Origin of the sequence: Paraburkholderia ferrariae NBRC 106233 (genome assembly GCF_000685035.1) — a bacterium.
Lineage (GTDB): Bacteria > Pseudomonadota > Gammaproteobacteria > Burkholderiales > Burkholderiaceae > Paraburkholderia > Paraburkholderia ferrariae.
In genome coordinates, this window is record NZ_BAYB01000018.1 from 1 (window position 1) to 57,671 (window position 57,671).

45 protein-coding genes and 4 pseudogenes (1 of these 49 running past the window's edge) are annotated in these 57,671 nt (G+C 66.0%); 21 read left to right on the top strand and 28 right to left on the bottom strand.

The genetic code is table 11. The annotated features are described in order from the left end of the window. Nucleotides 1–4,080, bottom strand: a pseudogene (locus tag BFE01S_RS39325) (two-partner secretion domain-containing protein); the annotation flags it as partial. A 154-nt stretch (nt 4,081–4,234) separates the two neighbouring features. Here BFE01S_RS39325 and BFE01S_RS46580 point away from each other — a divergent pair. Further along, a pseudogene (locus tag BFE01S_RS46580) lies at nt 4,235–4,359 on the top strand (LysR family transcriptional regulator); the annotation flags it as partial. Nucleotides 4,360–4,435: 76 nt separating this feature from the next. Beyond that, on the top strand, nt 4,436–5,251 hold the full coding sequence (locus BFE01S_RS19340) for a GNAT family N-acetyltransferase (RefSeq protein WP_028226913.1): 816 nt from the start codon (nt 4,436–4,438) through the stop codon (nt 5,249–5,251). 206 nt (nt 5,252–5,457) lie between these two features. Here BFE01S_RS19340 and BFE01S_RS45085 read toward each other — a convergent pair whose 3' ends face one another. Next, entirely contained in the window at nt 5,458–5,679 is a 222-nt protein-coding gene (locus BFE01S_RS45085) for a hypothetical protein (RefSeq protein ID WP_169742649.1), read from the bottom strand. A gap of 37 nt (nt 5,680–5,716) precedes the next feature. Between BFE01S_RS45085 and BFE01S_RS39330 the strand changes: the two genes are divergently transcribed. Further along, nucleotides 5,717–7,495 carry a DUF3857 domain-containing transglutaminase family protein gene (locus tag BFE01S_RS39330; RefSeq protein WP_245621144.1) on the top strand — a complete coding sequence of 593 codons (1,779 nt, stop codon included), beginning with the start codon at nt 5,717–5,719 and terminating at the stop codon, nt 7,493–7,495. Between the two features lie 140 nt (nt 7,496–7,635). Then, a complete protein-coding gene (locus tag BFE01S_RS19350; protein WP_028226914.1) occupies nt 7,636–8,655 on the top strand; it encodes an SGNH/GDSL hydrolase family protein in 1,020 nt (339 codons plus the stop codon). Between the two features lie 63 nt (nt 8,656–8,718). Here BFE01S_RS19350 and BFE01S_RS19355 read toward each other — a convergent pair whose 3' ends face one another. From BFE01S_RS19355 to BFE01S_RS19390, 8 genes are all read right to left on the bottom strand, one after another. Then, the gene (locus tag BFE01S_RS19355) at nt 8,719–10,353 is read right to left on the bottom strand and encodes an FGGY-family carbohydrate kinase (protein WP_028226915.1); all 1,635 of its coding nucleotides are present in this window, start codon (nt 10,351–10,353) and stop codon (nt 8,719–8,721) included. Between the two features lie 57 nt (nt 10,354–10,410). After that, nucleotides 10,411–11,139, bottom strand: a complete 729-nt coding sequence (locus BFE01S_RS19360; RefSeq protein WP_028226916.1) for an SDR family oxidoreductase — start codon at nt 11,137–11,139, stop codon at nt 10,411–10,413. A 37-nt stretch (nt 11,140–11,176) separates the two neighbouring features. Continuing rightward, nucleotides 11,177–12,436, bottom strand: a complete 1,260-nt coding sequence (locus BFE01S_RS19365) for a sugar ABC transporter permease (protein ID WP_028226917.1) — start codon at nt 12,434–12,436, stop codon at nt 11,177–11,179. Nucleotides 12,437–12,447: 11 nt separating this feature from the next. Then, nucleotides 12,448–13,254, bottom strand: coding sequence for an ATP-binding cassette domain-containing protein (locus BFE01S_RS19370; RefSeq protein WP_028226918.1), 807 nt, complete (start codon nt 13,252–13,254; stop codon nt 12,448–12,450). A gap of 73 nt (nt 13,255–13,327) precedes the next feature. Continuing rightward, the gene (locus tag BFE01S_RS19375) at nt 13,328–14,386 is read right to left on the bottom strand and encodes an ABC transporter substrate-binding protein (protein ID WP_028226919.1); all 1,059 of its coding nucleotides are present in this window, start codon (nt 14,384–14,386) and stop codon (nt 13,328–13,330) included. Nucleotides 14,387–14,557: 171 nt separating this feature from the next. Then, a complete protein-coding gene (locus BFE01S_RS39335; protein WP_042337986.1) occupies nt 14,558–15,589 on the bottom strand; it encodes an AraC family transcriptional regulator in 1,032 nt (343 codons plus the stop codon). Nucleotides 15,590–15,912: 323 nt separating this feature from the next. Next, a complete protein-coding gene (locus tag BFE01S_RS19385; RefSeq protein ID WP_028226920.1) occupies nt 15,913–16,119 on the bottom strand; it encodes a YbdD/YjiX family protein in 207 nt (68 codons plus the stop codon). A gap of 20 nt (nt 16,120–16,139) precedes the next feature. Continuing rightward, nucleotides 16,140–18,227 (bottom strand): carbon starvation CstA family protein, encoded by a 2,088-nt coding sequence (locus tag BFE01S_RS19390; protein WP_028226921.1) that lies wholly within the window; start codon nt 18,225–18,227, stop codon nt 16,140–16,142. Between the two features lie 282 nt (nt 18,228–18,509). Between BFE01S_RS19390 and BFE01S_RS19395 the strand changes: the two genes are divergently transcribed. Both BFE01S_RS19395 and BFE01S_RS19400 read left to right on the top strand, forming a co-directional pair. Further along, nucleotides 18,510–20,000, top strand: coding sequence for a cache domain-containing protein (locus tag BFE01S_RS19395; protein WP_028226922.1), 1,491 nt, complete (start codon nt 18,510–18,512; stop codon nt 19,998–20,000). Continuing rightward, nucleotides 19,997–20,638 (top strand): response regulator, encoded by a 642-nt coding sequence (locus BFE01S_RS19400; RefSeq protein WP_028226923.1) that lies wholly within the window; start codon nt 19,997–19,999, stop codon nt 20,636–20,638. Before BFE01S_RS19395 ends, BFE01S_RS19400 begins: the two co-directional genes overlap by 4 nt. Nucleotides 20,639–20,705: 67 nt before the next feature. On the opposite strand, the gene BFE01S_RS19405 is transcribed toward BFE01S_RS19400, so the two are convergent. Then, entirely contained in the window at nt 20,706–21,305 is a 600-nt protein-coding gene (locus tag BFE01S_RS19405) for an MlaC/ttg2D family ABC transporter substrate-binding protein (RefSeq protein WP_028226924.1), read from the bottom strand. 178 nt (nt 21,306–21,483) lie between these two features. Here BFE01S_RS19405 and hpnN point away from each other — a divergent pair, with 178 nt between their 5' ends. Next, nucleotides 21,484–24,114, top strand: a complete 2,631-nt coding sequence (gene hpnN / locus BFE01S_RS19410; RefSeq protein ID WP_028226925.1) for a hopanoid transporter HpnN — start codon at nt 21,484–21,486, stop codon at nt 24,112–24,114. Then, on the top strand, nt 24,111–25,112 hold the full coding sequence (locus tag BFE01S_RS19415) for an MlaA family lipoprotein (protein WP_028226926.1): 1,002 nt from the start codon (nt 24,111–24,113) through the stop codon (nt 25,110–25,112). The genes hpnN and BFE01S_RS19415 overlap by 4 nt, the downstream gene beginning before the upstream one ends. A gap of 208 nt (nt 25,113–25,320) precedes the next feature. Here BFE01S_RS19415 and BFE01S_RS19420 read toward each other — a convergent pair whose 3' ends face one another. From BFE01S_RS19420 to BFE01S_RS19455, 8 genes are all read right to left on the bottom strand, one after another. Next, nucleotides 25,321–25,791, bottom strand: coding sequence for an acyl-CoA thioesterase (locus BFE01S_RS19420; RefSeq protein ID WP_028226927.1), 471 nt, complete (start codon nt 25,789–25,791; stop codon nt 25,321–25,323). Nucleotides 25,792–25,907: 116 nt separating this feature from the next. After that, nucleotides 25,908–26,621 (bottom strand): phosphorylase, encoded by a 714-nt coding sequence (locus BFE01S_RS19425; protein WP_042337988.1) that lies wholly within the window; start codon nt 26,619–26,621, stop codon nt 25,908–25,910. A 2-nt stretch (nt 26,622–26,623) separates the two neighbouring features. Next, complete coding sequence (gene shc, locus BFE01S_RS19430; protein WP_028226929.1) at nt 26,624–28,645, bottom strand: squalene--hopene cyclase; 2,022 nt, start codon at nt 28,643–28,645, stop codon at nt 26,624–26,626. After that, a complete protein-coding gene (gene hpnE / locus BFE01S_RS19435) occupies nt 28,642–29,913 on the bottom strand; it encodes a hydroxysqualene dehydroxylase HpnE (protein WP_042337989.1) in 1,272 nt (423 codons plus the stop codon). Before hpnE ends, shc begins: the two co-directional genes overlap by 4 nt. Next, on the bottom strand, nt 29,913–30,764 hold the full coding sequence (gene hpnD / locus BFE01S_RS19440) for a presqualene diphosphate synthase HpnD (RefSeq protein WP_028226931.1): 852 nt from the start codon (nt 30,762–30,764) through the stop codon (nt 29,913–29,915). Before hpnD ends, hpnE begins: the two co-directional genes overlap by 1 nt. A gap of 341 nt (nt 30,765–31,105) precedes the next feature. After that, nucleotides 31,106–32,050: a sensor domain-containing diguanylate cyclase gene (locus BFE01S_RS19445; RefSeq protein WP_028226932.1), complete on the bottom strand. Its 945-nt coding sequence runs from the start codon at nt 32,048–32,050 to the stop codon at nt 31,106–31,108. Then, nucleotides 32,047–32,670, bottom strand: coding sequence for a chemotaxis protein CheC (locus tag BFE01S_RS19450; protein ID WP_028226933.1), 624 nt, complete (start codon nt 32,668–32,670; stop codon nt 32,047–32,049). Before BFE01S_RS19450 ends, BFE01S_RS19445 begins: the two co-directional genes overlap by 4 nt. Further along, on the bottom strand, nt 32,663–33,031 hold the full coding sequence (locus BFE01S_RS19455; RefSeq protein WP_028226934.1) for a response regulator: 369 nt from the start codon (nt 33,029–33,031) through the stop codon (nt 32,663–32,665). Before BFE01S_RS19455 ends, BFE01S_RS19450 begins: the two co-directional genes overlap by 8 nt. A 587-nt stretch (nt 33,032–33,618) precedes the next feature. On the opposite strand from BFE01S_RS19455, the gene BFE01S_RS19460 reads away from it, so the two are divergent. Both BFE01S_RS19460 and BFE01S_RS19465 read left to right on the top strand, forming a co-directional pair. Continuing rightward, nucleotides 33,619–35,919 (top strand): hybrid sensor histidine kinase/response regulator, encoded by a 2,301-nt coding sequence (locus BFE01S_RS19460; protein ID WP_028226935.1) that lies wholly within the window; start codon nt 33,619–33,621, stop codon nt 35,917–35,919. Nucleotides 35,920–36,061: 142 nt separating this feature from the next. Next, on the top strand, nt 36,062–36,796 hold the full coding sequence (locus BFE01S_RS19465) for a hypothetical protein (protein ID WP_156967079.1): 735 nt from the start codon (nt 36,062–36,064) through the stop codon (nt 36,794–36,796). Between the two features lie 8 nt (nt 36,797–36,804). Here the strand turns inward: BFE01S_RS19465 and BFE01S_RS19470 are convergent, their stop codons facing one another. From BFE01S_RS19470 to arsC, 3 genes are all read right to left on the bottom strand, one after another. After that, a complete protein-coding gene (locus tag BFE01S_RS19470) occupies nt 36,805–37,359 on the bottom strand; it encodes an NADPH-dependent FMN reductase (protein ID WP_028226937.1) in 555 nt (184 codons plus the stop codon). Nucleotides 37,360–37,634: 275 nt separating this feature from the next. Then, nucleotides 37,635–39,011, bottom strand: coding sequence for a GntT/GntP/DsdX family permease (locus BFE01S_RS19475; protein WP_028226938.1), 1,377 nt, complete (start codon nt 39,009–39,011; stop codon nt 37,635–37,637). A 50-nt stretch (nt 39,012–39,061) separates the two neighbouring features. Beyond that, on the bottom strand, nt 39,062–39,445 hold the full coding sequence (arsC, locus tag BFE01S_RS19480) for an arsenate reductase (glutaredoxin) (protein WP_028226939.1): 384 nt from the start codon (nt 39,443–39,445) through the stop codon (nt 39,062–39,064). 490 nt (nt 39,446–39,935) lie between these two features. Between arsC and parA the strand changes: the two genes are divergently transcribed. The 3 genes and pseudogenes from parA to BFE01S_RS19490 all read left to right on the top strand — a co-directional run. Beyond that, nucleotides 39,936–40,598, top strand: a complete 663-nt coding sequence (gene parA / locus BFE01S_RS19485; RefSeq protein ID WP_028226940.1) for a ParA family partition ATPase — start codon at nt 39,936–39,938, stop codon at nt 40,596–40,598. A 24-nt stretch (nt 40,599–40,622) separates the two neighbouring features. Continuing rightward, nucleotides 40,623–40,737, top strand: a pseudogene (locus BFE01S_RS46585) (ParB/RepB/Spo0J family partition protein); the annotation flags it as partial. Between the two features lie 92 nt (nt 40,738–40,829). Beyond that, nucleotides 40,830–41,690 (top strand): annotated as a pseudogene (locus BFE01S_RS19490) (ParB/RepB/Spo0J family partition protein); the annotation flags it as partial. 154 nt (nt 41,691–41,844) lie between these two features. Here the strand turns inward: BFE01S_RS19490 and BFE01S_RS19495 are convergent. After that, complete coding sequence (locus tag BFE01S_RS19495; protein ID WP_028226942.1) at nt 41,845–43,200, bottom strand: replication initiation protein; 1,356 nt, start codon at nt 43,198–43,200, stop codon at nt 41,845–41,847. Between the two features lie 1,932 nt (nt 43,201–45,132). Here BFE01S_RS19495 and BFE01S_RS19500 point away from each other — a divergent pair. Further along, a complete protein-coding gene (locus tag BFE01S_RS19500; RefSeq protein WP_042337992.1) occupies nt 45,133–46,335 on the top strand; it encodes a DNA-binding protein in 1,203 nt (400 codons plus the stop codon). A gap of 85 nt (nt 46,336–46,420) precedes the next feature. On the opposite strand, the gene BFE01S_RS39340 is transcribed toward BFE01S_RS19500, so the two are convergent. The 3 genes from BFE01S_RS39340 to BFE01S_RS19515 form a co-directional block, all read right to left on the bottom strand. Then, nucleotides 46,421–47,416, bottom strand: a complete 996-nt coding sequence (locus tag BFE01S_RS39340; protein WP_042337993.1) for a tyrosine-type recombinase/integrase — start codon at nt 47,414–47,416, stop codon at nt 46,421–46,423. Nucleotides 47,417–47,526: 110 nt separating this feature from the next. Then, nucleotides 47,527–47,922 (bottom strand): DUF2471 family protein, encoded by a 396-nt coding sequence (locus BFE01S_RS19510; protein WP_028226944.1) that lies wholly within the window; start codon nt 47,920–47,922, stop codon nt 47,527–47,529. Between the two features lie 93 nt (nt 47,923–48,015). Further along, nucleotides 48,016–48,669, bottom strand: coding sequence for a helix-turn-helix domain-containing protein (locus tag BFE01S_RS19515; RefSeq protein WP_042337994.1), 654 nt, complete (start codon nt 48,667–48,669; stop codon nt 48,016–48,018). 144 nt (nt 48,670–48,813) lie between these two features. Here BFE01S_RS19515 and BFE01S_RS19520 point away from each other — a divergent pair, with 144 nt between their 5' ends. Both BFE01S_RS19520 and tdh read left to right on the top strand, forming a co-directional pair. Then, the gene (locus tag BFE01S_RS19520; protein ID WP_028226946.1) at nt 48,814–50,013 is read left to right on the top strand and encodes a glycine C-acetyltransferase; all 1,200 of its coding nucleotides are present in this window, start codon (nt 48,814–48,816) and stop codon (nt 50,011–50,013) included. 18 nt (nt 50,014–50,031) lie between these two features. Further along, the gene (gene tdh, locus BFE01S_RS19525; protein ID WP_028226947.1) at nt 50,032–51,060 is read left to right on the top strand and encodes an L-threonine 3-dehydrogenase; all 1,029 of its coding nucleotides are present in this window, start codon (nt 50,032–50,034) and stop codon (nt 51,058–51,060) included. Between the two features lie 10 nt (nt 51,061–51,070). On the opposite strand, the gene BFE01S_RS19530 is transcribed toward tdh, so the two are convergent. After that, entirely contained in the window at nt 51,071–51,730 is a 660-nt protein-coding gene (locus BFE01S_RS19530) for a YceI family protein (RefSeq protein ID WP_028226948.1), read from the bottom strand. Between the two features lie 206 nt (nt 51,731–51,936). On the opposite strand from BFE01S_RS19530, the gene BFE01S_RS19535 reads away from it, so the two are divergent. From BFE01S_RS19535 to BFE01S_RS19545, 3 genes are all read left to right on the top strand, one after another. Then, complete coding sequence (locus BFE01S_RS19535; protein WP_028226949.1) at nt 51,937–52,629, top strand: TetR/AcrR family transcriptional regulator; 693 nt, start codon at nt 51,937–51,939, stop codon at nt 52,627–52,629. After that, on the top strand, nt 52,622–53,101 hold the full coding sequence (locus BFE01S_RS19540; protein ID WP_028226950.1) for a nuclear transport factor 2 family protein: 480 nt from the start codon (nt 52,622–52,624) through the stop codon (nt 53,099–53,101). Before BFE01S_RS19535 ends, BFE01S_RS19540 begins: the two co-directional genes overlap by 8 nt. A gap of 197 nt (nt 53,102–53,298) precedes the next feature. After that, the gene (locus BFE01S_RS19545) at nt 53,299–53,826 is read left to right on the top strand and encodes a hypothetical protein (protein WP_028226951.1); all 528 of its coding nucleotides are present in this window, start codon (nt 53,299–53,301) and stop codon (nt 53,824–53,826) included. Nucleotides 53,827–53,911: 85 nt separating this feature from the next. On the opposite strand, the gene BFE01S_RS19550 is transcribed toward BFE01S_RS19545, so the two are convergent. Beyond that, nucleotides 53,912–55,336 (bottom strand): aminotransferase-like domain-containing protein, encoded by a 1,425-nt coding sequence (locus tag BFE01S_RS19550; protein WP_028226952.1) that lies wholly within the window; start codon nt 55,334–55,336, stop codon nt 53,912–53,914. A gap of 194 nt (nt 55,337–55,530) precedes the next feature. Between BFE01S_RS19550 and cyoA the strand changes: the two genes are divergently transcribed. After that, entirely contained in the window at nt 55,531–56,523 is a 993-nt protein-coding gene (gene cyoA, locus BFE01S_RS39345; RefSeq protein ID WP_084170053.1) for a ubiquinol oxidase subunit II, read from the top strand. A 6-nt stretch (nt 56,524–56,529) separates the two neighbouring features. Beyond that, nucleotides 56,530–57,671, top strand: partial view of a cytochrome o ubiquinol oxidase subunit I gene (gene cyoB, locus BFE01S_RS19560; RefSeq protein WP_028226953.1) — the 5' portion only. Its footprint extends 850 nt past the window's final position; the window shows 1,142 of its 1,992 coding nt (coding positions 1–1,142); its start codon is at nt 56,530–56,532; its stop codon lies beyond the right edge, outside the window.

Sequence of the window (57,671 nt, forward strand, 5' to 3'; positions counted from 1 at the left end):
GCCGTTCACCTTTCCGATGCCGACGTCGGCCATCGACTGGCCTGGCGCCAGGTTCATCGACGGAAGCCCGGCATTGCCCGCCGTGTTGTCGATGCTGATGCCGGTGCCCGAAATCGTCCCACCCGCGCTGAAGCTCGATTCATAGTCGGGCAGCCCGTATTTGACGACATCGGCAGGCGCGGCCTGCGTGTAGCCGCCCGGATTCGGGCCACTGAACGGCGCATCGCCGAACGGTAATGTCCAGTCGCCAATGCTGTGGTCGTAGTTCGTGTAGTGGTAGTAGCCCGAGTACGTGACCTGCACGCCGGGGGCCACCTGTCCCTGCCAGGAGTCCTGGTCGAGCGAAACCGGCGCGGCGATATTGCCAACCGCGGCCACCTGGCTCCAGTCGTTCTGGAACAAACCGACCTTCGACGCATCCAGGTTGCCACCCGAAATGATCTGTGCAGCAGGGCTGATAGCGGTGATGATGCTTTCGAGCGCCACGCCCGTATAGGTCGTGTACTGATAGCCGCTGTTCCACTGGCCGCCGCCGGGCGGCAGCGTATAGACCCCGCCGATCATCGTCAGGAAAGCGGGGTTATCCGGCGTGGCCCAGGCGACATAGGGGTGATCTGCGGAGCAGGCCGTCATGTCGATGGCCGTGCAACCGGACAGGCTGATACCGAGCTGCGCGACCACCGAAGGATCGGCCGGCTACGTATAGCCCGAGGTCGTCATCACGCGCCGCGTGTTCGTCACCTGGTTCGCGTAGAGCGCCATGTCGGCCGAGGACTGGATCAACGCCGATACGTTGTTGATGACGTTCGCGTTGCTGTAGCTGCCGTCCGGATTCTTTCCGCCCGCCAGCACGACGCTGCCGAGTCCGAAGATCGCGGTCGTGGCCTGCAAATCGGTCGCCGTGGTGTCGTCGCGGTTCTCGATATCGGGGGCGAGCAGTTCGAGCGTGCCATTGCTGTCCGATGCGCCAATGAGCGCGGTCGGGCCGAGATTCGAAAGCGTGCTGACCGCGTTGAGCGACACGCTGCCGCCCACCATCGCGCCGGTATTGCTGAGCGTGTCCGAGTGCGTCGTGAGCGTGCCGCCCGCCATCATGGCGCCGCTGTTTTCGATATCGCCCGCATCGACGCCCAGACCGTTCACCGCCTGTAGCACGGCGGCGTTCCTGAAGGTGCCGGGCAAATGGAAGGTGAGGTTGTGGCCGGCGATGAACTGCTGGTCGGGCATCGTCGTGAAGTCGCCCTGGAGGTTCAGCGTCACGTCATTCGCAGCGGAGTAGGCGCCGCCGCCCAGCAGCGTACCGGCGGAGATGTCCAGGTCATGCGTGGCGCCCATCTGGCCGCCGGTGTTCGTGATCGTGCCGGTGGCCGTGATGGCGGCATCGCCCTGATACCCCGGCAGCGTCCCCATCCGGCTGTCCTGGTTGTCGATATCTCCTGCCTGCACCGTGAGGCCCGCGCCGCTCACCTGGCCGCCCTGGGTGTTCGCGATGGATGACGCAGCGAGCGACACTGCACCGTTGCCGGTCACGACGCCTGCCGCATTGACGATCTGGCTGCCAGCCTGTACCGACATCGCGCCCGAACCGAGGTTGCCCAGTAAGCCATGGGTGTTGTCGATGGAAGCGGCCTGTACCGAGATCGTCGAGACATCACCCGTTGCGCCCGTGCCCGCCTGGACACTGCCCCCTGCGTTGGTGAGCGCACCGCCGGTCGTCAACGCCAGCGACCCCAGGGCGCGCATAAGACCCGCTGCGTTGTTTACCCCGTCCAGGACCGCGGCCGACATGCCCTGTTGCGCAGCGAATGTGCCGCTCCCGTTATTGAAGCTGCCCATCTGCGCTTGCACCGTGCCCGCGCTGATGACCGTGCCGCCGACATTCGAGAACGACCCCGCGCCGTTGCCCGGATCGAGCGTGAAGGTGCCGGCACCGGCATGCAGGATCGAGCCGCCGTCGTTGTCGAGCGTTGCCGGGGCGAGCGTGAAGTTCGTGCTGTTGGTCTGGAGTATGCCGCCCGCCGAGTTATCGAACAGGTTGCTCACGTTGACGGCCATCGGCCCCGTTCCATACTGCGTGATCGTGCCCGCGTGGTTGACGAGGTTGGTCGCGTTCAGCGTCAGTTGCGTGGCCTGCATGTTGCCCGAACTGTTATCGAGCGTCGTCGCGCTGATCGCCGCGGTCTGGCCTGCCAGGACCTTCCCGCCGCTGTTCGTGAACTGTGACCCGGCGTTGATGGTTATGTTCTGTCCAGCCTCCAGCGAACCATTGGTGTTATCGACGGACTGCGCCGACACCTGGAGATTCGTCTGTGCGGTCATCGCGCCGTGATTGACCAGAGTGCCGGCCTGCATCGACACCGCGCCGTTCCCGCCGATCTGGCCGCCCGCGCCGTTGGTCAGTTGCCCCGTCGTGCCGAGCGTCAGGCCATCGCCATTGAGCGAGAGGATTTGCCCCGCGGTGTTGTCCAGCGAGGCCGCGCTGATGGATGCCTGGCCTGCTGCCTGCATGACACCCTGGGTGTTGTCGAACGCGCCGCCAGTGGTCACGTCCAGGATCGTCCCGGCCACCATCTGGCCGCCCGCGTTGCGCACGGCGCCCGCCGCAATCTGCGTGGACGTGCCGCTGGTGAGCCTGCTCCCGCTGTTGTCGAACATGCCGACCACGTTCGCCGTGATCGACGTGCCTGCGCCTGCGGTCGCATTGACCAGACCCAGATTGCCGCCGCTGGCCGTGAGGTTCAGCGCTGTGCCGGCCCCGATCTGCGCATTCGAGAGGTCGAGCGCCGCACCATAGAGCGTGACCGAGCCGGCCGCGACGCTCTGCCCGTTGGCCGACAGCAGACCCGCCGAGTTGATCGAGAGGTTGCCGCCTGGACCAGTGGTGCCGTCACCGTTGATCCCTGCGCCCAATACGCCAGTCGATGCAACGGAGCCCGCGTTGATCGACGTGTTTTGCTGTGACGCAACGGTCGCACTGTTCACGAGCGCGCCGGAGGTGCCGAGCGCGAGGTTCTGCTGCGCGTAAATCGCGCCCGTGTTCTGTACGCTGGCCGCACTGATGCCGAGGTTGCCGCTCGCGTTCATCCGGCCCGACTGGACAAGCTGGCCCGAACTGGTCAGCGTGAGGTCCCCGGCCTGCGCGGCAATCGTCCCGGCGTTCGCAACCCCCACGCCATTTTCGGTCCCGACCAGGGTAATGCTGTTCGCGTACATGCCGCCGAGCTGCGAGACATCGATAGACACACCGGGCTCGGGACCGCTGCCGGCAATCGGCGTAGGCGTCAGGCTCGCATAGTCGATGCTGTTCGAACCTGTGACCACGTGCAGCATGTTGCCGTAGATGGCCGCATTAGCCTGCACGGCGCGGGACAGCAGGTCCACCTCGTCGATATTCGAGGCGTTCAACCCCGCGCCCTGAACCGTGATGGTCCCCTGAGTGACGTTAAAACCAGCGAGGTTGCCGCTACCGTCGATAAGCGGATTACCCGTAGTGAGGATGCCCCTCGAGGTGTTGATGAAGCCGCCGCCGTCAACCACGATCCCCGAGCCGTTGGCAATCACGACCGTTGCGGCTTTCTGCCCTCCGACCTCAACGTAGCCTCTTAGCTGGGATGGGTTGCTGCTGTTGACCTGGTTGACGATGATGCTCGCGGCCTGTCCCGGCAATAAATTGGGATTGCCAGATATCTTCCCTGCGAGTTGAGTATTTGTGATCGTAGGCGAATTGTTAAGCACTGCTCCGCCGGATCCGACATCGAACTGCGAATAGGTGTTGAGGGATACACCCGCCCCCGAGGGCTTTTGAATATTGACCTGGGGCAAGCCGTTCGCCGTATTGATGACGTTGGGCGCGTGGGCACCCGACGGCACGATCTGTGCATCGGCCATCACAGGCGCGAGGCCAGATGAGAGGACGGCAAACGCCACATGACGCATGGCGAACAGTGTGAAGGACGGCCGTGCGACGGCTGGACCCGATTCCCCATGGCTCGCGTTTCCATGACCGGTTGCCGTTTCAGCCACCGCGACGCGCATCCCGCGGAGCCGGCTAAACACCAACCTGAAATGACCTCGGTTCATTATTCTTTTTGACGTGCAAACAATTAAAGCCCGGATGATTCCGCAACGCGGAATGAGCGGCTATCAATCATCGTCACAATTGGTGCACACGCAACGTTATACGAATTTTCTGATTTGTCCGATTGCCTGATGCATAAATTTGGTCGGGCGATCACAATGGGTATGGCGCACCCGTCCCACACCCGAAGCACAGCACTCCACCAAGCCGACAACACGGAGGCCGTATCGCTCCTGATTCTTTCCGGGCATCATCTGGACTACCTGCCCCAGCAGCTCGCTGGCGCAACCCGATCGTGCAGGCTTTTATCGAGAACGTGAAGAATGAACATTTGCATGAAGACGAGGAAAGCAATCAATGAACGTGCTTTCCGATAACCTGGGTCTCGCCACGGACCTCTCGTTGTATCGGGAGAGTGCGATCTCAGAAGCTCAGGATAACTACATTGTTGTACGAACGCCCGATGCACCCGACTACTTTTTCGGCAACCTGCTCGTGCTGCCGCGGCGGCCGGTAGCAGACGAGCTAGAACGGCTGGAGCACGATTTCGGCCGCCTTGTGGGCATGCCGCCGGCCATCGCGCATCGGGCGTTTACGTGGCCCGAAGGCGCAAAGGGTGCGGTGGAGGTCGAAGCGTTCGTGCAGCAAGGCTACGATTTGACGGTATGCCGCGTGCTCGCCGCGCATCCGCGCGAGATACACCCTGTTGCGATCAATCCCGAAGTGAAGGTTCGCCGGTTCGAATCGCAGCAGGATTGGGACGACTGGTCCCGGATGCAACTGGCCGACATGCCCGATCCCGACGACATCCGCTCCCGGCTTTTCATGGCGAACCGCGAGGCGGTATACCGGCAACTGATCGGCCGAGGCCTCGGAGACTGGTGGGGTGCCTTTATCGGCGACGAACAGGTGGGCAGCCTGGGGCTGTTCTTTCTCGACGGCATTGGGCGCTTCCAGTGGGTCATCACTTCGGAGCGCCATCGAAACCAGAAGGTGTGCAAGACGCTGGTGACGGAGGCGATCAGGATGACTGAGGGCCAGTCGAAGCGGCTCGTCATGGTGGCCGACGAGGCGTATCACGCCGGTGCGATTTACGAAGCAATGGGTTTCAGGCCGCAAGCGCAGCGCGTGGCGAGCTTGTGCCAGGAACCACGCAGTCCCGCAGCACTTTAGTGCCCGAAACGGGCATTTAAAAGTTTCAGGCTCCCAGACAAACATGGCGAATTACGGCGCATTGCGCTCTCTTTTCAATAACCTTCGAAAAGCAAACGCGCGACGCCCATAATCTTTCAATAACGAAATCTGGATTAAGCACTGCACCTTTGTTGCGGCAAAAAATGGATTGAGATAAAGTCGATTTCCTTGAAACAATCCATCGTTCAATCGCCTTTATTCATGCCGATTGCATTTTTCGCCTCTGCCCTGTCCACGCCTGGGCACGGCGGGCCGGCCATGGCAGGCGGATGATTCACCCGGATTTCGGCCCGATTGATTACCGCTGCCGAAAAGCGGCCTCGAAAATCGCGAAACAAGATCAACAAGAATATGAATAAACCGATCAGGGGAATATTGACCGCATGCGCAACGGCGATTGCGTGCAATTACGCCTGTGCCGCCCCGTTTCAGCCTAACGTCACCGTGCTTTCCGACGATATCGTCTATGACGTCAATGCGGACGGCACGAATACCAGGCTTGAGACGGAAAGCGTGCGCCTGAATACGGATCAGGGGGTCAAGCAGTTCAGCCAGATTCCGCTTCGTTACAGCAAGACGATGCAGGATGTCGTCGTCGAAGAAGCCTATACGACCACGAGCGACGGCAAGCGCATCGACGTTGCCCCCGACCGGATTCTCGAACAGCAAAGCCGCGAGAGCGCGATCGCTCCGATGTTCGACGACGGCCGTGTCAAAACCGTCGTGTTTCCTGCCGTCGAAACCGGCGCGACCATCACGCTGCGCACGCGCTGGACCGAGCGCACCCCGCTCTTCCCCGGGCAGTTCTCCACCACCGAGCACTTCCGGAACCAGAGTGCCTTCGAGTCCGCGAGCGTCACGATCCACGCGCCCGCAGCGCTGAAGCTTTACGCGGATGCCGTCGCTATGGCGGGCGGCAAGGTCGCCTCCGACGACCCCGGCAAGCAGACCTGGCGCTGGACGCTCGGCAACACGCCCGCGCACGTGCCGGAGCTGGGATCGGTCAACACGGCGGACGTGAGCCCGCGTCTGACCGTCACCACGTTCCCGAGCTTCGCCGCCGTGGGCGCGGCCTACCAGCAGCGCGCGGCGGCGAAAGCGGCCGTCACGCCGGCCATTCAGGCCAAGGCCGACGAACTGACCCAGGGAGTGAGCGATCCCAGGGCACAGGCGGCCCTGCTGTACGACTGGGTGAGCACCCACATCCGCTACGTGGCGATCTATTTCGGCTTTGGCGGCGTCGTGCCGCACGACGCCGATGCGATCCTCAAGGCCGAATACGGCGACTGCAAGGACCACGTGACGCTGCTTCAGGCGCTGCTGGCCGCCAAGGGCATTCGCAGCAGCCCGGTGCTCGTGAACGCAGGCAACTCCTATTGGCTGCCGCAGGTCGCCACGCCGCTCGCGGTGTTCAACCACGCCATCACGTACCTCCCCGACTTCAAGATGTTCGCGGACTCGACGGCCAGTTTCGCGCGCTTCGGCAGCCTGCCCGTGAACGAACTCGGCAAGCCGGCCTTGATTACGGACGGCGAGAACGGCACGGCGCAGATCGTCACCCTGCCCGCGGGCGACCCGGACAGCACGAGCGTCACCACGGCCCAGCACGTGACCCTGGCCAGCAACGGCGACGTGACCGGCACGGCCCAGGTGCAAAGCACGGGCTCGCTCGAATGGCTGTCACGCGAAATCTTTGCCGCGATACAGCCCGGCGTCGAGCCGCAAGTCGCGAGCCGCATTCTGGCGCTGAGCGGCCAGAACGGCACGGGCGACTTCCATCACGGCGACGTTCACGACCTCACCCAGCCCTTCGTGTACCGCACCGAATTCCAGTTGCCGGACTACGCGCAACTGCCGGGTCCGGGCGCGATGCAGGTGCCCCGCGGCCTGGGCGGCCTGAGCAGCATCAGTGACAGCTTCGGGGCGTTCGGCGCGCAGACACGCGATTTCGCCATGCCCTTCCCGAGCCGCCATCTGGTCGAGACCACGGTGCTTACGCTGCCCGAAGGCGTCAACGTGACCCATCTGCCCAAACCGCTCGATGTCGCCTCGAAGCTCGGCGCCTATCGGTCCAGCTACACCGCCAGCGGACGGGACATCACCGTCACGCGGGACCTGACGATCGTGGTGCCCGGCGTGCTCTTGCAGCCCGACGACTATGTGGAGCTCAGGAAGATGGCGCTCCAGGTGCAGCGCGATCTGCACAGCCAGATTACCTATTAGGGCCAAGCCTGGACAAAAGCCAGGGGCCAAGCCGGCGCGAACGCAAAAGACCGCGCATCCTTTTTGCTCACCTCCTCCCGTGAGCCCGCCGCGCGACCTTGCGCGGCGGGCGTAACCGCCCTGGGCGGCGAGGAGGCGCAATGCAAAGAATCAACAATGCGGTCCGAATTGCAATTTCTACCGTCCTGTTCGGACTGGTTGCCGCCTGCGGCGGCGGAGGTAGCGGCGGCACAAGCAGCAGTTCGGGCACGCCGCCGGGCGGCGTAAGCCTGCAGGTCGTCTCCTTCGGCGACAGCCTTTCCGACGTCGGCACCTATGCGCCGATCGCGAGCGCGGTAGGCGGCGGCCGCTTCACCACCAACCCCGGCCAGGTGTGGACCCAGGACGTTGCGCAGTACTACGGAAACACGCTCAACGCCGCGTTCACGATCGGCTTCGATCACAAGCTCAGTGCGCAAGGAGGCCTCGGCTACGCCGAGGGCGGATCGACGGTCGCCACGCCCGCCACCCAGTACGACTTCCTGACCGATGTGATCGGCAATGTCGAAATGCCGGTCAACCAGCAGGTTTCGAGCTATCTGGGCACGTACGGCAGCTTCAACTCGGGACAGCTCGTGCTGGTCTGGGCCGGCGCCAACGACGTGCTGCGCGCCGGCACGCCGCCCGCCGCCACTTCGACGGTGGAAACGGCGGCCACCACGCTCGCACAGGTGATCGGGCAGATCGTCCAGGGCGGCGCCACGCACGTTGTCGTAGTCAACCTGCCGAACATCGGCCTGTCGCCCAAGGGGCTCGCCGCCTCCGATGGCGGCGCGAATCTGACCCAGCTCTCGCAGCTCTTCAACTCGACCCTGAACGCCGCCCTGCAATCGAACGGCCTGCAAGGCAAGGTCATCCAGGTCGATGCGTACAGCTGGGTCACGCAGATGGTCGCGAACTTCCAGGCCAACGGCTTTACCGTGTCGAACACGGGCCAGGCCTGCGATCCGTCGAAGACGCCCGACGACACCTCGCTGCTCTGCTCGCCGGCCACCTACGTTTCGTCCAACGCGGACCAGACCTACATGTTCGCCGACGACCTGCACCCCACGACGCATCTGCACTCGCTGTTCGCGCAGTATGTGGAGCAGCAGATCGCCGCGAGCGGCCTGGGGCACTGAGGGCGGCTGCGGGGCCGCCAAGCCATTAGAGGGCCACCGGGCCGCGGTGAAAAACGCCGCGCGCTAACGGATGGCCCGCGCCACGCTCTGCAACTGCCTGAACGCGTCGTAGCGCGCGTCGTGCAGCGCCGCGATCTCGCCCGTCGCCGGTTCGTGAACGCGGGCGATGCGCGACATCTTCGCCATCGCCGTGCGTACGTCGTCGAAGAGGCCGGCCGCCACGCCGCCCAGCATCGCGGCGCCCAGCAGCACGGGCTCTTCGGCCTCGGTCACGAGCACGGGCTTGCCCGTCGCGTCGGCAAGCAGTTGCCGCACGAGCGCGAGCCGTCCCGCTCCGCCGCTGATCACCACGCGCTCGATCGGCGCGCCGGCCGCGGCCTGCGCCTCGATGATCTGGCGCAGCCCGTAGCCGATGCTGCAAATGCCGGCGATATAGAGCGCCACGAGGCTGTCGAGATCCGCCTCCATGCCCAGCCCCGCAATCACGGCGCGCGCGTGCGGATCGGCGAAGGGCGCGCGGTTGCCGAGAAACTCCGGCACGACGTGCAGACCTTGCGCGAGCTTCGCTGCGTCGGAGAGTTCGACGGCAGCCTGCACGGCCAGGCCCGCCAGCATGGAGGGCAGCGATTGCCCGCCCTGGGTGGCGCGCTCATGGGCTTCGGGCGTGAGCGGATGCATCGAGAGCAGCCGTTCGATGGCCGCACCCGCCACCGACTGGCCGCCTTCGTTGAGCCACGCGTGCGGCACCATCGCCGAGTAGTACGGCCCCCACACGCCCGGCACGAAAACCGGCTCGCGCGTGGTCGTCATCGTGCACGACGAGGTGCCGAACACATACGCGAGACAAGACTCGGGCGCACCATCGGCGCCCACCGTGCCGATGCCGCCGGCGTGCGCATCGATCACGCCCGCGGCAACCGGCGTGCCCGCCCGCAAGCCGAGCTCGGCCGCCGCTTCGGCGGTCAGGCCGCTACCGAGCCGCGTGCCCGGTTCGACGACCCGCTGCCCGATGCGCGCAAAACCTTCGTCGGCCAGCACGCCCAGGCCCACGGCGCGGAAGTAGCTCTCGTCCCAGCGCCGCTCGTGCGCGAGATAGGTCCATTTGCACGTGACGGTGCAGGTGGAACGCGCCAGATCGCCGCTCGCGCGCCAGGTCAGGAAGTCGGTGAGATCGAAGAACTGCCAGGCCGCTTCGAACACCTCGGGCCGGTTCTCCAGCAGCCACAGCAGCTTGGGCGTTTCCATTTCCGGCGAGATCGTGCCGCCCACGAACCGCAGCACCGCGTGCCCCGTCTCGTTGATCCCCTGCGCCTGGCCGAGCGCGCGGTGATCCATCCACACGATGATGTCGCGCTCGTCCTGCTCGGTGGGCCCCACGGGCAAGGAGCGGCCGCCCTCGCCCAGCACGACCAGCGAGCAGGTGGCGTCGAAGCTGATGCCGGCCACCGCGTCGGGCGCGATGGCGCCCATCGCGAGCGCGTCCTTCACCGCGCGGCACACGGCGTGCCAGATTTCGCGGCTCGACTGCTCGACAATGGCGCCGCTCGAATGAAACACCGTGATGTCGTGCTTCGCGGACGCGACCATGCGGCCCGAGGGATCGAAGAGGCCGGCGCGGGCGCTGCCCGTGCCCACGTCCACGCCGATCACGTAGCGCGCGGCCGGTGCTGCGCCGGCGGTGAAATTGTCAGTGCTCATCGCAGATTGCTTGTAAGGAGTGAAACGTCGCCGGGAACCGAAGCGACGCCCAGGCGCTCAGAGATCGACGCTGTTCGGCAGGATCACCAGATCGCGTATGGTCACGTTGCGCGGCCGCGTAAGCATGAAGAGTACCGCATCGGCCACTTCCTTCGGCTGCATCAGGCTGCCCGAGGCCAGCGCCTCCTCCATCTTGGCCTTCGGCCAGTCGTCCAGCAGCGCCGTGACGACGGGCCCCGGCGCCACCGCCCCCACCCGCACGCCATGCTTCGCCACCTGGCGCCGCGTGGTGTGAACGAAGGCCTGCACGGCGAATTTGGAGGCCGTGTAGATGGGCTCCCACACCACCGGTACGAGGCCCGCAATCGAGCTCGTGAAGACGATATCGCCCGAGCGCTGCGCGATCATGTGCGGCAGCACCGCATGCACGGAACGGAACGCCGCGTTGATGTTGAGGTTCAGCATGCGGTCCCACTCGTCGGGGTTGCCTTCCGCCACCTCGCCGCCGATATAGGCGCCCGCGTTGGCGTGGAAGATGTCGAGGCCGCCGGCCAGCTTGAGGATCTTCGGCAGCATGCCGGACACCTCCGCGGGCCGCAGCAGATCCAATTCCAGCGCGAACGCGTCGGGCCCCAGTTCGGCACAGCACGCTTCGAGCCGCTCCCTGGCGCGGTCGATCAGCACGACCTTCGCACCGTGCGCGACAAGCGTGCGCGCGCATTCGAGACCGATACCCGAAGCCGCACCCGTGATGGCGGCCACCTTTCCCTTCATGAATTCAGACATGAACGACTCTCCAGAATGCATGGATCGATGCGTGGATTTATGCGCGGCCGTGCGTGACGCGCGAGCGCCGCGCCAGCGAATCGACGATCACGGCAATCGCCAGCACGGCGCCGGTAATCATGAAGCGCAGCGAAGACGACAGGTTCAGAAGCGTGAGGCCGCTCGCAATCGACTGGATCACGATGATGCCGAGCACCGCCGACCACGCGCTGCCGCGCCCGCCAAAGAGGCTCGTGCCGCCGATCACGGCCGCGGCGATCGCGTTCAGGTTCACGTCGCCGGTGCCGGCCTGCTGGCTGGCCGAAGCGAGGCGCGCCGCCGTGAGCACGCCGCCGAGCGCGGCGAAGCCCGCGCACAGCACGAAGGCGCTCGTGTAGATGCGGCGCACGTTGATGCCGGCGCGGCGCGCGGCTTCGCGGTTGCCGCCCACGGCGTTCATCGAGCGGCCCCAGCGCGTGCGCGTGAGCGCATAGTCCATGGCGATGGCGAGACCGAGGAAGACGCCGAACATCAGCGGCACGCCGCGTCCGCGGTCGAGGTAGCTCACCACCAGTTCGAGCACCACGGTGAGGATCACGCCGCGCGCGAGCAGGAGACTCAACGAAGGCGCCGAAAGGCGGGCCGCCTTGCGGCGTTCGCGGGTGCGCAGGCCGATCAGCACGATGGCAAGCCCCGGCAGCAGCGCGAGCAGATGCGAGACGACGGCGGGAATGATCATTAGTTGACCGAAATTCACCATCGTCGAGCCGTAGGGCAGGTTGATCGAGCCTTCGCTGCCGAGCACATAAAGCTGCAGGCCGAGAATGGCGAGCAGGCCCGCGAGCGTGGAGACGAAGCTCGGCATGCCGAGCCGGTTCAGCAGCAGCGCATAGAGCGCGCCGATCGCGCCGCCCACCACGATGGCGGCAGCGATGGCGAGCAGCACCGGCCAGCCTTCGTTGACCCAGAGCGTGCCCACGAGTGCGGAGGCAAACCCGCTCATCGAGCCCACCGAGAGGTCGATCTCGCCCACCAGCAGCACGCAGACGATGCCGAGCGAAATAACCCCCACCGTCGAGCAGTCGAACAGCAGGTTCACGAGGTTGTCGGCCGAGAGAAAGATCGGGTTCAGGCTCGTGAACACGGTCCAGATAATGACGAGGCCCACGATCACGGGCAGCGAACCCAGATCGCCCGAGCGGACCTTGTCCACGAAAGCAGAGAGGCTTTCGCCCACGCCGGCGGCGTGCTTCACGCGGCTATCGCTGCGGTCGAGCAGCGGGGAAGGCGGCGTGGCGCCATGTGTTTCCTTGCTCATGATCGCCCCTTTCATTGAACGTCCTGTTGCGCCTCGCGCCGGCCCGCGCGGCGCGACACGGCATTTTCGGTCGCGCCGGTGATCGAGGCGACCAGCTCGGCATTGGAGGAATCGGGATAGAAGACGCCGTTGTTGCGGCCAAGGCGCAGCACCACGATGCGGTCCGCCACGGCGCGCACGTCCTCCATGTTGTGGCTGATCATGATCACCGCGTGGCCGCGGTCGCGCACGCGCTCGATCAGGTTCAGCACTTCGGCGGTCTGCGCGACACCGAGCGCCGCCGTGGGTTCGTCGAGCATGATCAGCTTGGGGTCGAGCAACAGCGAACGCGCGATCGCCACGGTCTGGCGCTGGCCGCCCGAGAGCGAGGCGACCACGTCGCGCACGTCGGGAATGCGCGCCGAAAGCTCGTTGAGGAGCGTCCACGCGCGCACTTCCATCTGCACCTCGTCGAGCCGCAGCGGGCTCAGTTCGCGGCCGAGGAAGATGTTGGCGACCACGTCGAGGTTCTCGCACAGCGCGAGGTCCTGGAACACGGTTGCGATGCCGAGGTCGAGCGCCGTGGCCGGATCGGACAGCGTCACCGTTTCGCCGCGGAACGTGATCGTGCCCGCGCTCGGCTGGTGCACGCCCGCGAGGATCTTCACGAGCGTCGATTTGCCGGCGCCGTTGTCGCCGACGAGGGCCACCACTTCGCCTGCGTGCACGTCGAGCTCGATATCGGTGAGGGCCGAAACCGCCCCGAAGTGCTTCGAGATGCCGCGCAGGCTCAGTACCAGCTCGCCGGGTGCCGCGCGGGATGGGGAGTTTTCAGTCATGGGAGTCACCTGCTGTTTGCTTCCGGAGGGGTCCGGCCGATCTGCGCCGGACCCCATTCCTCTGCATACCTGATCAGTTCGCGATGCCGAGCGTCTTGCAGCCGTCCGCGTAACGGCCCGTGCACAGGTCCTTCGCGCTCGCGAAGCCCTTGTCCACCACCTCCGCCTTGATGTTCTTCGCGGTGATCACGGCGGGCTTGAAGAGTTGCGTGGGCGTGTTGAAGAGCGTGATCTCGCCCTTGGGCTTGTCGCCCGAGAGGAAGGCCACGGCCACCTTCGCCGCCGCGCCGGCCACGATCTCGCTCGGCTTGAGGATGGTGTTGTACTGGTCGCCCGCGATGATGAGCTGCAGGCCCGCGAGCGTCGCGTCGTTGCCCGTGACGGGCGGCACCGGATTGACGCCGGCCGCCTTGAAGGCGGCGATGGTGCCGCCTGCCGTGCCGTCGTTGGCGGCCACCACGCCGACGATCTGCGTGCCGAAGCGCGTGATCTGCCCGCTCACCCATTGCTGGGCCTTGGGCGGCGCCCACTCGGGCGTGTCGTACTCGGCGAGCGTCTTGTAGCCGCTGCCTGCCAGCCCTTCGTGAATGCCCTTCTTGATGAGCCCCGCGGCCGCGTCGGTGGGCGAGCCGTTGACTTCGAGCACGCCGCCCTTGCCGGTGGCGACGCCGCTGTCCTTCAGATGCTGCACGAGCGACTGGGCGATGGACTTGCCGATCTCCTCGTTGTCGAACGAGACGTAGTAGTCGGCCGGCGTGGAGGGCACGGGCCGGTCGTAGGCGATGACCTTGATGCCCTGGCTTTGCGCCATGTGGACGAGCGAAGCGGCGGCGGTGGAATCGACGGGATCGAGCACGATCACCTTCGCGCCCTGCGCGATCACCGAATTGAACTGTTGCTGCTGCATGGAGGCGTCGGCGTTGGCGTTCTGGTAGAGCACCTTGCAGCCGGCGCAGAGCTTCGCCATCTCCGCCTTGAAGCCGGGGAAGTCGTGCTGCTCGTAGCGCGTGGAAGCGTGGTCGGGCATCAGAAAAGCGACGGTGCCGCTGGGCGCGGCCACGGCCGCGGTCGTGCCCGTCAGCGCGACGGCCAGTAAGGCGGCGCCGATCAGGGGGGTCGAGAGTCGGGTCATCGAGTGTCTCCGTTGTTGGTCAATGTCGATGCGGTCATGCCATCGTTGCTGCCGTCGCTGCGGCCTTCGGTGCGCTCCTCGCTGCCTTGTAGCGGGGAATCGCGGGTAAAAGCTGTCCCTCGGCGGCAAGCCCCGGGGCTCGCCGCCGCTGCACAGCCGGAACGGAACGCGCTAGCCCGGCGCGTGGGCCGGCGAGGGGGCGGGGGCTACGGGTGCCTCGCTTGATGCCTCGCTTGATGCCTCGCTTGATGCCTCGATCGGGGCCTCGATCGCCTCGGCGGCGCTCGCCGCGTTGAGCTGCTGCCACGCCCGCCAGCGCGAAGGCGACATGCCCTTGAGCAGCAAAAACTGGCGGTTGAAATTCGAGAGGTTGCTGAAGCCCACCTGGTAGCAGATTTCGGTAATGCTCAGTTCGCCCGAAAGCAGCAACTGGCACGCCAGATTGATCCGCAGGCGGTTCACGTACTGCACGAAGGGCACGCCGGTATGGCGGCGGAAGTACCGGGAAAAGGCACTCGCGCTTTGCCCCGCCAGTTCGGCCAGCTCCGTCTCGCGCAACTCCTGCGAGAGGTTCTTGCCGATGAAGGTCAGCACGTGATTGATGCGCGTGCCGGCGTAGCGGGTGGGGTCGGCGCGATACGCCTCGCTCGCGAGTTTCACGGGCTCCGCGCTGCGCACCAGCAGATCGAGCAGCACCATGAACAGCGCAATGCGGCGCAAGCCCTGCGCGCCCAGCATCTCGCGCATGACCGGCTCGGCCACGGCGCCCGTTCTCGGCGGGAACAGCAAGCCCGAGTGCGAGGCATCGAGCAGCACCTCCACGCGCCGGAATTCCGGAAACGCCTCGATCGTGCGCGCAATGAAGCCGGCATCGAACTGCAGCACGAGGCACCGCTCTTCCACACGCTCGCCCTGCGGCACGCTGCTCACCCAGTTGTGCGGCAGGTTGGGCCCGACCATCACCAGATTGCCGGGCACGAAATTGCCGATGTGGTCGCCCACGAAGTACTTGCCCGTCGTCGCCGTGATGAGGTGGATCTCGTACTCGGGATGGAAGTGCCAGCGCACCGTGCGATACGGGTAGCCGTGCGACCAGACCTTGAACGACTCGTCGCGCGGCACGGCGACCAGTTCGAGGTCCGGCTGGTCTATCCTGGGTTGGCGCGCGTCCTTCACCGCCGTCGCGTCCTGTGTGGCCTGCATCTGTCGTCCTCCTGCGGCGGTCCGTTCTGGTGTTCTGCTTCGTGTCGCGGTCGAGCGCCCGTCATGACTCGAAAATTACCCGGGCCGGCGCGTTCCGGCCACTGAAAATAGGACCGCAGACTGATACTTTTTTGCATTCGGGTAAGCCCGCATCGTGCCGCAAGCGCCCGATGTCAACTTTTGTGCAAAGCAACAGCCTGCCCGGAATGGGGCCAAAGCCGCCCGAATCCGTCTCGCGCCAGGCCCATGAAAAAAGGCGCAACGGCCGTCAAACCGTTGCGCCTTCGTATGCGCGAATCTCGTGCCGGTGCTTCAGGCCGGCATCAGCAGCATTTGCCCGCGCCCGATCCGTAGCGCGCGTTTTGCCGCTCGCGGAAGAATGCCTCGTAGCTCATGACCGGCCGGTCCGGATGCGTCGCGCGCATGTGCGCGACGTACCCTTCGTAGTCCGGCAGGCCGACCATCAGCCGCATGGCCTGGCCCAGATAGCGGCCGGCCGTCTGCACGTTGTCGCGTAGCCCGGAGAACATGGTGTGCCTCGCTTGCGGTTTCAGTGCGCGCCGCCAGCGCGGCCCGCCATGCCGCCGGCCGGCATCGGCTGATACGGCGTTTCCTGCGTGGTGGGGCGGTCGGCACGGCGTGCGCGGGCAATCGCGATCAGCCCGTACACGACGATGCTGACCACCACGAAGATGAAGAGGCCCGAAAGCGCGGCATCCACGTAGTCGTTGAAGATCATGCGCTGCATCTGCTCGACCGACTTCGCGGGCGCCACGATCCTGCCGTCCGCGAGCGCGGCCGAAAGCTTCTGCGCGTGCGCGACGAAACTCACCTTCGGGCTGCTGTCGAAAATCTTCTGCCAGCCGGCCGTGAGCGTGCAGATCAGGAGCCAGAGCGTGGGCGCGGCCGTGACCCAGGCGAACTTCTCGCGCTTCATCTTGAACAGCACCACGGTAGCGAGCATCAGCGCAATACCGGCCAGCATCTGGTTCGAGATGCCGAAGAGCGGCCACAGCGTATTGATGCCGCCGAGCGGATCGACCACGCCCTGGTACAGGAAGTAGCCCCAGGCGGCCACGCACAGCGCCGTGGCGATCAGGTTCGCGGGCAGCGACTCGGTGCGCTTGAGCGACGGATGGAAGGTGCCCAGCAGGTCCTGCAGCATGAAGCGGCCCGCGCGCGTGCCGGCATCGACCGCCGTGAGAATGAAGAGCGCTTCGAAGAGGATGGCGAAGTGATACCAGAAGGCCATCATGGCCTGGCCGCCGATCACCTGGTGCAGGATCTGCGCCATACCCACCGCCAGCGTCGGGGCGCCGCCCGCGCGCGCCACGATGGTCGTTTCGCCGACGGCCTTCGCCGTCTGCGTGAGCATGTCCGGCGTGAGCGCGAAGCCCCACTGGCCGACGGTGTGCGCCACCGCATCGGGCGTCGTGCCGAGTACGGCGAGCGGCGCGTTCATCGCGAAGTACACGCCCGGCTCGATCACCGAAGCGGCCACGAGCGCCATGATCGCAACGAACGATTCCATCAGCATCGCGCCGTAGCCGATGAAGCGCGCGTTGGTTTCGTTGTCGAGCAGCTTGGGCGTGGTGCCCGAGGAGATCAGCGCATGGAAGCCCGAGACCGAGCCGCACGCGATGGTGATGAAGAGGAACGGGAACAGGTTGCCCGACCACACCGGCCCGCTGCCGTCGATGAAGCGCGTGAACGCGGGCATCTTGAGTTCCGGCGCGACGATCAGGATGCCGATGGCGAGCGCGAGGATCGTGCCGATCTTCAGGAACGTGGAGAGGTAGTCGCGCGGCGCGAGCAGGAGCCACACCGGCAGCACCGAAGCGACGAAGCCGTAGCCGATCAGGATCCAGGTGAGCTGCGTGCCCGTGAACGTGAACATCGCGGCGAGCGTGGGCGAATCGTGCACGTGCTGGCCGAACGCGATGGAGGCCATCAGCAGCACGAAGCCGATGATCGAGATTTCGCCGATCCGGCCCGGCCGGATGAAGCGCACGTAGAGGCCCATGAAGATCGCGATGGGAATGGTCGCGGCCACCGTGAACGTGCCCCACGGCGAGTTCGTGAGCGCCTTCACCACGATCAGCGCGAGCACCGCGAGAATGATGATCATGATGAGGAAGGTGCCGAAGAGGGCGATCACGCCGGGCACCGGCCCGAGCTCCATCTTCACGAGGTCGCCGAGCGAGCGGCCGTCGCGGCGCGTGGAGAGGAACAGCACCACGAAGTCCTGCACGGCGCCCGCGAACACCACGCCCGCGAGTATCCACAGCATGCCGGGCATGTAGCCCATCTGCGCGGCCAGCACCGGGCCCACCAGCGGACCCGCGCCCGCGATCGCCGCGAAGTGGTGGCCGAACAGCACGTACTTGTTGGTGGGCACGTAGTCGAGCCCGTCGTTGTGGCGCACGGCCGGCGTCATGCGCAGGCCGTCGAGCTGCAGCACGGCACTGGCGATGAAGCGGCTGTAGAAGCGGTAAGCGATGAGATAGACGCAGATCGCGCAGACCACGATCCACAGTGCGCTGATGCGCTCGCCGTGCGCGAGCGCGATGGTGCCGAACGCGAACGCGCCCAATAGCGCGACCAGCGTCCAGACGACGAAACGGGATGTCCGACTCATGGCGTCTCCATTTATGTTTTTGGATTGACCCGGCTATCGGAACCGGGCCCGGTGCGCCGGCCTCCCGGTGAGCGAGGAGGCGTGCGGCGCGGCGCATGGTCGAGGTGGCCATGCCATGGGCGTGTAGTATTCGCTTTCGCCCTACCTGCCACAAGCGCACAACTACGTAAGTACGCTACGTGGAATTACGTAGGGCGGCTGCGCCCTGGCCTCGCTGGATGAACGCCCGGCATGGCCCCGCGCGCACGGTTATCCTTGCTCACCCAGCGTTCGATCGTCGCCATGGCCGCCCCATTTTTCTTCAACGACCGCCTGAAAACGAAGATTTTTCTGCTTGCGGTCGTCCCCTTTCTCGCCGCCATCGCCGGTATCGGGATCGGCGTGCGGGAGCAGGCCACCGCGCTCGCGCAGACGCAGCACGCGACGACGGAGGCCGCTTACCTCGCGAGCAAGGAAGTCGAGTTGCGTCATTACGTCGAGCTCGCCACGAGCGCGGTCGCACCGCTCTACGAGACGCCGGCCGACGCCACGCCCGCCGGGATCGCCACCCGTCAGCGCGAGGCGCTGGCCGTGCTGCAAAAAATGGACTTTGGCCCGGACGGCTATTTCTTCGTCTACGACCTGCATGGCCGCTCGCTCATGCACCCGCGCGAGCCCGACCTGGTGGGCCGCAACCTCTGGGACCTGCGCGATCCGCAGGGCGCGCTCACGATCCAGCAACTCGTTGCCGCGGCCACGCGCGGCGGCGGTTACGTGCGCTATCTGTGGAAGCGGCCCTCCACCGGCAAGCTCGCGCCCAAGCTCGGCTATGTCGTGCCGCTCACGCGCTGGGGCTGGATGGTCGGCACCGGCATCTATCTCGACGACGTCGATTCCACGCTCGCGCGCATCGACGAACGCGCCTCCGCCAACATCGAGCGCACGCTCAAGTGGCTGGGCGTGATCGCGCTGGCGGGGGTGGGCGTGATCACGCTGGGCGCGCTCGTGCTCAACGTGAGCGAGCACCGCAGCGCGGACGCCAGGCTCAAGCGGCTCGCGCAGCAGGTGGTCGAGTCGCAGGAAGAGGAGCGCGCGCGGCTCTCGCGCGAGTTGCACGACGGCATCAGCCAGATGCTGGTTTCGGTGAAGCTGCTGCTCGAATCGGCGCTCGCGCGCCTCGAGCGCGGCGAAACGCGCACGCCCGCGGCCGAAGCCTCGCTCGCCACCGGCCTCACGCGCCTTTCCGATACGCTGCGCGAAGTGCGCCGCATCTCGCACGCGCTGCGCCCCGCCATGCTCGACGACCTCGGGCTCGCCGCCGCGCTCGAACAACTCACGCGCGAGCTGAGCGCCGAGTCCGGCATACAGATCGAGTTCGCCCGGGCCGGTGCGCCCGCGCCGTCGATGCCGACGCCGTTGCCGACGCCGTTGCCAGCGCAGGCCGCCGTCCTGCCCGACGCCGTGAACACGGTACTCTTTCGCATCGCACAAGAAGCGCTCACGAACATCGTGCGCCATGCCGGCGCGCCGCGCGCGGCCCTCTCGCTCGACGTGGCCCGCGGCGGCGTCACCTTGACCGTGGCCGACAACGGCCGCGGCTTCAACGTCGAAGAGGCCCAGGCCGATCCGCGCGCGGGCCTCGGCTTGCGCAACATGCGCGAGCGGCTGGAGTCGCTCGGCGGCCGGCTCACGTTGAGCTCGCGGCCCGGGCACACGGTGCTCACGGCGTGGGTGCCGGTGGCGACAACGGCACCCGCGGCAACGGCGACAGCAGCAGGAAAAGAGAGATCATGAACGACACGGCCCAACCCGCACGGCTTTTACTCGTCGACGACCACCCGCTCGTGCGCGACGGCCTGCGCGCCCGGCTCGAAGCGGTGGCGGGCCTCCAGGTCGCGGGCGAGGCCGGCAACGCCGACGAGGCCATCGCACTCGCCGCCGCGCTCGACCCCGACCTCGTGCTGATGGACGTGGGCATGGCCGGGATGAACGGCATCGCGCTCGCGGGCCTCTTTCACGAGCGCTTTCCGGCGATCCGCGTGCTGATGCTGTCGATGCACGACAACGTCGAGTACGTGACCCAGGCGGTACGGGCAGGGGCGAGCGGCTATGTGCTCAAGGATTCGCCCTCGATGGAGATCGTGCGCGCCATCGAGGCGGTGCTCGCGGGGCAAACCTGGTTCAGCGCGGGGCTCGGCGTGCGCATGATCCAGGCTTCGGCGAAGGAAGCGCCCATCGAACGCCTCACGCCGCGCGAGCGCGATATTCTCGATGCGCTCGCACAGGGCCTGTCGAGCAAGCAGATCGCGCAGCGCGCCGGGCTTTCGGTGCGCACGGTGGAAACGCACCGGCTCAACCTCAAGCGTAAGCTCGACATCGAAGGCCAGGCGGAGCTGATCAAGTTCGCGGTGGAGAACCGCAGGAAGGGGTGAGGCAAGGGCGGTTGCGGTGCTCGCCGCGGCCGCCCGGTGCTGCCGTGGGTGCTGCGTGGGTGCCGCGTTAGCTGCGTGCGTTGTGATCGACGAGGAACTTGACGAGGCCGTCGATGCCGCCCTTGGCGATCTGGTCGGCGAACTGCGTCTGGTACACCTGGATCAGCCAGGCGCCCATCATGTTGATGTCGTAGATCTTCCAGCCCGTGGCGGTGCGTTCGAGCCGGTAGTCGATGGCGTCGTCGCCGCCGTTGCTGATGACGTGCGACTGCACGACCGTATCCTTCGCGCCCGCCGCCGTGTTGGACGGCAGGAACTTGAAGGTCACCTCCGTATCGCGCAGTTGCGCAAGCGAGGACGCATAGGTCTTCACGAGCAGGAGCTGGAATTGCTCATACAGCTTTTGCTGCTGCTCCGGGGTGGCCGTGGTCCATGCCTTGCCGATGGCAATGCGGGTGGTGCGCTGGAAGTCGGTGGCCGGCACGAAATGGGTCTCGACCACCTGGGTGATCTTCGCCATGTCGCCGCCACGCGCCTGCGGGTCGGCCTGCATCGCCTTCACGGTGCCCTGCACGGCATCCTTGACGATGGCGTCGGGAGAACTCTGGGCATAGGCGGCACCCGACACGAAGGCGGCGGCGAGAAATGCGGTGAAATAACGTTTCATACGCTCATCGGGACAGTAAGATTCAAGCGCCGGGACGCGACGGGTGGCGGCCCGGCTGATCCAGTATAACGGCTTTGCCTGAGCGCCTTGTGTGTACAAGGCGCGCCGGGAAGGGAGAGGCCGGTATACTGACGCGCTTCGCCAGAAAAACCGTCATGGACAGGGCCCCCTCGCCTGTATGCTGAAGCCATTCATCATCCACCTCGTCGCCTGGTCAGTGCGCCGCGCGGCGTGGGTCATCGCACTCGCGCTCGTACTGGCCGCGCTTAGCGGCGTGTACGTCGTCAAACATTTCAAGATCAATACCGATGTCAGCGGGCTCGTCGAGAACGACGCGCAATGGTCCGCGCTCGGCGACGCCATCGACAAAGCCTTCCCGCAGCGCGGCCAGTCGCTGCTCGTGGTGGTCGAGGCCGACGCGCCCGAACTCGCCGACGCCGCCGCCGACAAGCTCGCCGACGCGCTGAGGCAGGACCCGCGCGAATTCAGCGAGATCTCGCAGCCCGCGGGCGGTCCGTTCTTCGAGCACAACGGCCTGCTGTTCCCTTCCACGGCCTCGGTGCTCTCCACCACGGGCCAGCTCGTGCAGGCGCGCCCGCTCGTCAACCAGCTCGCCAAAGATCCCAGCCTGACCGGCCTTGCCGGCACGCTCACGACCACGCTGCTGCTGCCGCTCACGATTGGCCAGGTGAAGCTGCCCGACATGGCGCACCTGCTCGGCAGCGCCGCCGACACGCTCGATCAGGTGCTGGCCGGCAAGCCGGCCGCGTTCTCGTGGCGCGCGCTCGTCGACAAGGACGCGGCGAAGAAGCCCGCGTTCGCGTTCGTCACGGTGCAGCCGGTGCTCAACTACGCGGCGCTGAAGGCCGCCGCGAGCGCCTCGCAGACGATCCGCAACACCGCCGCCTCGCTGCATCTCGATGTCGAGTACGGCGCCCGCGTGCGCCTGACCGGCGAACAGCCGCTCGCCGACGAAGAGTTCGCCTCGGTGGAGGACGGCGCCGCGTTCAACGGCGCGATCACGGCCGTCGTCGTGCTCGTGATCCTCTGGCTCGCGCTGCGCTCGGGCAAGCTGATCGGCGCCGTGCTCGTCACGCTCGTGATCGGCCTCGTCATCACGGCCGCGCTCGGCCTCATGATGGTCGGCTCGCTCAACATGCTCTCGGTCGCGTTCATGGTGCTGTTCGTGGGCCTCGGGGTGGACTTCGGCGTGCAGTTCGGCGTGAAATACCGCGAGGAGCGCCACCAGGACGAACGGCTCGACGCGGCGCTCCTCAAGACCGCGCGCGTGATCGGCGTGCCGCTCACGCTGGCCGCCATCGCGGTGGCCGAAAGCTTCTTTTCCTTCCTGCCCACGGCCTACAAGGGCCTCTCCGAGCTCGGCCAGATCGCGGGCGTGGGCATGTTCGTCGCGTACTTCGCGAACATGACCGTGCTGCCCGCGCTCATCAGCGTGTTCAAGCCGCACGGCGAGAAAACGTCCCCCGGTTTCGCGTTCCTCGCGCCGGTGGACAAGTGGCTTGCCGATCATCGCAAGCCGGTGCTGATCGGCACGCTCGTGGTGGTGGTGGGCGCAACGCCCCTGCTGCTGCACCTGCGCTTCGACTTCAACCCGCTGCACCTGAAGGACCCGCACACCGAATCGATGGCGACGCTGATTGCGCTGAAGGATTCGCCCGTTATCTCGATCAACGACGTGAGCGTGCTCGCGCCGACCCTGACCGACGCCGACCGGATCGCCGCGAAGCTCGCGAAGCTGCCGGAAGTGGCGCGCGCCACGACGCTCAGCTCGCTGATCCCCGACGACCAGCAGCAAAAGCTGATGCTGATTTCGAGCGCGGCGCAGCAGTTGCTGCCCGCACTCACGCAGCAGCCGGCCTCGCCCGCGACCGACGCGGTGCGGGTGGACACGCTCAAGCGCGCGGCGAACCAGCTGACGCTGGCCGCGGGCGACCATCCGGGACCGGGTGCCGCCGAAGCGCAGCATCTTTCGGCTGCGCTGACGAAGCTCGCGAACGCCGACGCCGCCACGCGCGATCGCGCCGAAAAAGCTTTCAGCCTGCCGCTCAGGCTCGCGCTCGCGCAGCTCGCGCGCCTGTTGCAGCCCTCGCCGATCACGCGCGAAACGCTGCCGCCCGGGATGGTGCGCGACTGGGTGGCGCCGACGGGCCAGGCGCTCGTGGACGTCGCGCCCCGCGTGCCCGCGGGCGTCGATCCCGGCGACGACCAGATGCTCGCGCGCTTCTCTCACGCGGTGAAGGCCGCGGAGCCGGGCGCCATCGGCGGCCCCATCTCGATCCTGCATTCGGCGAACGTGATCATCCTCGCGTTCCTGCAGGCGGCGGCCTGGTCGGTGCTGCTCATCACGGCGCTGCTGTGGATCACGCTGCGCCACTTCGGCGACGTGCTGCGCACGCTGATTCCTCTGCTGGTTTCGGCGCTCGTGACGCTCGAACTGTGCGTCGTGCTCGGCATCCAGCTCAATTTCGCGAACATCATCGCGCTGCCCCTGATGCTGGGCGTGGGCGTCGCGTTCAAGATCTATTTCGTGATGGCTTGGCGCTCGGGCCAGACGGGCCTGCTCCATTCGAGCCTCACGCACGCAGTGCTGTTTTCCGCCGCCACCACGGCCACCGCATTCGGAAGCCTGTGGCTTTCGCACCATCCGGGCACGTCGAGCATGGGCAAGCTGCTCGCGCTGTCCCTCTTCTGTACGCTGATTGGCGCTGTGGTCTTCCAGCCGGTGCTGATGGGCAAGCCGCGCGTGACAAAACGCACAAGAACGCAACCCCAGGGGATCGACCGATGAACAAGAAACAAGCCGCGCTCACCATGGCGGCGGCGAGCCTGACGATCCTCGTGACGTCGGGCTGCGCAACGGGCCCCAACCGCAAGCCGGAAGATCCGTTCGAACCGGCGAACCGCGCGATCTTCAAGTTCAACGACGTGCTCGACACCACGGTCGCGCAGCCGATCGCCAAGGGCTACCAGAAGGTGACGCCGCAGCCGCTGCGCCAGGCGATCAGCAACTTCTTCTCGAATCTCGGCGACGTGAGCAACTTCGCCAACGACCTGCTGCAGCTAAAGATCACCGACGCCACCGAAGACCTCATGCGCCTCGCCATGAACACGACGTTCGGCATAGGCGGCCTGATCGACTTCGCCACGCCCGCGGGCCTGCCCAAGCACCACCAGGACTTCGGCCTCACGCTCGGGCGCTACGGCATGCCGGCGGGCCCGTATCTCGTGCTGCCGCTCTTCGGGCCCAGCTCGGTGCGCGACGGCATCGGCATGGGCGTCGACGTGAAGTTCAACGTGCTCAACTACATCGAACCGGCCGTGCGCAATCCGCTGTACGTCACGCAGTTCGTCAGCACGCGCGCGGACCTGCTGGGCGCAACCGACCTGCTTTCGCAGGCGGCACTCGACAAGTACTCGTTCGTGCGCGACGCCTACCGCCAGCAGCGAGAATCGTTGCTGCGCGGCTCGCAGTCGGGCACCCAGGGTCTGCCGAACTATGGCGATCCGGGGCAGTCGGGCAGTTCGGGGGCTCCGGGGAATTCGAACGGACTGCCGAATTATGAGGACCCGGGCGATACAGGCGGCGCGGGCGGATCGAACGCGCCGGCCGGCAAGGGCGGGGATAGCCAGAACAACGGCCTGCCGAATTACGAGGATCCGGGCGAATCGAGCGCGGCGGCGCCGGCTGCAGCTGCATCTGGCGCTGCGGCGCAGGCATCGGCTGCGGCATCGGCCGCCGATGCGGTCGCGAAGCCCGCCGCACCGGCTCCGGCCTCGGCGCCCTGACTGGCGCGCGCGGCCTCGCCGCCGTTTCGCGACCTGCGTAGCCGTTGCTGAACAGGCGCGGGCGCGGCTGCGGCGAGCTGCTCATCGTACTTCGCCATGAAAAACACCCCAAAGATTGGATCGGTGTCCAACTTTTGGGGTGCAGTTCACACAGACGCCTGGTCTGCCGGGGGTTTTCGTTTCGGCGCTTCGCGAACGGACTCGGCGCTTAATGCACCGCGTCCTCTTCCCGCTCCTCTTCCGAACCGACCGCCTCGATCGCGTCCGCCGCCGTCTGCACGTTCCGGCGATAGCGCTCATAGGCTTCGTCGGCGTAGCGGATGCGCTCGCGGCCGTGCGGCGCGGGCTTGCCGTCTTCGCCCAGGTTCACGAACACCATCTTTTCGATCGTCAGGATGCTCTTGCGCGTGATCTTGTTGCGCACTTCGCAGCGCAGCGTGATCGACGAGCGGCCGAAGTCCGTGGCCGTCATGCCCAGTTCGATGATGTCGCCCTGGCGCGCCGAGCTCACGAAGTTGATTTCCGAGATGAACTTGGTCACCACCCGCTGGTTGTCGAGCTGGCAGATGGCGTAAATGGCGGCTTCTTCGTCGATCCAGCGCAGGAGGCTGCCGCCGAACAGCGTGCCGTTCGGGTTCAGGTCTTCAGGCTTGACCCACTTGCGAGTGTGAAAATTCATGGCTGCAATCCCCTTCGAATGTGATCCGTCCCCGGGCCGGAACGCGAACCGAGGGTTAACACCTAGATATTACCAGAGATAAGGGTTTTCCCTAGTCTTTCAATATTCCAGATGGATCACACGGGAAAAAGCGCCCGGGAGCTCACCAGTACGCTGCGCGCGGTGGCGAGCGTCTGGCGCGCGGCCTTCGCATCGGCGGCGACGCGCAGCAGGCCGCCTAGCTGGGAGGGGTCGCGGGCCAGTTCGCGCAGAACCGGCAGGACCGCCGTCGATCCGTCGTCGCGCAGGCCGGCCATTGCCGCCTTCGGCAGGCTGCGCCACGCGGGATCGACAATCGCGCGGCACACCGTGAACGGCAGCCCGCGTGCGGCCGCCGCGGCGGCGGCCAGATGCGATTCCATATCGACGGCCAGCGCGCCGCCCGTCGATTGATGGAGCGCCGCCTTGCCGTCCGCGCCGACGACGGGCGCCGCGACCGCGGCCTGCACGCCGCGCCGCACGCGCGCGGCGAGCGGCGAGTCCGCCAGCGCGCGGGCGAGCCGCTCGGTCCACGTGGCGTCGGTGTCGATGCGGCCGAAGGGGCCGTCCACGGCGTCGGCAATCACGAGCGTGCCCGGCTCCAGATCCGGCGCGAGGCCGCCCGCCGTACCGAAGCTGACGACGCCCGACGCCCCGCGCTCCAGCGCCGCCGTGAGCGCGCGTTCGAGCAGGTCGGCGCGCGCCGCATAGACGGCGCTCACGCCGTCGCGCGAATTGCCCTGCGCGATGGCCGCTTCGAATGCCATGCCTGCGACCGCGATCACGGGCCGCGCGGATGCTGTCGCGCTCATCGTCACATCCCGACCGTCACGAGCGTCGTGCCGCTACGCCTGAGGCTGCGGTAGCGCGCGAGTGCCCACAGCGGGAAGAACTTGCGATAGCCGTGATAGCGCAGATAGAACACGCGCGGGAAACCCGTGGCCGTGAAGCGCGTTTCGTCCCACAGGCCGTGCTCGCGCTGGGCGTTCTGCAGCCACGCGATGCCGCGCGCCACGGCCGGATGATTCACCGCGCCCGCCGCCATCAGGCCGAGCAGCGCCCAGGCCGTCTGCGAGGCCGTGCTCGTCGCGCGCTCGTAGCCGCGGTAGTCGAGCTTGTAGCTCGTGCCGTCTTCGCCCCAGCCGCCGTCCTCGTTCTGGATCTGCACGAGCCAGTTCACGGCGCGCTTCATGCGCAGGTCGTCATGCGCAAGGCCGGCCGCGTTCAGCGCGCACAGCGCCGTCCACGTGCCGTAGATGTAGTTCATGCCCCAGCGGCCATACCAGCTGCCGTCGGCTTCCTGGTCTTCGAGGATGTAGTGATAGGCGCGGCGGGCGGGTTCGCTGGCGGCCGGCAACTCGCCGATCTGCGCGAGCATCGAGAGGCAGCGGCCCGAAACGTCGACGGTCGGCGGATCGAGCAGCGCGCCGTGATCCGAGAACGGAATGTTGTTCAGGTAGTACTGCGTGTTCTCCGGCTCGAATGCGCCCCAGCCGCCGTTGCTGCTCTGCATGCCCACCACCCATTCGCGCGCGCGGGCGATGGGTTCGTCGTACGACTTCGTCTTGTCGAGCACGTCCACGCGGTGCATCGCCATCGCGACGACGGCGGTGTCGTCGACGTCGGGGTAGTGCGGGTTCGCGTACTGGAACGCCCAGCCGCCCGGGCGGATATCGGGACGGCGCGAGATCCAGTCGCCGCGCACGTCGAGAATCTGCAGCGGGCGCAGCCATTCGAGGCCGCGGCGCGCGGCCTGCTCGGCGCGCGGCTCGCCGGTTTCGAGCAGCGCGTGCGCGGCGAGCGAGGTGTCCCACACGGGCGAGAGACAGGGCTGGCAGTAGGCCTCGTCCTCGTGGATCACGAGCAGCTTTTCGAGCGACTGGCGGGCGATGGCGCGGTGCGGGTGGTCGGCGGGGTAGCCCAGCACGTCGTACATCATCACCGAGTTCGCCATGGCCGGAAAGATCGCGCCCAGGCCATCCTCGCCGTTCAGGCGTTCGTCGACGAACGCCACGGCCGCGTTGATCGCGCGCTGGCGCAGATAGTTCGGGAACAGCGGATCGGTCACGCGCAGCACGCCGTCCACGGCGCGAAAGAAGGCGAACCAGCCCTTGCTCTGGTGGCCGGCGCGCTTGTTCAGGCCCGTGGAAACCGGCGCGCCGTGGAACAGTTCGTCGATGCGCACGCCGCGCGGATTCTTCGCGACCGGCCGCTTCGCGTTCAGGACGAGGAGCGGCACGATCACGGTGCGCGCCCAGTACGACACCTTCGAAAGGTGGAACGGGAACCACTTGGGCAGCAGCATGATCTCGACCGGCATCATCGGCACTGCGTACCACGTCACCACGCCGAAGAGGGCCAGCAGGATACGCGTGAAGACGTTCACGGACTCCGCGCCGCCGGCCGCCAGGATCGCCGCGCGCGCGCGGACCATGTGCTCGGCGTCTTCCGCGTCGCCGGCCATCTTCAGCGCGAAGTAAGCCTTCACGCTCGCGCTCACGTCCATGGCGCCGTCGGTGAAGAGCGGCCAGCCGCCGCCCGGGAGCTGGATACGCCGCAGGTAGCGCGCGATCTTCTGCTCGAGTTCGAGATTCGGCGTCTCGCCGAGGTAATGCACGAGCAGCACGTATTCGGCCGGAATCGTGGCGTCGGCTTCGAGTTCGTAGACCCAGTGGCCGTCGGCCTGCTGTTGCGCGAGCAGCGCGTCGGTCGCGCGCGTGATGGAGGCGTCCAGCGCGTCGGCGGGCGCTGCAAGCGTGGCGGCCGGCGGATCGGCGGCGGTGGCGAGGCCGCTCGCGAGGTCGTCGGTCGGTACGGCTTGGGAGAGGTCGTTCATCGGTGTTCCATGTTTTCTGTCAGCAGCAGATCCGCAGCCTTGCGGCCGGAGCGGATCGCGCCTTCGATCGTCGCGGGCAGACCGGTAGCCGTCCAGTCGCCTGCGAGCATCAGGTTGTTCCAGCGGGTGCGCGTCGCGGGACGGCGCAATTCCTCTTCGGGTACGGCCGCGAAGGTCGCGCGCGGCGCGGCCACGATCTGCCAGGACGGCAACGGGTCCACGGGCAAGGTCGCCGCCGCGGCCACGTCCGCCCAGACTTTCCGCGCCAGGGTTTCGGCGGGCAGGTCGAGCACGGCATGCGCGTCGTGTATCGTCGTCGAGATGCGCCCGTGCGAGACCACCAGCCAGTCGGCCGTGCCGTGCACGAAGGCCATCGGCGCCGCGAGCCCCGGCGGCGGCTCCACGGCGAAGTGCACGTCGACGATCGCGGTATAGCGCCGCGGCGTCTGGATCGCGGGCACGAGCGCCGCTGCGGACTCGGGCGGCACGGCCAGCACGGCCGCCTCGCCCTCGCCGAGCGTCACGCGGCCCGCGGCGAAATCGAGTGCGGCGACGCGGCCCGCCGCGTCGTCGTACACGATCTCCTTGAGCGGCGCGTCGAGCCGGATGGCCGCGCCGCCGTGCTGCAGCATGCGCAGCGCCGGATCGACGAACGCGCTCGACAGGCCGCTCCTCGCGAAGAGCGGCCGGAAGGCCTCGCCGCCCGCCGCGAGTGCTTCGCGCAGCAGGGTCGCCGCCAGTTCGGCGCTCGCCACGCGCGGCTCGACGTTGAGCCCCGCGAGGAAGAACGGGCGCAGCAGCCGGTCCCACAGCGTGCCGTCGCAGCGCATGCTCTGCGCGAGCGTGCGGCCGGGCTTGGCGAACAGCAGCGGCAGCAGCGCGAGATAGTCGACCGCCCTCGTGCCCGGCACGCGCGCGTTCGCGTCGCCGATCCAGAACGGCACGCGCCCGCGCGAGAAGCGCACGGCCCAGCGGGCTCGGGTTGCGACGTCCATGAACGCGAAGTCCTGCTGCGCGGAACCGACCAGTTCATCGGCCGCGCCGATCGCCCGCGTGTAGTCGACGATGGCCGTATGACCGGCCAGCATCAGGTGACTGCCGCTGTCGAGCGTCGCCCCAAACGTGCGGTCGTAAAACGACCGGCACCGTCCACCCGCCTGCGAGCCCGCCTCGTACAGCGCAACCTGCACGCCGCGCCGCTGCAGCCGCACGGCCGTCGCGAGGCCCGCGAGCCCCGCGCCGATCACGTGGACGAGCCTCGGGGGCATCAGAGCAACGCGTAGCGCGCGACGATCCACATCAGCCGCGCGCGCGGCTTGCTGATTTTCGTGCGCGGCAGATCGAAGCCGCGTTCCAGCGTGCGCTCGAGCAGCACGCGATACACCCCCGACATGATGCGCGGCGCCTTCACCTGCGCGCGCGGCACGCCGTCCATGATCGCGTCGGCGCGCGCGAAATGCTGCTTCGCGCGCTCGGCGAGCGTGGCGCACACGCGCGGCAGCGACGGATCGGCGGCGATCTCGTGCGGATTCGAGGCCGCGATGCCCTCGCGCGCGAGCAACTCGCGCGGCAGGTAGCAGCGGTTGATGTCCGCGTCCTCGTCGATGTCGCGCAGGATGTTCGTGAGCTGCAGCGCGCGGCCGAGGTGGTGCGACAAGGCGATGCCAGGGGCCTCGGCCATCCCGAATATCCTCACCGAAAGGCGCCCCGCCGCGCTCGCCACGCGGTCGCAGTAGAGATCGAGCGTGTTCTCGTCGGGCGCGCAGATGTCTTCGGCGGCGTCCATGGCCATGCCGTCGATCATCGCGTGGAAGTCCTCGCGGCGCAGGCCGAACGTGTGAATCTGGCGCGTGAGCGGCGCCAGCGCCGCGGGCGGCGTGCCGGCGTAGCAGGCGTCGATGTCGGCGCGCCAGCGGTCGAGGCCGGCCGCGCGCTGGGCGCGAGGCAGGTCGCTGTCGGCGATGTCGTCCACGGCGCGGCAGAACGCGTACACCTGGTACATGGCGTCGCGCTGCGCCGCGGGCAGAATGCGCATCGCCAGATAAAACGAGCTGCCCGACGAGGCGGCGGCAGCGTCGGTTTGTTGTGTATCGTCCACGACGAGGTTGGAAACGGCCAAGACGATCTCCGCAGGGGCGCCCGCACACGGGGCTTTTCAGATATTCGGGCCCGCGGGCGGCGGGTCGCCCGCGCGCACGGACGGGCCGCGGACACGCTGGAGGCAGCCGGCCGCGGGACGTCTTACAGGCGCTCGCGCGCGGCCGGAAACGGGCAAAAGTATATCAATCTTTGCCTGGCACCGCAGTCCGGAACCCCCGCCGGCGCGCGCCGGTGGGCGCCGTAGCCCGGGTTTCGATGGTTAAAGCGCGGAGAAAAGGTGCGAAAGCGGAAAGTGCGACCCCGTGGCCTCGCCCTGTCCCGGGCGGGCTGACACGCGGCCTGATGTGGCCTGATGCAGCCTCAGGCGAGCGCCACCGACCGGTTGCGCCCCTGGCGCTTGGCGCGATACAGGGCCGCATCGGCCTCGTTGACGATGCCCTCGTAGCCGGGCGCGCCGGGCCGCGCGGTGGCGGCGCCCACGCTGGCCGTGACCGGCACGACCACGCCCTGCACCTCGACCGGCGTATCGCCGATCGTCTTGCGGATCTTCTCGGCAACCCGCATGGCGTCGCCGATGGGCGTGCAAGGCAAAAGAAGGGCGAATTCTTCCCCGCCGAAGCGGCCGAACACATCCTCCTTGCGCACGACGTTCGCGACCCGCTGCGCCATCACGCGCAGCACCGTATCGCCGGCAACGTGGCCGAACTGGTCGTTAATTTTCTTGAAGTGGTCGAGATCGAACAGCAACACCGACAATTCGCCGCCGTAGCGCTGCCAGCGCGAAAACTCCTCGGCCAGCCGGGTCTCGAAATAGCGCCGGTTGGCGATGCCGGTCAGGCCGTCGCGGTCGGCGTAGTCGCGCAGCTTCGCCACGGCCTCTTCGCGCTCGCGCTGCACGACGCTCACATGCGTCACGTCGGAGATCGTCACGCACACGGCGACCACCTCGCGCTCGCGCATGAGCGGCATGAAGGTGCAATCCTGCTGCATGTAGTCCACGCCGCCCGTGATGGGCCGGTCGTGGTCGAACTTGAAGAGGTAGGGCCGCTGTTCCCAGGAGCTGAACGCAAAGCTGCCGAGCTGGAACACGCTTTCGATCTTGCGCGTGAGCCACGCGCGCGGCAGTTCGGGGAAGGTTTCGAAGATGGAGCGGCCGATCACCTCTTCGGCGGCGCGCCGGCTGTGGTCCTGCATGAAGCGGTTCCACATCAGGACCTTCATCTCCCGGTCCAGCACGAAAATGCCGAAACCGACCCGCTCGACAACGAGATCCGACAGCGACGGCAAGCCAGCGTGTGCGTTCATAAGCTATGCAGCAAGGTATCGATCGCCCGGCTCACGTGGTGGATGGATTCCTCGGCCATCAGCATGACGAGGTGCGCGCGGAAGCGATGGTCTTCCAGCGCGAAGTTCACTTCGACGAGCAGGGCGAGGTCCCAGGCGAGCAGCCCCGGCTGGAACACTTCATCGAGCGTGACCCCCTCGCCCAGCAGGCCCGGCGCCGTGAAGTCCGGCAGCCGCCCGAGCTGGTCGAGCATCGACGACACGCACGCGCCCGTCAGCACGTTCGCGACGTCGAAAATCAGTTCTTCTTCGGTGAGCGCGTCGCTCGACGATTCCGCGTAGGCGCCGCCGATCAGCGCGCCCAGTTCGGCGATTTCGCCGCTGCGGCAGATCACGAGCGCCTCGCCCTTGATCTCCGAGCGAAAGCCCTGGCGCACGGCCGTCACCGGGCCGTCGATGCCGGTCATCTCGCGCAGCGCCAGCGCCGCCTCGCGCACCGCGACCACGCGCACGCGCGGCACCGAAAGCTCGATGAACGCGTCGAGCAGCCCCGACAGCCGCGTGGCCGCCTGACCCATGCCGAGATTGGCGATTTCCTGGAGCGCGTCGCGCTGCAATTCCGTGAAGACTCGATCAGGCATACAACCCGTACTCCTTGAGGATGGGTAGCAGCGCCTCCTGGGTGACCGGCTTCGCGACAAACGCCGCCGCCCCGAGCGCACGCACGCGTTCCTGCGCGAGCGGCTGGATATCGGCGGACACCACGATTACGAAGGAATTCAGGTCCTCTTGCTGCAACGCTTCGAGAACCTGAAAACCCGTCATGTCGGGCATCGTGAGGTCGAGAAACATGACCTCCGCACGGCCGGCGCGGTAGAGCGCCAGCGCCTCGTGTCCGTTCGACGCGTACGAAATCTCGACGTCCCAATCCTCGGGGAGTGCCTTTGTGAGGACCTTCCGGGCGAGCAGCGAATCGTCGGCGATCACGATGGGCAAGGACATGAGTATGCTGATTGAGTGTGCGTTAGACGGAATGCATTGTGACGGTTTAACGGCGGCGCGAACGCTTTCTTTAGGCGCGACGGTGCAAGATGGGTCCGGCAGCAGGCGGAAGCCGGGCCGCGCACGTGGGGGCAAGCCCCGTTGGGCGCGCCTTGCGGCCGTTCGATCCTGTCTGGCATGAAAAAACCACCCCGTACGACACCGTGCGCAAAACCGCACGATGAACGGCGCCCAATTTAGAGCACCTTAATTGGCGTGAGCGCGATTTTCGATTCAATTGGAGTGAAATGCAACTCGCCAATAAAGATTAATCGAACAGAATTAACTCCATTTTCCCGATTCCTTGCAAATAAACGATCCCTCCCCTAAATAAAGACCGACGATTATGCCTTTGTGTACGTTTGCGCTTCGCGGATTTTCGCGAATTCAGTCAGGCAGGAGAAAATATCTCCGGACCGCTGCCGCGGGCGGAGCCGATGCGCTCTGCGGCGGCCTCGCCGGCTCCGGCGTAGCGTGGGCGCGCGGGCCTGGTCGTTTATCATGTCGTGAGATTTTGTTGTCTGCCTCACCTTCCGGCCCTCCCCACGATGACCCCTGACCGGCCCGCGCGGCCCGACGATCGCACCGCAACGCCGCACCGCAGCGACGACCCGCCGTTTCCGGCCGCACCCGGCCACGACTTCACGGTGCGCCGCCGCACGCTGATCGCGCTGCTGCTCGCCGCGATCGTGCTGCCGTGCGCGTATGTCGCCGCGATGGCCTACAGCGACCTGCGCGCCCGCGAGGCCGACGCCACGGACACCACGCTGCGCACCGTGCGCGTGGCGGAAGAGCACGCCCTGAAGGTGTTCGACCTGAACGAGGCGCTCGACGCGCGGGTGGTGGAACTCGTGGAAGGCCTCGACGACGACGGTATCCGCGCCACCGAAACCGAGATCCACGAAAAGCTCGACGCCATCGGCGGCGGCTATCCGCAGGTGGCGGCCGTGTCGATCTTCGGCCGCGATGGCGACCTGCTCGCGAGCAGCCGCTTTTCGCCGCCGCCGCGCGTCTCGATCGCCGCGCGCGAAGACTTCACCGGCATTCGCGACGGCCGCATGGTCGATCACGTCTCGCGCGTGATGGCCGGCCAGGCGAGCCACGAAACCGTCTTCAACATGGGCGTGGCGCGCAACGACGACGCCGGCGCTTTCGCAGGGATCGTCTCCGTCGCGCTGCGGCCCGGCTACTTCAAGGACTTCTACCGCGACCTGCTGGGCGCCGGATCGCCCATGGACATGGGCCTCGTGCGCAGCGACGGCTCGCTTCTCGCCTTCTATCCGCCGCCGCGCGCCAGCGCCGCCACGACCATCACCGCGGGCTCGCCGCTCGCCGCCGCCCTCGCGCGCGGCGCGGAATCCGGCGTCGTGCGCATGCACTCCCAGCTCGTGGACGACGACGTGATCCTCGCGTACCGGCGCGTGGGCGGATACCCGGTGTACGTGTCGTGCGGCTACCGCGCGCAGGCGATCTGGGCCGCCTGGTGGCGTCATCTGAGCGTGCTGGTCGCCTCGATGTTCATCCCCTCCATCGCGCTCTGGTGCGTGATCTGGCTGTCGCTGCGGCGGCTCGCCGCTGAAGAGGAAGCCTGGGAGCGCTGGCAGGCCGAAGCCTCGATGCGGCGCTCGATCGAGTCCGCCTACCGCCAGGCGCGCAAGATGGAGGCACTCGGCAATCTCGTCGGCAGCGTCGCGCACGACTTCAACAACCTGCTGATGATCGTCTCCGCGAACGTCCAGATCGCGCGGCGCCGCGGCGCGCCCGGGCTCGACCGCGAGCTCTCGGCGGTCGAGCGGGCCCTCAAGAGCGGGCAGTCGCTCACGCGGCAGTTGCTCGGCGTCGCGCGCAAGCAGCCGCTGCGCAACGAGACCATCCACGTGGGCCGCTGGCTGCCCGCGTGCCGCGAACTGCTGTGCGCGTCGCTCGGCGCGAAGGTGTCGCTCGTGCTGGACGTGGACGAAGACGTCTGGCCCATTCTCGTGGATGTCGCCGAGCTCGAGCTCGCGCTCATCAACCTCGCCGTCAACGCGCGCGACGCCATGCCCAACGGCGGCCGCTTCACGGTGCGTGCGCGCAACATCGCCTTCCGGCCCGGCGAGGGCTTCCCGCTCGACGGCGACTTCGTGCAGATCACGCTCGAAGACACCGGCAGCGGCATGCCGCCCGAAGTGCTCGCGCGCGCCTTCGAACCGCTCTACACGACCAAGCCGAAGGGCATGGGCACGGGCCTCGGCCTGCCGCAGGTGTTCGCGTTCTGCGAGCGCTCGGGCGGGCTCGCCGCCATCGACAGCGCGATCGGTGCGGGCACCTCGGTGCACCTGTACCTGCCGCGCGCCCTCCATGCGCCCACGGCGCCGCAGCCGCCCGAACCGCTCGCCGACGAGGCACGCCCGCGCGAGGGGCTGCGCGTGCTGCTCGTGGAGGACAACGACGAAGTGGCGGCCGGCACCGAGGCGCTTCTCCAGATGATGGGCCACCAGGTGACCTGCGCCAACGACGCGGCGAGCGCGCTGCGCCTCGTCGAAGCGGCGCGGGCCGGCGAAGAAGACAAAGAGGACAAAGGGAGCGAAGCGGCGGGCAAAGCGGGCGCGCTGCACTTCGACCTCGTCATTTCGGACATCCACATGCCGGGGGAACTGAACGGCATCGATCTGGCGGAAGCCGTGCAGGCCATCGTGCCGGCCATGCCGATCATCCTCGTGACCGGCTACGCGGAGGAACTCGAACGCGCGCGCCATGCCGACGTGCGGGTGCTGTCCAAGCCGTTCGATATCGGCCTGCTCGAAAAGATGCTGGAGAAGATCCAGCGCGAGCAGCCGGCGCGGCAGGCGCGCGACGCGGCACTTTGACGGCGGCCCGCGGCAGCCGGACGGCAGGGCCGGGCGGGCGCGGCACGAGGATTGCGCGAGGATTGCGGTATCCCGCTGGGCGCAGTGCGCCGTTGAGGCGCATCATGTGAAGCTGATGTTGCACGTCATCGAGGAGGGCGCCATGAGACAGACCGTAACCGGTCGCTTCAAGACCTGGGACGACGCGCGGCACGCACAGGACGTGCTGATGGCGAAGGGCTTCGCCGCCGGCGATATCGAGTTGCCGGCGCATACGCAAGGCGTGCTCGCCGGGCTCGAAAGGCTTATGGCAAGCTTCTTTGCCGCCGATCCGCTCGCGGGCGGCACCGGAACCGGGCCGGCCGAGGCGTCGCCGCTCGCCCCCGGCGATACGGTCCTGCTGGCCGTTCACGTCGCGGACGATGGGCACGCCGAATTCGCGCGCGCCACGCTCGCCGAAGCCCGCGCGATCGAAGTCACGACCCGCGGCGACCCGTGGAACTGGGCAACCCGCGACGATGCGGCAACGCGCGAGCGTTCGGCCATCGACGAACTGGGGCTTGCCGACCTCGCCACGGCCGTCAGGCGGCGCGCGGCGGCAGCTTCATCGGCAACGGGCACGGCACAGGCACGCAAGGCTGCTGCTAACGCCCAGGCGGAGGCTGCTGCGCATGCGGCCAGGGCTGCGGCGGCGACCGCGGAGTCCAGCCAGCGGCACCGGTCCGACGCGGTGGCCTCGGCCAGCGCACCGGGCGCCGGTGCTGTCATGAGCCGTGGCGTCGAAGTGCCTGCCGCACCGGAGGCCACCCAGCCGGCAAAGGGCGCCGCGCCGCAGATTCCCGACGAGTTCCTCGAATACGAAGACGACACGCCCGCCCATCACCGGACGCTGCACTGACCTGCCCTTTAGCGGCCGAGCTGGAGCTTGACCCAGTCGACGTAGCGATCGACGAAGGTCTGCAGGAACTTGCGCGTATCGTCGTCGAGGATCTCGCCTTTCTCGTTGATCCGGCTCGCATCGTGCTTGATGAACATCTCGGGCTGGCCGAGCGTCGCGACATCGAGATACGCAAGGATGTTGCGCAAATGCTGCTGCGCGAGCGCCGTGCCGATCACGCCCAGCGACGTGCCGAGCACCGCGCCCGGCTTGCCGCTCCACGAATTCTTGCCCCACGGGCGCGAACCCCAGTCGATGGCATTCTTCAGCACGCCCGGCACGGAACGGTTGTACTCGGGCGTGACGAAGAGGAGCGCGTCCGCCGCCTCGATCTGCTGCTTGAGGTTGCGCGCGACTTCGGGGAAGTCGGCGTCGTAGTCCTGGCTGTATAGCGGCAGCGAGCCGATATCCAGAAACTCGAACGAGAAATCGGCCGGCGCCAGCGATGTCACGGCATGCGCCAGCTGACGGTTGAACGAGCCCTTGCGCAGACTGCCGACCACGACCGCGATTCGATAAGCCATCTCAGTGCCTCCGGTTGCGCGCGCGAAGCGCGGTGGAACAAGGCTTCATCATAGGCGCGCGGCCAATCCCGCGGTTGCAGGGTGACCACCTTGTGGATAACCTCGATGCATCGGGATTTATCCACAATTTCCGTGGAAAACCTTGTGGACAACATGGCCGCAGAGCCCGTGGCGCCGGGGGAAGCGTGGGATTGCCGCTAAAAAACGCAGTTGCCCAAATGTTGGGCGAAAGCGGCTTTCCGGCAGACCCGGCATCCGCCGGCTGCAGAAGAAAATCAGCCGGAAAGGTTCCACAGCGCGAGTGTCAGTACCAGTCCGACGACGGAAACGATCGTCTGCAGAATCGACCAGACGTACACGGTCTGCTTGAGTTGCAGGCCGAAGTACTCGCGCACCATCCAGAAGCCCGCGTCGTTGACCTGGCAGAAGAACACCGAACCGGCGCCGATCGCCAGCGCCATCAGCGAATTGTGCGTCACGCTCAACCCCGCTACGACGGGTGCGACGATGCCGGCGGTCGCCGTAGTCGCGACCGTTGCCGACCCCGTGGCCTGCCGCAGCGCGACGGCAATGAGCCAGGCGAGGAGCAGCAACGGCAGGTGCGTCCCCACGGCGATCTTGCCGATGGTCGTGCTGATGCCCGCGAGCACCAGCGCCTGCTTGAGACCGCCGCCCGCGCCGATGGTGAGGAGCAGCCCGGCGATGGGCGGCAGGCTCTTGCGCAGGATGCCGCCCACACGCTCGCGCGGCATGCCGCGCGACCAGCCGAGCGCGACGATGGCGAAGAGGACGGTCAAGCCCAGCGCGATCAGCGGCTCGCCGAGAAAGTCGAGCACTTCGAAGGCGAGCGTGTGCGGCACGAGCATCAGTTTCGCGACAGTGCGGCCCAGCATGAAAAGAGCCGGCAGCAGGATCGTGAACAGCGACACGCCGAAGCCGGGCGCCGCGAGTTGCGAATCGTGGCTCGAAAAGAGCTTGCCGAGATCCTCGGGTTCTTCGACATGCATGCGCTTCGACAGCCACGAACCGTAGAGCGGGCCGGCGAGCACGACAGCCGGAAGCGCGACGACGAGGCCGAGGCCGATCGTGATGCCGAGATCGGCGTGCAGCGCACTCACGGCGATCAGCGGACCCGGATGCGGCGGCAGCAGCGCGTGCAGCGTCGTCATGCCGGCGAGCGCGGGAATCGCGATGCGCAGGATCGGCTGCTTCGAGCGGCGCGCCATCACGAAGATGATCGGCACCATCATGACAAGGCCGACCTCGAAGAACAGCGGCAGGCCGATGATCACGGCGACGAGCGCCATCATCCACGGCAACGTGCGTGGCGTGGAGTGATCGAGCAGCGTGCTCACGAGCCGGTCGGCCGCGCCGGATTCGGCCATGAGGGCACCGAGCATGGCGCCGAGCGCGATGATGATCCCCACGTCGCCGAGCAATGCCCCCGCGCCCTTGCTGAAGGCCCCCGCAATCGCGTCGAGCGGCAGTCCCGCGGAAAAACCTGCCGCAAACGTGCCGACCAGGATAGACAGAAAAGGCGCGAGCTTCAGGACGCTGATGAGGACGACGATCAGCGCGAGGCCGAGCACGCACGACAGGATGAGGCGCGTGTCGTGAAACGACCAGGCCGACAGGGTGTTGAGGGATTCCACAGGGTTGTTCTCCTGGTTGTCGTTCGGGTGGGGCAGGCGTCGGGCGCTGGCTAGCCGCGCCCGGCTTCGGCTGCCGGATCGAACAGCGCAGCTACGTTCTCGGGGGGGCGGCCGATCACCGCGCGCGCGTTGCGCACCACGATGGGACGCTGCAGCAGGATGGGGTGCCGCGCAATTGCTTCGTAGAGCTGATCATCCGAAAGATCACTGCGTTCGAGGCCGAGTGCTGCGTATTCGGCCTCCCCGGAGCGGATCATGTCGCGTACGGAGCCGCCGAGCATGGCGTGCAGCGATCGCAGTTGCTCGACGGTGGGCGGCGTCTTCAGGTATTCGATGACCTCGACCGGTTCGTTGGCCTGGTTCAGGGTCGTGGCGACCAGCTCGCAGGCACCACGCGATTTGGAGCAACGAGGGTTGTGGTAGATCGTGATCATGTCTTCAGTGCGAGTCTTGGAATGTGGGCTTGCCAGGAGTGGGGGCCGCGCGCCTGGCGGTTGCGCGGCCCGTTGGCTGCGGGGCATTTTAGCTGGCGATGGGGCAACAAGGTGGGCAGCCCGAAGCACACCTCACAAGCGGTGAGGTTATTCGAGAGGGCCAATCGAAAGGGGCGGGCCACGTTCATTCGCTGTGTTGGCTCGCGCTTCTGAAAGGAGCTCGCGAGACCTCGATTTCAGGCGAGGGACTTTATGCGCATAAAGGGCGGCCGTGAGTCACTGCGATCCCAGCGCGATGCCCGCGGCCGTTTTCCCCTGATTCGATGCCCATACGGTGGGCCCGAAACCTTCCCTCCATCGACCGCGCGCAACCTTTATGCGCATAAACCTGGCCAAACGGCCAATTCGCCACGTCAAGATGCCAAAAGTCGTTGAATTGAAATTCATTCCAGGTAGAATCTCAGACAATTCGCAATAAGGAGAAAACCAATTGGCGGCAGAGATAATCGCAGTCACGCAGCAGAAGGGCGGGGTCGGCAAGAGCACGATCGCGATGCATCTCGGCGCTGCATTCCATGAGAAGGGCAAGCGCGTGCTCGTTGTGGATGCAGACGGCCAAAATACACTGGTTCACTGGGCCAGTGCATCGGGAGACGAAGAAGCAGGTATTCCGTTTCCCGTGGTTAATCTCTCAGAGGCCGGTGGCCAGATCCACCGGGAGATCAAGAAGTTCATCGGCGACTACGACATTATTGTCGTGGACTGCCCGCCATCGATTACCGAGAAAGTTTCGGGCGTCGTGCTACTCGCGGCTTCGGTTGCGGTCGTGCCGACGTCGTCTTCACCAGCCGATTACTGGTCGAGCGTGGGCCTCGTCAAGCTGATCCAGCAAGCCCAGGTCATGAACGAAGACCTGCGCGCCGTATTTCTGCTCAACAAGACCGAAGAAAAGCGCATGCTGACGCGCGAACTCAAGCGCGCGCTGGAAGAACTCGGCTTCCCATTGCTCCGAACGCAAATTCCCACTCGCGAAGCGTACAAGCAGGCCATGGCCCTCGGCCAGACGGTTCTGCAAATGAACGATCGTGGCGCGCGACTCGCCGCGACGGAAGTGCGCGCCGTCGCCGATGAAATCGCGGCGATGCTCCCCTGACTTTATGCGCATAAAGGACGCTGAATGAAACCCTCCCAATTTGCCAAAGGCTTTCAGGCGCGGCCTGACACTACCAGCAGCGAAAAGCGTACGGCGCTCGATCGCCTCAATGCAATCGACGGGCTCGTCGAGGACAAACCGGCCGCGTCGCGGCCCGTGACCGGCCGGTCGAGCCAGCCGTCCGTCGAAACCCGGGCTCCGGCCGAGCCCTCGATCGAGCCGGTGGAAAACGAATCCGCCGCCTATCGCGCGTGGCGCGTCGAGCATGCGTATCGGTCCGGGCAAATCATCGAGTTGCCGCTCAAGGCAATCAAGCCCAGCCCCTTCAATCCGCGTCACTTCTATCTGAAGTCGTCGATCGCCGAACTGGCCGTCAATCTCGCGAAGCAGGGGCAGCAGCAGGCCATTCACGTCATTCCCGACTACGCGACGCCCGGCAGCTACTACGTGAGCGACGGTGGCCGACGCGTGCGCGCGCTCAAGGAAGCGAACAAGGAAACGGTGAAGGCGATCGTCGTCGATCTGCCCATCGGCATTCAGAGCTACAAACTCGGCTACGACCTCAACGTTCAGCGCGATTCGCAGACCGTTTTCGATAACGCCGTAGTGTGGAAGCGTTTCATCGAGGAAAAATTCTTCCAGAGTCAGCGCGAGCTTGCCGATCATCTGGGACTCGACGAATCGACGGTGGCGGTTGCCCTCTCTATTGCGAAGCTTCCGGAAGCGATCATGCAGGAGATGGTTGCGCGGTCGGACCGGTTCGGTTCGAACATGGCGTATCAGGTGGGCCGCTATCACGGCGCGCGGGGCACGGAGGCCACGCTACGCCTCATCAACCGGATTCTCGCCGACGACCTGAGCACGCGCCAGGTTGCGGACATCGTCAAGGGCCGGTCAAGCGCGCAGGAAAGCCCGAAACCGGCCGGGCGCCAGCGTTACGCGCAGCGTCTCGAAATCAAGCTCGATGGTGTCGCCGTCGGCGATCTGAAGTCCTATGGCGACGACCGGATCGAACTGCGCCTGAAGGGTCTCAGCAAGGAGCGGCGCGACGACATCCTGCATCAGATCGAACAGATCCTGCAGGCCAAATAAGTTCGGGAAAGAAGACTTCGGCAGCGATCTCCAGCCACGCTGGAGATTAGCTGCGCAGGAGATCATCGGGCCACCGTTTTGGGCCACTGTCCGCCGCAGCCGGATTGCCCGGCGGCGTTAATGCGATGCAGTCCCCGTGATTTTCAGCTTGCGCTCAGGCGGCGCGCGACTGACTCAACGTGAAGGCGAGCAGATCGCCATCGGTCGGCTCACCCCAGGTCTTACGGGCCAGCCAGTCGAAGAAGGCGGTTTCGGTCAGCTTCGACTCGAGGCCACGGCGGCGCCAGTCGTCGCGCAGATGCGCCCCCATTCCCGGCAGTTCGTCGCTCTCGAACGACTGGCGGGCCACCTCCCGTTCCAGCTCACCCTGCTCGTCGTAAAGAGCGCGGGCTTCCTTGCGCCGCCATGCCGCATACTCGTCGAGCAGGCGCGCCTTCGGATCGTTCGCCGACAATGCCGGTCCGCCCTTGCCGCTCACCGCACCGCCCGACTCCGCCGCTTCGACCGGCGGCGCATAGCCCTTCTTCAGCGCATCCTTGAACAGCGCCGCGGCGCTGCGCACCGGGGGCAGGCTGGTGCTGCGCATCCGCTGCTCGGTCAGTTGCAGGGCGGCGCGAATCCGGTTTTCTTCGCTATCGGCATAGAGCGACTGGGCCTCCTTCAGCGGAATCCCGATCTTCACCATGCGATCCACGAGCGTGCTGTCGAACACGTTCGGATGCTCGTCGAGCGCGAGCATAGGCTGCTTGCGCTCCGTGACGCGAAACTGGATTTCGGCCACACGGCGCCCTTCGCGGTGTTCGATCAGTTCGACGAAGATATTCGTTACGGCGTTGACTTCCGCAATCGCCGGACGGAGATAATCGCGCTTGAAGTATTTGTATTCGCGCTTTGCCTCGTCGCCGGCTTCGGTGTCCGGCGTGCCCGAGAGGATCGGACGCCACCACTCCCAAGTCTCGCGCATGGTGAGATGGCTGGGGTTTGTCAGATAGCGCACGCAGATCTCGTAGAGCGCGAGGCCGGCGCTGCTGCGCAACTGGCTCTGAAACTGGAGGCTCAGGCGCGCATACTGGACCGGATCCAGCAGCTTCTTCTTGATCTTCGGCGCAAACGAAAATTCCACCCAGACGCGTCGCGTCGCGGGGTCTTCGAGAATTTCGGCATCGGCGATCAGCGTCGAGATCCCCCACTTGCGCCCCGGCTTCTGGCTCGACGTCCCCTGGCTCCATTCGACCTGCACGGACACCATGCGGCGCAGGTGTTCCTTGACGAGTGCCGTGTCGTTGGAATCGAATGCGGAATTGGCGACGATGTCGGAGAGCAGCGCGCGATACGTGTCGCCCGACTCGTCGGCCTGCTGGGCGACGGCGAGGAGCACATTGAACAGCTTGCGGGTCAACAGCGTGATCTTGCCGCTCTTCGGCTGAATCGCAATCGCCTCGACGGCCTTGCGCAATTCCGCCGAACTGGGGCTTACCACATCGGTTTTTTTCACGCGCTTCGTGGCCATGCGTCGGGTCGAGGAGAGATTTTCGCGAAAGGATACCGTCTGTGGTGATAGGCGTCTATAGGGGCACTCTCACCATTGGGGGTGATGCGGGCGATCTACGCGCGGCTCACTTCCCGACCCTCCCGAAAAGGCTCACCCTTTGCCTTCAGGCCGATATCACGGAGGCTTGACGGGCCGTGCCATCGGCGCGACGGGCCCCGATCCTGCAGTGCCGCAACGTTTCCCGATCGGTCCCGTATCGTCTCACCTGAAAAAAATCTGGCGAGCATCCCGGAAATGCAACAGGGCAGCGGCAAACGATCCTGCGCCCCAAGCGAGCGCAGACGCCCCGCCCAGATGCGGTGCAAAACCTTGCCGCGCCTCGTTAGCACCTGGGTATGCCCTTGCGGCTCCATCATCTCTTGAGCGAGCGGCCCGCTTTTCAGCCGCTTCTCATCCGCGTCATCGAGGCGCCTTCGTAGGCCCTTTCTGCCCGCAAAGCATCCCGCTTCCCTTCGTCGTTCCGCAGATACCCTTCGCATTCGGCATGCACTCTCCCGTAAATCCTCACCGTTCATGTCGCCAGAGGGTGCATACGATAGGGCTCTGCTCCATGCTCCGTCGAGAAAAGGCGCGGCTGGGCTCCCGAAAAAACTCACCTTTTGGGAAAACATGCACGTATCTTGAGCCTCCCGAAAAGTCTCACCATTCGGCCAGACCAGGGAAAAGTCCAATAGATTCCGTGACTTATCCACACTCTCTTCGGAACCGTCAGACAACAACCGTTTCCTGAAAAGACTCACCATTAGCAGGCGCAGTGGCTTGCCGTCGGAAAATCGTCGGGTACGCGATGCTCCCGAAAAAACTCACCTTGACGGATCGAAAACCCAACGCGCAGCCAAGATCAACCCCGTTCTTTCGGCGTTTCCGGGTCAGTGAACACCAACTTGCTCCCGAAAGGCCTCACTTTGACGTTTTCAATGCCCGTTTTGGGCTCCCGAACAAGCTCACCTTAAGGTGATACAGGCGGCATCGCATCGGCATTTTCGACTCCACCCGGCTAGCCGCCGTCTGTTCCCGAAAAAGCTCACTTCAAACCTGGCGATCGACGTCGAAACCCGGCCTGGCCGCCGAAGCTGGCATTCCCAGCGCCACCCACTCCCCCGTAAAACCTCACCTTAGGCCGCCCAGGAGGCGCTTCAGGCCGTAAATCGGCCATTTGTTCCCGAAAAATCTCACCTTGGACCGGCATTCTTTCCCGATTCGGCTCACCTGCCTCTCCAAAGGGCCGATTTTTCTTCCCAAAATCCGCGGCAATAACGATCCTGAATCCCCTCACCGTTGCAATCCATGCAACATCGGGCGCCACCGTCGCCTCACCGGCCCTCCCACGCTCCCGGCTCCCGTAATCGCTCACCCTTGCGCTGAAGTCAAGAATCCCCTGGCTCCTGAAGCCGCTCACGTCCTTTCCCGAACCGCCTCACCGGCCTCCCCGAACCCCGTCACCCGCCGATCCCGCAGTTCCTCACCCGACATCCCGTAAAGCTTCACCCGACCCCGCTGTATCCCTTGCCTGGTAAGGGTTTGCCGTGGCGTTAACGTTTTTAACTGGTATCAAGGGTGTTTACTTTTATTACTCTCAAGCACGATAACCCGCGAGCTTCTCAAAACATCACTCTTTCGAACCTACCCATTCGGCAGTTAGCCGTACCAGCCAGCGTGAAACACGCCCCAAAAATCCGCCCACAGACGAAATCCAAGCATTTACAATGAGTTATGAAACAAACTTCGATTTGTTTCACGGTCGCAGGATACGAGACGGCCTCAAACACGAGGTCCAACCCCGCTGGACAGGCATTGGCACAAGGGTGTGTTGCCCGGAAGCAAAAGCGTATCAAAAAATACGTAATTTGTTATTATTCAGCCATTCTGCCCCGTCTCGAGATAACAGCCATGCAAGACGAAGACCGCCAGACCATCCGTAACGAGCTAGAAGTCCTGCGTAAAGATGGAGCACGCCGTCAGGAACTTTCCCTCCATGCGTGCAAGCGGCTCTTTTTCGACTACAGCATCCGGCCGTCGATGGCTGCCGTGCGCGATCTGACCCAGACGGGCAGCGCGAGCGACATCCCCAAAGATATTGAATTGTTCTGGCAGCGCATCCGGACGGCGTCAAAAGTCCAGATCGGCGGCGGCGCCATCCCTCCCCTTCTCGAAGAACGCGCGGGAGAACTGCTGGGCGCCCTGTTCCAGGAAGCCCAGATACTTGCGCGCGACGCGCTGGAGGCGGAACGCGGAGAAGTCGAATCGGAACGGCACGCGGCCAACCAGGCCCTGCGCGATGCCGAGGCGCGCAACGCCGCCGCCGCCGAACTCCTGCAGCGCAGCGAAGCCCGCACGGAAGCGGCCTGGACCAAAGTGCGCGAACTGGAAAGCCAGTTGGCCGTCTCGTCGGCTCATGGCGCGGTTCACCACGACAGCCTGCAGAGCAATGTGCACCGCCTCGAGACGGAAAAAGATGTGTTGACCCGGCGGCTTGAAGCCGAGCAGGCGACCAATGCCGGATTGCGCGATCGCATCGACGCTCTGCACGACGACCTGCGCCGCAGCACTGAACACTACGCCCAGCAGATCAAGGATGCGCTTGCCGAAGCGGAACGGCGCGTGAAGCCCATGCTGGTCGAGCTCGATTCGCTGCGCACGATGTCGTCGACCTGGCAAGCGGCGCAGCGCGAGGCGAGCCGCAAGGAATTCGATTTCATCCAGCAACTGGCCACGGCCAAGGCGCGCGCCGACCGGCTCGACGCGCTGCTGCGCGAGCGCTCGGATGAAGCGGATCTGCTGACGCGCCAGGTCAACGCGCTGCGCGCCCAGCAAGGCATCGATGCGTCGGTGGCGGACGTGCTGTGTTCGCTGGCCACGGCCGGCCGGCTCAGCGACGAAGAGCTCGGCCGGCTCGGCACGATCGCGGACGGCCATGTCAGCCTGCCGGCGCAATGTCCGAAATGCCAGCAAGGGGAACCCGAACTTTCGCAGGCGGGCGACGGTTACGAGCTGTCGTGTCCGGAGTGCGAGCACACGTCCGGAACGGGGGTGTCGCGGCTTGCGGTCGTCAGCCGTTTTCTTGCGGGCAAGCGCGCTTCCGAAGTGGCGTGAGGTGAGTCGTTACGGGAGCCCGGCCCGTTGTTTTTCGTGAGAATTTACGGGAGCCCGAACCTTGCCGAAGCCTGTGCCGCTGCGCTCAGGCGGAATCCCGCTGGGCGCCGGCATGAGGCTCGCCGTCTTCGCGTTCCGCCCACATACGCCAGGCACGATGCAGCCGCCCTGCTGAAATCGGCTGCATGAAGCCCAGCCACTGCCCCACCTGCTCGGCACTCACCCCGCGCTCGAACAGGTCGGCCGCGTAGGTATTGCGCAACGTCTGGGGACTCGCCCGCTCCGCGCGTCGCTCGCCCACTCCGCTCGCTTCCACGATCGCATCGACCGCGCGCAGCACGGTCGCCTTATGCATGGGCCGCCCCGACGGCGAACCAGGAAAAACGAGTTGCCCCGGCAGCCCCGCGCGCTGGCGTGCTTCGAGCCACGCACCGAGGACATCCACGGCAAAGGGGGCGAGTCGCGTGACGCGCGTGAAAAGCGGATTGTCCGCTTCGATGGTGAGCCATTCCGAGCCCGGCTTCACGCACGCCAGCGTGAGCGCGAGCGCGTCCCCGGTTTTCAAACCCGCGCCGAGAAATACGGCAACGAGTGCGCGGTCGCGGCGTTCGCGCCAGCGTTTCGCAGCCGATTGCTCTTCGAGCGGTGCGAAGAGCTGGGCGAGTATCGCCGCCCGTTCGGTCGCATCCAGAAAACCGGTCGGCTCGTTTTCGCGTGCGTTGCGCCAGGCCGCTTCGCCGTCCTGCGCGATGAAGCGTGCAGGATTGGTGGAGGCGAGTTCGATTTCCCGAACGTGATCGAGCACGCGCTCGATGAGCCGCAGGTAGCGCAGCCGCTGCGGCTTTTTCACGTCGAGCCCGGCGACGAATTCGGAGATCGTGCCAGTATCGACGGAAAGGATCGTCTTGTGCCGCAGCGCCATCCATTCGAGAAAGCGTCCCCACTGCACGCGGTACACATCCGCCGACGAACGGCGGAACTGTTGCGAAGCGAGCCAGGCATCGAAGGCGCCGATTGGGTCGCGTTGCCAGTCGGCCCGTTGCTGGTCGAAGAGGTCAGGTGAGGGGTGGGAAGACGCCATCACTCTCTTTCCGTTAGTTGCATTAACAGTCTGGATTGTAGCGGGAAGCCCGTCTTCCGGGCAGTTTGCCCCGGCACGAAGGCAACGGAAAATCCGGCCGCCTGGTCTGTCTAGCCGCCCCAGGCGCGCAAGCGCCGCGGCACGCTTTTCCGCTGGGTGCGACGGTGTGCGGCATCGGCGCTTTGCGCGGCCCGTTCATAAGCGGAAACCGCAAAGGCGAACACGGCGGGCAATGCGTTCGAGCGCCCGAAATCCACGGGGTCGTCGGTTTCCGGGTAAGCGAGCTCGCCCGGGCGCTGGAAGAGCCCGAGCATGATGGCGTCGTGCCGGCTGGCAAAGCCGAGGTCGGCAAGCGCTTCGGCCTCGATGGCGTGCAGGAGCCGCCAGGTGAGCGGCACCTCCTGGGCGATATAGCGCTGGGCAATGCTCCGCACGACGTGTTCGAGGTCGCGCGCGGCCGCCTGAAAACGCAAGGCGGCCAGATCCTGTTCGTTGGGGGTCTGCATGGCTGCTCCAGTCGATCTTGGAACTGTATAAATATACAGTATCGCAGCCGGCGGCGCAGCCTGCTTTTTACGCGCGGTGCAGGGTGCGCAACCTCAGCCGTGGATCACGACGAGGAGCGCCCGCGCCTCGCCCTTGCCGACGTTGCGGATCGCATGCGGCTGGTCGGCGATATAGCGCGCCGTGTCTGCGGCCTTCAGGCGTTGGGCGGACCCGGCCGCTTCCACGTCGATGGTGCCCTGCAGCACCGTGAGGTGTTCGCGCGTGCCCGGCTCGTGGGCGTTCGACACCAGCGCGCCGCCGGGCTTCAGGATCAGCTCGTACCACTCGAAGTGGCCCGCGAGCTCGATCGGCCCCCAGACGCGCAACTGGTAGCCGGCGTCCTGGCCGAGCAGCGTCGGGATATCGTGGGGGCCGGCTACGGCAATCGCGTCGGGCGCCTTCGGTGCGGCGAAGAGCGAGTCGAGCTTCACGCCGAGCGCGTTGGTGAGCCGCCATGCCACGGCGATGGTCGGGTTCGCCTTGTCGCGCTCGATTTCCGATAGCATGGATTTCGACACGCCCGCCGCCCGCGAGAGGTCGTCGAGCGTCATCCTGCGCTCGCTGCGCAGCCGCTGGATCTGCTCGCCGACGCGCGGCGGCGCGACGGGTGCGAGGGGAGCGGCCGTGGCCGACGCCGTAGCCGAGGCGCCGGGCGCCTCCTGCGGCACCGTCTGGGTTGCCGTGCGCGGTTTGCGGGTGCTTGCCATTTACTGCCCCATCGTTTAGAGTTTGTTCGACATATCGAACTAAAGTTCGGAAAAACGAAAATTTCCGGTAAAGCTGACGGCGACTATAGCAGGCGCCAGCCCATCCCGGTATCGCCCAGTATCGGATTGTCAGGAGCCAGACCCATGCAAACCCCCTATCTCGAGCATCTGCGCGCCACGCTCGCGCAGATCCGCGCCGATGGCTTTTACAAGAGCGAGCGCGTGATCGCGACGCCCCAGTCTTCGGCGATCCGCCTCGCGGACGGCAGCGGCGTGCTGAACTTCTGCGCCAACAACTACCTGGGTCTCGCGGACGACGCGCGGCTCGTCGCGGCGGCGAAGGACGGTCTCGACCGGGACGGGTTCGGCATGGCGTCGGTACGCTTCATCTGCGGTACGCAGACCGTGCACAAGCAGCTCGAAAGCGCGATTGCGCAGTTCCTCGGCACCGAGGACTCCATTCTGTACTCGAGCTGTTTCGACGCCAACGGCGGCCTCTTCGAAACGCTGCTCGGCGAAGAAGACGCGATCATCAGCGACGAACTGAACCACGCGAGCATCATCGACGGCGTGCGGCTTTCGAAGGCGCGCCGCTACCGCTACAAGAACAACGACCTTGCCGATCTCGAAGCGAAACTGCGCGAAGCCGATGCGGCCGGCGCACGCTACAAGCTGATCGCAACCGACGGCGTGTTCTCGATGGACGGCATCATCGCGGACCTCAAGGGCATCTGCGCTCTCGCCGACCGCTACGGCGCGCTCGTGATGGTGGACGATTCGCACGCCGTGGGCTTCATCGGCGAGCATGGCCATGGCACCCCCGAGCACTGCGGGGTCGCCGATCGCGTGGATATCATCACGGGCACGCTCGGCAAGGCGCTGGGCGGTGCCTCGGGCGGCTATGTCGCGGCGAAGAAGGAAGTGGTGGAGCTGCTGCGCCAGCGCTCGCGCCCCTATCTCTTTTCGAACACGCTCGCGCCGAGCATTGCCGCGGCCTCGCTCCAGGTCCTCGCGCTGATTGCGAGCGACGAAGGCGCGCAACTGCGCGAGCGCGTGCGGGCCAACGGCGCCCACTTTCGCCGCGAGATGAGCGCTCTCGGCTTTACGCTCGTGCCGGGCGAGCATCCGATCATTCCCGTGATGCTCGGCGACGCACTGGTTGCCTCGAAGATGGCCGATGCGCTGCTGCACGAAGGCGTCTACGTGATAGGCTTTTCGTATCCCGTGGTGCCGAAGGGGCGCGCGCGCATCCGCACGCAGATGAGCGCCGCGCATACCCCCGAACAGATCGAACGGGCGGTTGCCGCGTTCGCCCGCGTCGGCAAGCAGCTCGGCGTAATCTGATAAGGTTTCCTGAATAAAATGAAAGCACTCGCCAAACTCGAACGCGCGCCGGGCCTCACGCTCACCGACGTACCGAAGCCCGAAGTCGGCCACAACGACGTGATGATCAAGATTCATCGCACTGCGATCTGCGGCACCGACATTCATATCTGGAAGTGGGACGACTGGGCGCAGAAAACCATTCCGGTGCCGATGCACGTCGGCCACGAATACGTGGGCGAAATCGTCGAGATGGGCCAGGAGGTGCGCGGCTTCAATATCGGCGACCGCGTTTCCGGCGAAGGCCACATTACCTGCGGTTTCTGTCGCAACTGCCGCGCGGGGCGCCGCCACCTGTGCCGCAATACCACGGGTGTGGGCGTGAACCGCGAAGGCGCGTTCGCCGAATACCTCGTGATTCCGGCCTTCAACGCATTCAAGATTCCGCCGGAAATCTCCGACGATCTCGCGGCGATCTTCGATCCGTTCGGCAATGCCACGCACACGGCGCTCTCGTTCAATCTCGTCGGCGAAGACGTGCTCATTACGGGCGCGGGGCCGATCGGCATCATGGCCGTGGCGATTGCGAAGCACGTGGGCGCGCGCAACGTGGTGATCACCGACGTGAACGACTATCGCCTGGAACTCGCGCGCAAGATGGGCGCGACGCGCGCCGTGAACGTTTCGCGCGAATCGCTGCGCGACGTGATGAGCGACCTGCACATGACCGAGGGCTTCGACGTGGGCCTCGAAATGTCCGGCGTGCCGAGCGCGTTCACGGCGCTGCTCGAAGCCATGAACCACGGCGGCAAGGTCGCGCTTCTCGGCATTCCGCCGGCGCAAACCGCCATCGACTGGAACCAGGTGATCTTCAAGGGCCTGGAAATCAAGGGCATTTACGGGCGCGAGATGTTCGAGACCTGGTACAAGATGGTGGCCATGCTGCAAAGCGGGCTCGACCTCTCGCCCATCATCACGCACCGCTTCAGCGTGAACGACTATCAGAAGGGCTTTGACGCGATGCTTTCGGGCGCGAGCGGCAAGGTCATTCTCGACTGGACGGCCTGAGCGCCGCGCTTCACATCGGCGCGGCCGGCTGCGCGAATTCGGCCTGAATCCGGACGTCGATTTCGTCGCCGACCGCGGGAAACCATGTCGCGAGGCCGAACTTCGCGCGGCTGAAATGGCCGCTTGCCGAGAAGCCCAGGGTGGGCTGCTTCGTCAGCGGATTCGGCGCGTAGCCGTTGAACGTCACGTCCAGCGTGACCGGCTGCGTCACGCCGCGTATCGTCAGGTTGCCGGTGAGCGTGCCGCGCCCTTCGCCGGTGCGCTCGAAATGCGTGCTCGCGAAGCGGATCTCGCCGTAGTGCGCCGCGTCCAGCATCTGCGTTCCCTTCACCATCTGATCCAGCGCCGGCACGTTCGTGTCGAGACTGGTGGCGTCGATGGACGCATTCACCGCCGCATTCTCCAGGCCGCCTGCCGGCAGCCAGTCGAGCTGGGCGCTCGCGCGGTCGAAACGCATGACGAAGCGCGAATAGTGCAGATGATCGACGTCGAACACGACGCTCCAGTGATGCGGGTCGAGTACGTAGCGGCCAGGCGGCACGGCCGTCTCCGCGCTGCTCACGCTATGGGTCACGACACGCAGCGGCGTGCACGCCCATAGCAGTCCCGCCGCGCCGAGCGCCGCGCACGCCACCTTTCCTCTTGCCGTCCAATCGCGCTTTCCTTGCATGGCTTCTCCTTCGTCGCCCGATGTTAACGCGTTTGCGAGGCCGGCTATTCCCGCCGTGCCCCCACGCGGCATGTGGATGTTCGCTTGACTTGGGAGAATGATCGTTCTACATTGCGGCCGTGGAGAATGATCGTTCTACCTGCTTTTACATCGGATTGCCGGAGTGATTCGTGTAATCCGCTTGTTCCCCCGTGGAGCCCACCGCAATGAGTCCCGCTACCCCCGCCGCTTCCGGCGGCGCCCAGCCTGATGCCCGCGAACGCCTGCTCGATGCCGCCGAGGCGTTGATTTACGCCGGCGGCATTCATGCCACCGGCGTGGACGCGATCGTTCGTGAGGCGGGGGCCGCCCGCAAGAGCTTCTATACCTGGTTCGAATCGAAGGACGCGCTCGTGGCCGCGGCGCTCGCGCGGCGCGACGAACGCTGGATGCGCTGGTTCGTCGAAGGCACGCTCAAGCGCGGGGCGTCGCCCGAAGCGCGGCTCCTCGGCATGTTCGACGTGCTGCGCGAATGGTTCGCCTCCGAGGGCTTTCACGGCTGCGCGTTTTTGAACGCATCGGGGGAAATCGCCTCGCCCGACGACCCCATCCGCGTGGTCGCGCGCGAACACAAGGAACGGCTGCTCGGTTTCGTGCGCGAACAGTGCGGCGCGCTGATGGCGGAACGCGGCGCGCCGCGCCGGCATGCCGAACGCCTTGCGCACCAGTGGCTGATTCTGATCGACGGCGCCATCGCCGTGGCGCTCGTGAGCGGCGACGCCGATGCCGCGCGCGATGCCCGCGCCGCCGCCAGATCCTTGCTCGATACGCTGCCGGGCGCGAAGCCGCCGCGCGGCGCCACCCCTTCGCGGCCGCCGGCCCGGCGTGCCGCCCGTTCCCTGGAGAAAGATGATGAGTGATGCTGCCGAAGTTCGTCCGCCGCTGCCGCCCTTTACGCGCGAAACCGCCATCCAGAAGGTGCGAGCCGCCGAGGACGGCTGGAACACGCGCGATCCGCAGCGCGTCGCGCTGGCCTATACGCCGCAAAGCGTCTGGCGCAACCGTGCGGAATTCGTCACGGGCCGCGCGGCCATCGTCGAGTTTCTTTCGCGTAAGTGGGCGCGCGAACTCGACTACCGGCTAATCAAGGAGCTGTGGGCCTTCACGGACAACCGCATCGCCGTGCGCTTCGCCTATGAATGGCATGACGACTCCGGCAACTGGTTCCGCTCCTACGGCAACGAAAACTGGGAGTTCGACGAGCATGGCTTGATGGCTCGCCGCTTTGCCTGCATCAACGACCTGCCGATCGAAGCGAAGGCGCGGCTCTTCCACTGGCCGCAGGGCCGCCGTCCCGACGATCATCCCGGCCTGAGCGACCTCGGCCTCTGAAGCGGGCGGCATCCTCGTTCATGGTCTCGACTCACAGGCCGGGCATAATCGCGGACGGCGCCGGCTCCCCGCGTGGCCCGGTCCCGGCATCCGGGCGGGACCTCCATTGCGTGGGCATCGAGTTGCGGTACAGTGCGCCATGACCTGAATTCCATAAACCCAGGCAGGCGGATCGGCACGAACGAGGATGGAGACCCATGCGTTTCTGGCGCAAGCACGGCGGCACGGCAGCGATAAAGACAATCAGAATAGCGGCGGCCGGTGCGCTGCTGCTGGGCGCGGCAACGGGTGCGCGCGCTACCGACTGGTGTAGCGGCGGCCTGTGGGTCGACGCGATGGCGGGCTCGTATCACATCCATCCCGACAAGGATTTCGAGCAGTTCAACCCCGGTCTCGGTGTGGAATGCTGGCCGGGCGATACCTGGGCGCTCACCGCGGGCGGCTTTCGCAATTCGCTGCGGCGGCCCTCGTTTTACGGCGGCGCCGTGTGGGCTCCGGAATTCCTCCACTGGGGCTTCGTGCGGCTCGCGGCCATGGGCGGCATCATCTCGGGCTACAACTACGGCGACTGGGGCCTCGGCCGCAATCACACGATCGGCCCGGTTGCGGCGCCTATCCTGATGACGGCCTACAAGCGCGTGGGCGTGAACTTCATCGTCATTCCGCCGATTCCCTCGGACGATCTCCCGTTCACCATTGGTTTTCAGTTGCGCATGAAGTTCTGACTTCTTGCCATGGGCGCACCGTACGAGTTGATACGGACTCCCTGGCAGTAACGCACCGCGCGCAGCGAATGACCGTAAGCCGATACTAAACGACGATTGCGGCGTCGTTCGGCGGTCTGCGTTCGAGCATATCCGCGAGCTTGCGCAGTGCCGCGCCCAGTTCGGCCCGCCCGGCGCATCCGCCAAGCGAAATACGCACGGCGTTGGGCGCCTGCGTGCCGCTGTGGAATGCCGAAGCGGGCGCCACCACGAGTCCCTCGGAGCGGGCGAACGCGGTGAGTTCATTGGCGGACCAATGGTCCGGCAACGCGTGCCATACGTGAATGCCGCCTGCATTTCCTGTGCTTCCCGCGCTGCCTGAGTGCGCTGCGCCACCCAGGATGCGCCGCGCGAGTTGCTGGCGCGAGCGCGCCTCCGCCTGGACGCCGGCCAGAAGCCGGGCGGCGGAACCGTCGTGCATCCACTGCGCCACCAGCGCCGTGGTCAGCGGCGTGGACATGAGCGAGAGCGAGCGCAGCGAAGCGAGAAACGGTGCCTCGCTCTGCGTGTCCGGCAGGACGAGATAGGCGGTCCGCAGCCCCGGCGAGAGGCATTTCGACAACGTGGAAAGGTAGTACGTCTGCTGCGGCATGAGCCGGGCGAACGGCGGCGGCGCGTCTTCGGCGAAGAGCCAGTACGGGTCGTCTTCGACGATACGGACTGCGAAGCGTGCCGCCACGGCACCGATCTCGAGGCGGCGCGATGCCGGCATGGTGACCGCGGTCGGGTTTTGCAGCGTCGGATTCAGGTAGAGCAGGCGCGCGCCGTGTTCGCGGCACGCGGCTTCGAGCGCATCGGGGCGCATGCCGTCGGCGTCGGTCGCGACGCATTCCACACGGCGCCCCAGTTGCCGCGCCACGAGCGGCAGGCCGGGATACACGAGCGGCTCGGTCAGGATCGTGTCGCCCGCCTGCGTGGCCGAGAGGATCAGCGCCGCGAGCGCCGGCTGGGCACCGGGGCACACCACCACCTTTGCGCGATCGACCGTGCCGAGGACCGGCTTGAGCCACTGCGCGCCGGCAGTGCGGTCGGCCTTGCTGCCGCCGCCCAGGTGGTAGGTCATCAGGAGGTCGATGTCGCTGCGGATCAGCACCTGCGACATGCCATCGCGCAGCAGCGCCTCGAGATCGACGTCCGCGGGCGGCGGCGGAATGTTCATGCTCAGGTCGACAAGCTGGGCCAGTTCGACCCGGGACGGCGCCACGAAGGTGCCGAGCGGCCCGCGCGACTCGATCAGATGCCGGCGATGGGCCTCGTTCAGACCACGCGTGACGGTAGTGAGATTCACGCCGAGCAGGTCGGCGAACATGCGCTGCGGCGGCAGGCGGTCGCCGGGCCGCAGCGCGCCCGTTGCGATGGCGCGTTCGATAAAGGTGGCGAGCTGCACATAGCGAGGCCCTGCGCCGGGCGTGAAGCCGGAGAGCCAGGCGAGCGTTTCGCCGGTCGATTCTGTTGAGGAGGTGCGCGTCATTTCGCCGCGGATGTCTGATCTATGTCTTACTCTAGCATGCCCTGAATTAATATGTAAATCCATACATATCGTGCTTTGTATGCTAATGCAGGCAAAGCTTGCCTGACGGGCTCAGGAGCCGGAACTGCTCCGCCGCGCGGTGGCCGAATACGGCTTTGCATGGGTTTGCGGGAACCGCAACTTCGGGCTATGACATGCAAAAACCACCTACATCGGCGCAGGCAGGGGACGCGCCATATCCGTCGCCACTGCGGCGGGGATTCGTACGGAGCACGAAGCTTCTCGCGCTGGGCGCCGCTGCGCTGCTTTCCGGCTGCAACATGGTGCTGCTCGACCCCAAAGGCGACATCGGCGTGCAGGAAAAGCACCTGATCCTGATCGCGCTGGGCCTCATGCTGCTCGTCGTGATTCCGGTGATCGCGCTCACGCTCTGGTTCGCGTGGCGCTATCGCGCGGGCAATACGCGCGCGGCCTATGCGCCGAAATGGGCGCACTCCACGGTCATCGAAGTCGTGGTCTGGTCGATTCCGTGCGTGATCGTGCTGACGCTCGGCGTGCTGATCTGGCGCACCACGCACGCACTCGATCCCTACCGGCCCATCGAGTCGCAGACAAAGCCGCTGCGCGTGGACGTCGTGGCGCTCAACTGGAAGTGGCTTTTCATCTACCCCGACTACGGCGTCGCTTCCGTGAACCAGCTCGCGATTCCCGTGGGCACGCCGGTATCGTTCCGGCTCACGGCCGAATCGCTCATGAACTCGTTCTTTATCCCGCAACTGGGCAGCCAGGTGTATGCCATGTCGGGCATGCAGACGAAGCTCCATCTGATCGCGAACGAGCCCGGCGTCTATGCGGGCCGCTCGGCGGCGTTCAGCGGCCCCGGCTTCTCCGACATGCATTTCGACACCGTTGCCACGAGCCGCGCGGGCTTCGATGCCTGGATCGCGCGCGCCAAGGCGTCGCCCGCGCATCTCGACGTGGCCGCCTACACGCGGCTCGCGCAGCCCGGCGAGAAGGCGCCCGTGACGCTGTACTCGGGCGTGGTGCCGGGACTTTTCGAAGGTGTAGCGAACAAGTACATGCGCGACGCCAACGGCAACCCCATCTGCGGCGCCGGCGTGCCGGCCTTCCCCCTTGAACGCCGCGGCGCCCGCGCCCGCGCGAGTGCTACCCTGGCAGCGGAGTAATCAAACATGTTCGGAAAACTCACGCTCGATGCCGTTCCCTGGCACGAGCCCATCATCATGGGCACGGGCGCCGTCGTGGCGCTCCTCGGCCTCGCCCTCTTCGCCGCGATCACGATCGCGGGCAAGTGGGGCTACCTGTGGCGCGAGTGGATCACCTCGGTCGATCACAAGCGCATTGGCGTCATGTACATCATCCTCGCGATCGTCATGCTGCTGCGCGGTTTCGCCGACGCGATCATGATGCGCGTGCAGCAGGCCATCGCCTGCAACGACGCCGCCGGCTATCTGCCGCCCCATCACTACGACCAGATCTTCACGGCGCACGGCGTCATCATGATTTTCTTCGTGGCTACGCCGCTCATTCTCGGGCTGATGAACGTGGTGGTGCCGCTGCAGATCGGCGCGCGGGACGTGGCCTACCCGTTCGTCAACTCGCTCAGTTTCTGGCTTTCCGTCGTGGGTGCCGTGCTGGTGATGGTTTCGATGTTCGTGGGCGACTTCGCCGCCGCGGGCTGGGTGGCGTATCCGCCGCTCTCGGAGCTCGGCTATAGCCCCACCACGGGCGTCGATTACTACATCTGGTCGTTGCAGCTATCGGGGCTCGGCACCACGCTCTCCGGCATCAACTTCATCGTGACGATCCTGCGGCTGCGCGCGCCCGGCATGGGCCTCATGAAGATGCCGGTGTTCGTCTGGACCGCGCTCATCACCAACATCCTGATCGTCGCCGTGTTTCCCGTGCTCACGGGCACGCTCGCGCTGCTCACGATGGACCGCTATCTCGGCATGCACTTTTTCACAAACGAGCTGGGCGGCAACGCGATGATGTACATCAACCTGATCTGGGTGTGGGGCCACCCGGAGGTGTACATCCTGATCCTGCCGGCGTTCGGCGCCTTCTCCGAGATCATCGCCACGTTCTCCGGCAAGCCGCTGTTCGGCTACAAGTCGATGGTGTACGCGACGGCTTCTATCGGAATCCTCTCTTTCTTCGTCTGGCTGCATCACTTCTTCACGATGGGCTCGGGCGCGAACGTCAATGCCTTCTTCGGCATCATGACCACGATCATTTCGATCCCTACCGGCGTGAAGCTCTTCAACTGGCTATTCACGATGTACCGCGGGCGCATTCGCTATCACAGCGCCAC

Excerpts from the sequence above, each read along its gene's own strand:
- BFE01S_RS19340 (WP_028226913.1), top strand. The coding sequence starts at position 4,436 with ATGAACGTGCTTTCCGATAACCTGGGTCTCGCCACGGACCTCTCGTTG.
- BFE01S_RS19350 (WP_028226914.1), top strand. The coding sequence starts at position 7,636 with ATGCAAAGAATCAACAATGCGGTCCGAATTGCAATTTCTACCGTCCTG.
- BFE01S_RS19355 (WP_028226915.1), bottom strand. The coding sequence starts at position 10,353 with ATGAGCACTGACAATTTCACCGCCGGCGCAGCACCGGCCGCGCGCTAC.
- BFE01S_RS19360 (WP_028226916.1), bottom strand. The coding sequence starts at position 11,139 with ATGTCTGAATTCATGAAGGGAAAGGTGGCCGCCATCACGGGTGCGGCT.
- BFE01S_RS19365 (WP_028226917.1), bottom strand. The coding sequence starts at position 12,436 with ATGAGCAAGGAAACACATGGCGCCACGCCGCCTTCCCCGCTGCTCGAC.
- BFE01S_RS19370 (WP_028226918.1), bottom strand. The coding sequence starts at position 13,254 with ATGACTGAAAACTCCCCATCCCGCGCGGCACCCGGCGAGCTGGTACTG.
- BFE01S_RS19375 (WP_028226919.1), bottom strand. The coding sequence starts at position 14,386 with ATGACCCGACTCTCGACCCCCCTGATCGGCGCCGCCTTACTGGCCGTC.
- BFE01S_RS39335 (WP_042337986.1), bottom strand. The coding sequence starts at position 15,589 with ATGCAGGCCACACAGGACGCGACGGCGGTGAAGGACGCGCGCCAACCC.
- BFE01S_RS19385 (WP_028226920.1), bottom strand. The coding sequence starts at position 16,119 with ATGTTCTCCGGGCTACGCGACAACGTGCAGACGGCCGGCCGCTATCTG.
- BFE01S_RS19390 (WP_028226921.1), bottom strand. The coding sequence starts at position 18,227 with ATGAGTCGGACATCCCGTTTCGTCGTCTGGACGCTGGTCGCGCTATTG.
- BFE01S_RS19395 (WP_028226922.1), top strand. The coding sequence starts at position 18,510 with ATGGCCGCCCCATTTTTCTTCAACGACCGCCTGAAAACGAAGATTTTT.
- BFE01S_RS19400 (WP_028226923.1), top strand. The coding sequence starts at position 19,997 with ATGAACGACACGGCCCAACCCGCACGGCTTTTACTCGTCGACGACCAC.
- BFE01S_RS19405 (WP_028226924.1), bottom strand. The coding sequence starts at position 21,305 with ATGAAACGTTATTTCACCGCATTTCTCGCCGCCGCCTTCGTGTCGGGT.
- hpnN (WP_028226925.1), top strand. The coding sequence starts at position 21,484 with ATGCTGAAGCCATTCATCATCCACCTCGTCGCCTGGTCAGTGCGCCGC.
- BFE01S_RS19415 (WP_028226926.1), top strand. The coding sequence starts at position 24,111 with ATGAACAAGAAACAAGCCGCGCTCACCATGGCGGCGGCGAGCCTGACG.
- BFE01S_RS19420 (WP_028226927.1), bottom strand. The coding sequence starts at position 25,791 with ATGAATTTTCACACTCGCAAGTGGGTCAAGCCTGAAGACCTGAACCCG.
- BFE01S_RS19425 (WP_042337988.1), bottom strand. The coding sequence starts at position 26,621 with ATGAGCGCGACAGCATCCGCGCGGCCCGTGATCGCGGTCGCAGGCATG.
- shc (WP_028226929.1), bottom strand. The coding sequence starts at position 28,645 with ATGAACGACCTCTCCCAAGCCGTACCGACCGACGACCTCGCGAGCGGC.
- hpnE (WP_042337989.1), bottom strand. The coding sequence starts at position 29,913 with ATGCCCCCGAGGCTCGTCCACGTGATCGGCGCGGGGCTCGCGGGCCTC.
- BFE01S_RS19445 (WP_028226932.1), bottom strand. The coding sequence starts at position 32,050 with ATGAACGCACACGCTGGCTTGCCGTCGCTGTCGGATCTCGTTGTCGAG.
- BFE01S_RS19450 (WP_028226933.1), bottom strand. The coding sequence starts at position 32,670 with ATGCCTGATCGAGTCTTCACGGAATTGCAGCGCGACGCGCTCCAGGAA.
- BFE01S_RS19455 (WP_028226934.1), bottom strand. The coding sequence starts at position 33,031 with ATGTCCTTGCCCATCGTGATCGCCGACGATTCGCTGCTCGCCCGGAAG.
- BFE01S_RS19460 (WP_028226935.1), top strand. The coding sequence starts at position 33,619 with ATGACCCCTGACCGGCCCGCGCGGCCCGACGATCGCACCGCAACGCCG.
- BFE01S_RS19465 (WP_156967079.1), top strand. The coding sequence starts at position 36,062 with ATGAGACAGACCGTAACCGGTCGCTTCAAGACCTGGGACGACGCGCGG.
- BFE01S_RS19470 (WP_028226937.1), bottom strand. The coding sequence starts at position 37,359 with ATGGCTTATCGAATCGCGGTCGTGGTCGGCAGTCTGCGCAAGGGCTCG.
- arsC (WP_028226939.1), bottom strand. The coding sequence starts at position 39,445 with ATGATCACGATCTACCACAACCCTCGTTGCTCCAAATCGCGTGGTGCC.
- BFE01S_RS19495 (WP_028226942.1), bottom strand. The coding sequence starts at position 43,200 with ATGGCCACGAAGCGCGTGAAAAAAACCGATGTGGTAAGCCCCAGTTCG.
- BFE01S_RS19500 (WP_042337992.1), top strand. The coding sequence starts at position 45,133 with ATGCAAGACGAAGACCGCCAGACCATCCGTAACGAGCTAGAAGTCCTG.
- BFE01S_RS39340 (WP_042337993.1), bottom strand. The coding sequence starts at position 47,416 with ATGGCGTCTTCCCACCCCTCACCTGACCTCTTCGACCAGCAACGGGCC.
- BFE01S_RS19510 (WP_028226944.1), bottom strand. The coding sequence starts at position 47,922 with ATGCAGACCCCCAACGAACAGGATCTGGCCGCCTTGCGTTTTCAGGCG.
- BFE01S_RS19515 (WP_042337994.1), bottom strand. The coding sequence starts at position 48,669 with ATGGCAAGCACCCGCAAACCGCGCACGGCAACCCAGACGGTGCCGCAG.
- BFE01S_RS19520 (WP_028226946.1), top strand. The coding sequence starts at position 48,814 with ATGCAAACCCCCTATCTCGAGCATCTGCGCGCCACGCTCGCGCAGATC.
- tdh (WP_028226947.1), top strand. The coding sequence starts at position 50,032 with ATGAAAGCACTCGCCAAACTCGAACGCGCGCCGGGCCTCACGCTCACC.
- BFE01S_RS19530 (WP_028226948.1), bottom strand. The coding sequence starts at position 51,730 with ATGCAAGGAAAGCGCGATTGGACGGCAAGAGGAAAGGTGGCGTGCGCG.
- BFE01S_RS19535 (WP_028226949.1), top strand. The coding sequence starts at position 51,937 with ATGAGTCCCGCTACCCCCGCCGCTTCCGGCGGCGCCCAGCCTGATGCC.
- BFE01S_RS19540 (WP_028226950.1), top strand. The coding sequence starts at position 52,622 with ATGAGTGATGCTGCCGAAGTTCGTCCGCCGCTGCCGCCCTTTACGCGC.
- BFE01S_RS19545 (WP_028226951.1), top strand. The coding sequence starts at position 53,299 with ATGCGTTTCTGGCGCAAGCACGGCGGCACGGCAGCGATAAAGACAATC.
- BFE01S_RS19550 (WP_028226952.1), bottom strand. The coding sequence starts at position 55,336 with ATGACGCGCACCTCCTCAACAGAATCGACCGGCGAAACGCTCGCCTGG.
- cyoA (WP_084170053.1), top strand. The coding sequence starts at position 55,531 with ATGCAAAAACCACCTACATCGGCGCAGGCAGGGGACGCGCCATATCCG.